Annotated in this window: 52 protein-coding genes and 1 riboswitch (1 of these 53 running past the window's edge); of the genes, 29 read left to right on the forward strand and 23 right to left on the reverse strand. The window is 68.4% G+C overall.

Translation table 11 applies throughout. From position 1 onward, the window contains the following. On the reverse strand, positions 1-1,368 hold a 1,368-nt coding region (locus NVU01S_RS34215; protein ID WP_082859556.1), incomplete at its 3' end, for a malate synthase G. A gap of 244 nt (positions 1,369-1,612) precedes the next feature. Between NVU01S_RS34215 and NVU01S_RS34220 the strand changes: the two genes are divergently transcribed. Genes NVU01S_RS34220 through NVU01S_RS34235 form a run of 4 tightly spaced genes read left to right on the forward strand, consistent with a single transcriptional unit; the run spans position 1,613 to position 5,368 of the window. Then, complete coding sequence (locus NVU01S_RS34220) at positions 1,613-2,353, forward strand: SDR family NAD(P)-dependent oxidoreductase (RefSeq protein ID WP_043674696.1); 741 nt, start codon at positions 1,613-1,615, stop codon at positions 2,351-2,353. Beyond that, a complete protein-coding gene (locus tag NVU01S_RS34225; protein WP_043674699.1) occupies positions 2,350-3,399 on the forward strand; it encodes an alcohol dehydrogenase catalytic domain-containing protein in 1,050 nt (349 codons plus the stop codon). Before NVU01S_RS34220 ends, NVU01S_RS34225 begins: the two co-directional genes overlap by 4 nt. After that, positions 3,396-4,076: a TetR/AcrR family transcriptional regulator gene (locus tag NVU01S_RS34230; RefSeq protein ID WP_052280863.1), complete on the forward strand. Its 681-nt coding sequence runs from the start codon at positions 3,396-3,398 to the stop codon at positions 4,074-4,076. Before NVU01S_RS34225 ends, NVU01S_RS34230 begins: the two co-directional genes overlap by 4 nt. Positions 4,077-4,078: 2 nt before the next feature. Continuing rightward, positions 4,079-5,368, forward strand: coding sequence for an acyl-CoA dehydrogenase family protein (locus NVU01S_RS34235; RefSeq protein WP_043674701.1), 1,290 nt, complete (start codon positions 4,079-4,081; stop codon positions 5,366-5,368). A 78-nt stretch (positions 5,369-5,446) separates the two neighbouring features. Here the strand turns inward: NVU01S_RS34235 and NVU01S_RS34240 are convergent, their stop codons facing one another. After that, positions 5,447-6,136, reverse strand: a complete 690-nt coding sequence (locus NVU01S_RS34240) for a winged helix-turn-helix transcriptional regulator (protein WP_043674704.1) — start codon at positions 6,134-6,136, stop codon at positions 5,447-5,449. Between the two features lie 90 nt (positions 6,137-6,226). On the opposite strand from NVU01S_RS34240, the gene NVU01S_RS34245 reads away from it, so the two are divergent. Both NVU01S_RS34245 and NVU01S_RS34250 read left to right on the forward strand, forming a co-directional pair. Further along, positions 6,227-7,357, forward strand: coding sequence for an acyl-CoA dehydrogenase family protein (locus NVU01S_RS34245; RefSeq protein ID WP_043674706.1), 1,131 nt, complete (start codon positions 6,227-6,229; stop codon positions 7,355-7,357). Positions 7,358-7,557: 200 nt separating this feature from the next. Then, positions 7,558-8,100, forward strand: coding sequence for a DM13 domain-containing protein (locus tag NVU01S_RS34250; RefSeq protein ID WP_043674872.1), 543 nt, complete (start codon positions 7,558-7,560; stop codon positions 8,098-8,100). A gap of 87 nt (positions 8,101-8,187) precedes the next feature. Here the strand turns inward: NVU01S_RS34250 and NVU01S_RS34255 are convergent, their stop codons facing one another. After that, positions 8,188-8,943, reverse strand: coding sequence for a DeoR/GlpR family DNA-binding transcription regulator (locus NVU01S_RS34255; RefSeq protein ID WP_209444827.1), 756 nt, complete (start codon positions 8,941-8,943; stop codon positions 8,188-8,190). A 77-nt stretch (positions 8,944-9,020) separates the two neighbouring features. On the opposite strand from NVU01S_RS34255, the gene NVU01S_RS34260 reads away from it, so the two are divergent. The 4 genes from NVU01S_RS34260 to NVU01S_RS34275 all read left to right on the forward strand — a co-directional run bounded on the left by NVU01S_RS34260 (position 9,021) and on the right by NVU01S_RS34275 (position 13,095). Continuing rightward, a complete protein-coding gene (locus NVU01S_RS34260) occupies positions 9,021-10,208 on the forward strand; it encodes an MFS transporter (RefSeq protein WP_156161705.1) in 1,188 nt (395 codons plus the stop codon). A 259-nt stretch (positions 10,209-10,467) separates the two neighbouring features. Next, complete coding sequence (locus tag NVU01S_RS34265; protein WP_043674875.1) at positions 10,468-11,013, forward strand: HNH endonuclease; 546 nt, start codon at positions 10,468-10,470, stop codon at positions 11,011-11,013. A gap of 24 nt (positions 11,014-11,037) precedes the next feature. After that, entirely contained in the window at positions 11,038-11,313 is a 276-nt protein-coding gene (locus NVU01S_RS34270) for a WhiB family transcriptional regulator (RefSeq protein ID WP_014984402.1), read from the forward strand. Between the two features lie 183 nt (positions 11,314-11,496). Then, complete coding sequence (locus tag NVU01S_RS34275) at positions 11,497-13,095, forward strand: substrate-binding domain-containing protein (protein WP_244467349.1); 1,599 nt, start codon at positions 11,497-11,499, stop codon at positions 13,093-13,095. Between the two features lie 126 nt (positions 13,096-13,221). On the opposite strand, the gene gcvP is transcribed toward NVU01S_RS34275, so the two are convergent. The 7 genes from gcvP to NVU01S_RS34310 all read right to left on the reverse strand — a co-directional run bounded on the left by gcvP (position 13,222) and on the right by NVU01S_RS34310 (position 20,658). After that, entirely contained in the window at positions 13,222-16,044 is a 2,823-nt protein-coding gene (gene gcvP / locus NVU01S_RS34280; RefSeq protein WP_043674719.1) for an aminomethyl-transferring glycine dehydrogenase, read from the reverse strand. Positions 16,045-16,195: 151 nt separating this feature from the next. Then, positions 16,196-16,288: riboswitch (glycine riboswitch) on the reverse strand. Positions 16,289-16,540: 252 nt separating this feature from the next. Next, complete coding sequence (locus NVU01S_RS34285) at positions 16,541-17,134, reverse strand: MerR family transcriptional regulator (protein WP_029901342.1); 594 nt, start codon at positions 17,132-17,134, stop codon at positions 16,541-16,543. A gap of 224 nt (positions 17,135-17,358) precedes the next feature. After that, entirely contained in the window at positions 17,359-17,832 is a 474-nt protein-coding gene (locus NVU01S_RS34290; protein ID WP_014984398.1) for a bifunctional nuclease family protein, read from the reverse strand. Between the two features lie 199 nt (positions 17,833-18,031). Further along, positions 18,032-18,832 carry a transcriptional regulator FtsR gene (gene ftsR, locus NVU01S_RS34295; protein ID WP_014984397.1) on the reverse strand — a complete coding sequence of 267 codons (801 nt, stop codon included), beginning with the start codon at positions 18,830-18,832 and terminating at the stop codon, positions 18,032-18,034. Between the two features lie 100 nt (positions 18,833-18,932). Next, positions 18,933-19,412 carry a glycogen accumulation regulator GarA gene (garA, locus tag NVU01S_RS34300; protein WP_014984396.1) on the reverse strand — a complete coding sequence of 160 codons (480 nt, stop codon included), beginning with the start codon at positions 19,410-19,412 and terminating at the stop codon, positions 18,933-18,935. A 168-nt stretch (positions 19,413-19,580) separates the two neighbouring features. Beyond that, positions 19,581-19,979, reverse strand: coding sequence for a glycine cleavage system protein GcvH (gcvH, locus tag NVU01S_RS34305; protein ID WP_014984395.1), 399 nt, complete (start codon positions 19,977-19,979; stop codon positions 19,581-19,583). An 82-nt stretch (positions 19,980-20,061) separates the two neighbouring features. Further along, the gene (locus tag NVU01S_RS34310) at positions 20,062-20,658 is read right to left on the reverse strand and encodes a CDP-alcohol phosphatidyltransferase family protein (protein ID WP_029901340.1); all 597 of its coding nucleotides are present in this window, start codon (positions 20,656-20,658) and stop codon (positions 20,062-20,064) included. Positions 20,659-20,887: 229 nt separating this feature from the next. Between NVU01S_RS34310 and NVU01S_RS34315 the strand changes: the two genes are divergently transcribed. The 3 genes from NVU01S_RS34315 to NVU01S_RS34325 all read left to right on the forward strand — a co-directional run bounded on the left by NVU01S_RS34315 (position 20,888) and on the right by NVU01S_RS34325 (position 25,104). Continuing rightward, on the forward strand, positions 20,888-22,591 hold the full coding sequence (locus tag NVU01S_RS34315; protein WP_043674722.1) for a GMC oxidoreductase: 1,704 nt from the start codon (positions 20,888-20,890) through the stop codon (positions 22,589-22,591). A 120-nt stretch (positions 22,592-22,711) separates the two neighbouring features. After that, a complete protein-coding gene (locus tag NVU01S_RS34320) occupies positions 22,712-24,109 on the forward strand; it encodes a DUF2252 domain-containing protein (RefSeq protein ID WP_043674725.1) in 1,398 nt (465 codons plus the stop codon). 101 nt (positions 24,110-24,210) lie between these two features. Continuing rightward, entirely contained in the window at positions 24,211-25,104 is an 894-nt protein-coding gene (locus NVU01S_RS34325; protein ID WP_014984391.1) for a nuclease-related domain-containing protein, read from the forward strand. A gap of 25 nt (positions 25,105-25,129) precedes the next feature. Here NVU01S_RS34325 and NVU01S_RS34330 read toward each other — a convergent pair whose 3' ends face one another. Further along, on the reverse strand, positions 25,130-27,496 hold the full coding sequence (locus NVU01S_RS34330; RefSeq protein WP_043674728.1) for an ATP-binding protein: 2,367 nt from the start codon (positions 27,494-27,496) through the stop codon (positions 25,130-25,132). A 321-nt stretch (positions 27,497-27,817) separates the two neighbouring features. Between NVU01S_RS34330 and NVU01S_RS34335 the strand changes: the two genes are divergently transcribed. From NVU01S_RS34335 to NVU01S_RS34345, 3 genes are all read left to right on the forward strand, one after another. Continuing rightward, on the forward strand, positions 27,818-28,453 hold the full coding sequence (locus tag NVU01S_RS34335) for a phosphatase PAP2 family protein (protein WP_244467350.1): 636 nt from the start codon (positions 27,818-27,820) through the stop codon (positions 28,451-28,453). Between the two features lie 79 nt (positions 28,454-28,532). Continuing rightward, positions 28,533-29,297: an SDR family oxidoreductase gene (locus NVU01S_RS34340; protein WP_043674731.1), complete on the forward strand. Its 765-nt coding sequence runs from the start codon at positions 28,533-28,535 to the stop codon at positions 29,295-29,297. A 71-nt stretch (positions 29,298-29,368) separates the two neighbouring features. After that, a complete protein-coding gene (locus NVU01S_RS34345; protein WP_043674880.1) occupies positions 29,369-30,214 on the forward strand; it encodes an LLM class F420-dependent oxidoreductase in 846 nt (281 codons plus the stop codon). Between the two features lie 111 nt (positions 30,215-30,325). Here the strand turns inward: NVU01S_RS34345 and NVU01S_RS34350 are convergent, their stop codons facing one another. Genes NVU01S_RS34350 through NVU01S_RS34360 form a run of 3 tightly spaced genes read right to left on the reverse strand, consistent with a single transcriptional unit; the run spans position 30,326 to position 33,545 of the window. Then, on the reverse strand, positions 30,326-31,960 hold the full coding sequence (locus NVU01S_RS34350) for an ABC transporter permease (protein ID WP_043674732.1): 1,635 nt from the start codon (positions 31,958-31,960) through the stop codon (positions 30,326-30,328). Then, the gene (locus tag NVU01S_RS34355) at positions 31,957-32,892 is read right to left on the reverse strand and encodes an ABC transporter ATP-binding protein (RefSeq protein WP_043674735.1); all 936 of its coding nucleotides are present in this window, start codon (positions 32,890-32,892) and stop codon (positions 31,957-31,959) included. The genes NVU01S_RS34350 and NVU01S_RS34355 overlap by 4 nt, the downstream gene beginning before the upstream one ends. After that, a complete protein-coding gene (locus tag NVU01S_RS34360; protein ID WP_043674739.1) occupies positions 32,892-33,545 on the reverse strand; it encodes a TetR/AcrR family transcriptional regulator in 654 nt (217 codons plus the stop codon). The genes NVU01S_RS34355 and NVU01S_RS34360 overlap by 1 nt, the downstream gene beginning before the upstream one ends. Positions 33,546-33,650: 105 nt before the next feature. Between NVU01S_RS34360 and NVU01S_RS34365 the strand changes: the two genes are divergently transcribed. Continuing rightward, complete coding sequence (locus NVU01S_RS34365) at positions 33,651-35,588, forward strand: acyl-CoA dehydrogenase family protein (protein WP_043674742.1); 1,938 nt, start codon at positions 33,651-33,653, stop codon at positions 35,586-35,588. 109 nt (positions 35,589-35,697) lie between these two features. Next, positions 35,698-36,168, forward strand: a complete 471-nt coding sequence (locus tag NVU01S_RS34370) for an iron chaperone (protein ID WP_043674746.1) — start codon at positions 35,698-35,700, stop codon at positions 36,166-36,168. 12 nt (positions 36,169-36,180) lie between these two features. Here NVU01S_RS34370 and NVU01S_RS34375 read toward each other — a convergent pair whose 3' ends face one another. The 3 genes from NVU01S_RS34375 to NVU01S_RS34385 all read right to left on the reverse strand — a co-directional run bounded on the left by NVU01S_RS34375 (position 36,181) and on the right by NVU01S_RS34385 (position 39,443). Further along, on the reverse strand, positions 36,181-36,873 hold the full coding sequence (locus tag NVU01S_RS34375) for a lysophospholipid acyltransferase family protein (protein ID WP_244467351.1): 693 nt from the start codon (positions 36,871-36,873) through the stop codon (positions 36,181-36,183). A gap of 160 nt (positions 36,874-37,033) precedes the next feature. Beyond that, positions 37,034-38,506 carry an MDR family MFS transporter gene (locus NVU01S_RS34380; protein ID WP_043674749.1) on the reverse strand — a complete coding sequence of 491 codons (1,473 nt, stop codon included), beginning with the start codon at positions 38,504-38,506 and terminating at the stop codon, positions 37,034-37,036. 286 nt (positions 38,507-38,792) lie between these two features. Continuing rightward, positions 38,793-39,443, reverse strand: coding sequence for a TetR/AcrR family transcriptional regulator (locus NVU01S_RS34385; RefSeq protein WP_043674751.1), 651 nt, complete (start codon positions 39,441-39,443; stop codon positions 38,793-38,795). Between the two features lie 111 nt (positions 39,444-39,554). Between NVU01S_RS34385 and NVU01S_RS34390 the strand changes: the two genes are divergently transcribed. After that, positions 39,555-41,198, forward strand: a complete 1,644-nt coding sequence (locus NVU01S_RS34390) for an FAD-dependent oxidoreductase (protein ID WP_043674754.1) — start codon at positions 39,555-39,557, stop codon at positions 41,196-41,198. A 134-nt stretch (positions 41,199-41,332) separates the two neighbouring features. Here NVU01S_RS34390 and NVU01S_RS34395 read toward each other — a convergent pair whose 3' ends face one another. Further along, complete coding sequence (locus tag NVU01S_RS34395; protein ID WP_043674757.1) at positions 41,333-42,232, reverse strand: LysR family transcriptional regulator; 900 nt, start codon at positions 42,230-42,232, stop codon at positions 41,333-41,335. 126 nt (positions 42,233-42,358) lie between these two features. Here NVU01S_RS34395 and NVU01S_RS34400 point away from each other — a divergent pair, with 126 nt between their 5' ends. The 3 genes from NVU01S_RS34400 to NVU01S_RS34410 all read left to right on the forward strand — a co-directional run bounded on the left by NVU01S_RS34400 (position 42,359) and on the right by NVU01S_RS34410 (position 46,008). Next, the gene (locus tag NVU01S_RS34400) at positions 42,359-43,609 is read left to right on the forward strand and encodes an MFS transporter (RefSeq protein WP_043674760.1); all 1,251 of its coding nucleotides are present in this window, start codon (positions 42,359-42,361) and stop codon (positions 43,607-43,609) included. A 111-nt stretch (positions 43,610-43,720) separates the two neighbouring features. Next, a complete protein-coding gene (locus NVU01S_RS34405; protein WP_209444828.1) occupies positions 43,721-45,253 on the forward strand; it encodes a threonine/serine exporter family protein in 1,533 nt (510 codons plus the stop codon). A gap of 98 nt (positions 45,254-45,351) precedes the next feature. Then, entirely contained in the window at positions 45,352-46,008 is a 657-nt protein-coding gene (locus NVU01S_RS34410) for a biliverdin-producing heme oxygenase (RefSeq protein WP_043674763.1), read from the forward strand. A 4-nt stretch (positions 46,009-46,012) separates the two neighbouring features. Here the strand turns inward: NVU01S_RS34410 and NVU01S_RS34415 are convergent, their stop codons facing one another. After that, a complete protein-coding gene (locus NVU01S_RS34415; protein WP_043674890.1) occupies positions 46,013-47,524 on the reverse strand; it encodes a sugar transferase in 1,512 nt (503 codons plus the stop codon). A gap of 92 nt (positions 47,525-47,616) precedes the next feature. Next, positions 47,617-47,916 (reverse strand): hypothetical protein, encoded by a 300-nt coding sequence (locus NVU01S_RS43720; RefSeq protein WP_156161706.1) that lies wholly within the window; start codon positions 47,914-47,916, stop codon positions 47,617-47,619. A gap of 96 nt (positions 47,917-48,012) precedes the next feature. On the opposite strand from NVU01S_RS43720, the gene NVU01S_RS34420 reads away from it, so the two are divergent. The 6 genes from NVU01S_RS34420 to NVU01S_RS34445 all read left to right on the forward strand — a co-directional run bounded on the left by NVU01S_RS34420 (position 48,013) and on the right by NVU01S_RS34445 (position 53,741). Beyond that, positions 48,013-49,299, forward strand: a complete 1,287-nt coding sequence (locus tag NVU01S_RS34420; RefSeq protein ID WP_052280874.1) for a class I SAM-dependent methyltransferase — start codon at positions 48,013-48,015, stop codon at positions 49,297-49,299. After that, complete coding sequence (locus tag NVU01S_RS34425; RefSeq protein ID WP_014984371.1) at positions 49,296-50,072, forward strand: sugar phosphate nucleotidyltransferase; 777 nt, start codon at positions 49,296-49,298, stop codon at positions 50,070-50,072. Before NVU01S_RS34420 ends, NVU01S_RS34425 begins: the two co-directional genes overlap by 4 nt. Beyond that, a complete protein-coding gene (locus NVU01S_RS34430) occupies positions 50,069-50,719 on the forward strand; it encodes a PIG-L deacetylase family protein (protein WP_043674896.1) in 651 nt (216 codons plus the stop codon). Before NVU01S_RS34425 ends, NVU01S_RS34430 begins: the two co-directional genes overlap by 4 nt. Positions 50,720-50,721: 2 nt before the next feature. After that, positions 50,722-51,768 (forward strand): NAD-dependent epimerase/dehydratase family protein, encoded by a 1,047-nt coding sequence (locus NVU01S_RS34435; RefSeq protein WP_043674766.1) that lies wholly within the window; start codon positions 50,722-50,724, stop codon positions 51,766-51,768. Beyond that, on the forward strand, positions 51,752-52,909 hold the full coding sequence (locus tag NVU01S_RS34440; protein WP_244467352.1) for a methyltransferase C-terminal domain-containing protein: 1,158 nt from the start codon (positions 51,752-51,754) through the stop codon (positions 52,907-52,909). Before NVU01S_RS34435 ends, NVU01S_RS34440 begins: the two co-directional genes overlap by 17 nt. A 193-nt stretch (positions 52,910-53,102) precedes the next feature. Next, positions 53,103-53,741: an MspA family porin gene (locus tag NVU01S_RS34445; protein ID WP_141692119.1), complete on the forward strand. Its 639-nt coding sequence runs from the start codon at positions 53,103-53,105 to the stop codon at positions 53,739-53,741. 47 nt (positions 53,742-53,788) lie between these two features. Here NVU01S_RS34445 and NVU01S_RS34450 read toward each other — a convergent pair whose 3' ends face one another. The 3 genes from NVU01S_RS34450 to NVU01S_RS34460 form a co-directional block, all read right to left on the reverse strand. Next, positions 53,789-54,628: a glycosyltransferase family 2 protein gene (locus tag NVU01S_RS34450; protein ID WP_043674773.1), complete on the reverse strand. Its 840-nt coding sequence runs from the start codon at positions 54,626-54,628 to the stop codon at positions 53,789-53,791. 3 nt (positions 54,629-54,631) lie between these two features. Continuing rightward, a complete protein-coding gene (locus NVU01S_RS34455; RefSeq protein WP_052280864.1) occupies positions 54,632-56,011 on the reverse strand; it encodes a polysaccharide pyruvyl transferase family protein in 1,380 nt (459 codons plus the stop codon). 126 nt (positions 56,012-56,137) lie between these two features. Then, entirely contained in the window at positions 56,138-56,833 is a 696-nt protein-coding gene (locus NVU01S_RS34460; protein ID WP_043674775.1) for a TetR/AcrR family transcriptional regulator, read from the reverse strand. 101 nt (positions 56,834-56,934) lie between these two features. On the opposite strand from NVU01S_RS34460, the gene NVU01S_RS34465 reads away from it, so the two are divergent. Continuing rightward, positions 56,935-57,671 carry the 5' end (the start) of a hydroxysqualene dehydroxylase gene (locus NVU01S_RS34465; protein WP_244467353.1) on the forward strand. The gene runs 1,069 nt beyond the window's last position, so 737 of the gene's 1,806 nt are visible here — the first part of the coding sequence; it begins with the start codon at positions 56,935-56,937; its stop codon lies beyond the right edge, outside the window.

Consider the following 57,671-nt stretch of genomic DNA (forward strand, 5'->3'; position numbering starts at 1 on the left):
GGTGTTGATGAACACCACACGTTCGGCGGCAGCCTGGATACAGGCCTTGAGGTTCACCGTGGTGCGGCGCTCCTCGTCCATGATGCCGACCTTGAGGGTGTTGCGCGGCACGCCGAGCACGTCCTCGATCCGGCCGAACAGCTCGTTGGTGAACGCGACCTCGTCGGGGCCGTGCATCTTCGGCTTCACGATGTAGACCGAGCCGGTGCGGCTGTTCTTCAGTTCGGTGTCGCCGCGCAGCGAATGCGTCGCGATGAGCGAGGTGATCAGGCCGTCGAGGATGCCCTCGGGCACCTCGTTGCCCTCGGCGTCGAGGATGGCGTCGCTGGTCATCAGGTGACCGACGTTGCGCACGAACAGCAGCGAACGGCCGTGCAGCACCAGCTCACCGCCGTCGAGCGCGGTGTAGACCCGGTCCGGGTTCATGGTGCGGGTGAAGGTCTGGTCGCCCTTGCTCACCTGCTCGCTGAGATCGCCCTTCATCAGGCCGAGCCAGTTGTGGTAGCAGAGCACCTTGTCCTCGGCGTCGACCGCGGCGACCGAGTCCTCGAAGTCCATGATCGTGGTGACCGCGGACTCCAGCACCAGGTCCTTTACACCCGCGGTATCGGTGCTGCCGATCGGCGAATCCGCATCGATCTGGATCTCGATGTGCAGACCGTTGTGCTTCAGCAGCACCGAGGTCGGCGCGTCCGGCTCGCCGAGGTAACCGACCAGCTGCGACGGATCGGCGAGCCCGATCTCGGTGCCGTCCTCGAGGCCGACCTCGAGCTCACCGTCGACGATCTTGTACGAGGTGGAGCCGATGTGCGAGCCGGTGATCAGGGTCGCGGCGTCGTCGAGGAAGTTGCGCGCCCACTCGATGACCTTGTCGCCGCGAACCTTGTTGTAGCTCTTGCCCTTTTCCGCGCCGTTCGCCTCGGAGATGGCGTCGGTGCCGTAGAGCGCGTCGTAGAGCGAACCCCAGCGGGCGTTGGCGGCGTTGATCGCGAAGCGCGCGTTCATCACCGGCACCACGAGCTGCGGGCCCGCGGTGGTGGCGATCTCGTCGTCCACGTTCTGCGTGCTGATCTGGAAATCGGCGGGCTCGGGGCGCAGGTAGCCGATTTCGCTCAGGAAGTTCTTGTAGGCGGCCTTGTCGTAGTTCGCGCCGGGGTGCTCGGCGTGCCAGGCGTCGACCTTGCCCTGGATCTCGTCGCGTTCGGCGAGCAACGCGCGGTTGCGCGGCGCGAGGTCGTTGATGACCTGCTCGGCACCGGCCCAGAACGCGGCGGAATCTACGCCGGTTCCGGGCAGCGCCTCGTTCTCGATGAACTCGTGGAGAACGCTGGCCACCTGGAGCCCGCCGACCTGAATCCGCTCTGTCATCTACTGCCTCACTTCTGAGAAAGCCGGGTGGGAAAGACGCATCGATGTTACCCGTGGGTAGTGATACCACCCTGTTCCGGGTCGAACGTGGCGTCTCGCCGATATGTTCCGGCGCGCCGATGAAGCGGGGTAAATCACTCGGCGCGGCACAGCGTGTCGGCGGTCGGCCGAACATGCCCTTGATTGTATCGGCCGCGCGATTTAATGTACTGATCGGAACATTTTCTGATCGACGGGAGAGCGTGTGTCGCTCGAGGACAAGGTCGTCGTGGTCACCGGGGGCAGCCGGGGACTCGGCCGGGAGATGGTGCTCGCGTTCGCGGCGGCGGGCGCCGACGTGGTGATCGCCAGCCGCAAACTCGACGGATGCGTCGCGCTGGCCGACGAGGTGCGCGCCACCCACGGCAGGCGCGCGCTGCCGGTGGCGTGCAACGTCAGCGACTGGTCGCAGTGCGACGCACTGGTCGAGACGGTCTACGAGGCGTTCGGCCGGGTCGACGTGCTGGTCAACAACGCCGGGCTCTCGCCGCTCTACCCGAGCCTCGATCAGGTGTCGGAGGCGCTGTTCGACAAGGTCATCGGCGTGAATCTCAAAGGGCCGTTTCGTCTTTCGGCCCTGATCGGCACCCGGATGGCGGCCGACGGCGGCGGCTCGATCATCAATATCTCCTCGATCGAGGCGGCCCGGCCCGCCCCGCACGCGCTCCCCTACGCGGCGGCCAAGGCCGGATTGAACACGCTCACGGTCGGTCTCGCGCAGACCTTCGGACCGACCGTGCGGGTCAACACGATTCAGCCCGGCGCGTTCGCGACCGATATCTCGAAGGCCTGGACGCCCGAGGTCCGCGCGGCGATCGGCACCGTCAACGCGCAGCGCCGCGTCGGCGAGCCCAGCGAAATCGTCGGCGCCGCACTGTTCTTCGCGGGCGCGGAGTCCGGATTCTGCACCGGGGCGACGCTCGCCGTGGACGGCGGCTGGCGATGAAGGCACTGACCTATCAAGGCCCGCGGGAGATCTCGTACGCCGATGTGCCCGATCCGGTGCTCACCGGACCGGACGGCGTGATCATCCGGGTCACCGCCGCCGGCATCTGTGGCAGCGACCTGCACATCTACGCCGGGCACGGGTTCACCGACGGGACCGGTTACAGCGTCGGGCACGAAGCGGTCGGCGAGATCGTCGAAATCGGCTCGGACGTGCGCGGGTTCGCGGTCGGTGACCGCGTGCTGGTCCCCGCCTCCGCGGGGTGTGACCGGTGCGCGAACTGCCGGATCGGCATCGTCGCCGCCTGCTCGCGCACGCCCGCGGCGATCGACGCCTGTTACGGGCTCGGCGGCGCGCTGCCCGGCGGCCAGGCCGAATATCTGGCCGTCGCGCATGCCGAAGGCAATGTGGTGCGCCTGCCCGCGGGGGTCAGCGACGACGCCGCCGTGGTCCTCACCGACAACGCGCCGACCGCCTGGTACGGCGCGCGGCGCGCCCGGATCGCACCCGGGGAGACCATGGTGGTGATCGGGCTGGGCCCGGTCGGACTGATGGCGGTGCAGTCCGCGTTCGCGATGGGCGCGTCCCGCGTGCTCGGCGTCGATCTCATTGCCGAACGCCGCAAACAAGCCGCCGAACTCGGCGCCGAACCGGTCGACGCCGACGATCCGAAGCTGGCGATCCGCGAACTGCTCGGCGGCGGCGCGGATGTCGCGATCGAGGCGGTCGGCGCCGATGCCACCATCAAACTCGCGATCAGCGCGGTCGGGCACCGCGGGCGGGTCAGCGTGATCGGCGTCAGCCAGAACCGGGCTTACCCTTTCCATATGCCGCTGGCACAGATCAAGGAGCTGGAGTTCCATATCGGCCTGTGCTCGATCCAATACGAGCTGCCCACCCTGCTGCGGCTCACCGCAGCGGGCCGGCTGCGCCCCGAAGCGGTCATCACCCATCGGCTCCCGATGTCCGACGGCGCGAACGCCTACCGGCTGTTCGCCGAACGCGCGGACGGCGTGAGCAAGGTCGTGCTGGACCCCGCGCGATGAGTACCGCGTCGCGCAGCAGGGCGAGGTCGGGTGACGCCGACGTCGCCCCGGCGCGGCGCCGCGGCCGCCCGCCCGCCTCCGCGGCCAACGCCGGCGACACCCGCGAACGCATTCTGCGGGCAGCACGGGAGTTGTTCGCGGAGAAGGGCTTTCATGGAACCGGCGTCGCGGAGATCGGCGACCGCGCCGATGTCCAGCGCGGCGCGCTGTACTACCACATCGGCTCCAAGGAAGAACTGCTCTGGCAGATCCTGCACGACTACATCCAGCTGATGCTGGTCGACGCGGAACAGATCGTCGCGGGCGACGACGATCCGATCAGCCAGTTGCGCCGGCTGATCCACAGCCACGTCCGGCTGATCATCGAGCACCGTAGCGAGGTCGCGATCCAGCTGCGCGACGTCACCGCCCTCACCGGCGAGCGCGGCGCTCAACTGCAAGAGCTGCGCGATCGGGTCCAGCAGTGCTGGCAGCGGGTGATCGACACCGGGCACGCCGCGGGTCTGCTGCGCACCGACGACCACGTGGTCACCAACAGCGTGCTGGGCATGCTCAACATGGTGACCTTCTGGTATCGCCCACACGGCGAACACTCCCCCGCCGAGATCGCCGAGATTCTCGCCACCACGTTCCTCGACGGCGTGGTGACCACCACCGAACCACACACGAAAGGCTGACCATGGCTTGGGATTTCGAGACCGACCCGGACTTCCAGAAGAAACTGGACTGGGCGGCGGAATTCGTCCGCACCGAGGTCGAGCCGCTCGACTCGCTGTACCCGAATCCGTACGACCGCGGCAACACAGAAGCCATGGCGCTGATGCGGCCGTTGAAGGAGCAGGTCAAGGAACAGGGGCTGTGGGCCTGCCACCTGGGCCCCGAGCTCGGCGGCCAGGGCTACGGGCAGATGAAGCTCGCGCTGCTCAACGAGGTGCTCGGCACGTCGTTCTGGGCGCCCTCGGTATTCGGTTGCCAGGCACCGGATTCCGGCAATGCCGAAATCCTCGCGCACTACGGCACCGAGGAGCAGAAGGCGAAGTATCTGGCGCCCTTGCTCGCCGGTGACATCGGCTCCTGTTACGTGATGACCGAGCCGACCGGCGGCTCGGACCCCACCACGTTCAAGACTCGGGCGGTACGCGACGGCGACCACTGGGTGATCAACGGCGAGAAGTGGTTCAACTCGAACGCGCAGTTCGCCAGCTTCCACATCGTCATGGTGGTCACCAATCCGGATGTCAGCCCGTACCAGGGCATGTCGATGTTCATCGTGCCCGCCGACACTCCCGGCCTCGAGATCGTCAAGAACTTCCACGTGCACGGGTTCAGCGAGCACGAGGGCCATCTGCGGTTCACCGACGTCCGGGTGCCTGCCGACCATCTGCTGGGCGCGGAGGGCCAGGGCTTCATCGTCGCGCAGACCCGGCTCGGCGGTGGGCGCGTGCATCACGCGATGCGCACGGTCGCGTTGGTGCGCAAGGCATTCGACATGATGGCAGAGCGCGCCGTGTCCCGGCCGATGCGCAAGGGCCCGCTGGCCGGCCTGCAGATGACCCAGGAGCGCATCGCGGACAGCTGGATCGAGATGGAGCAGTTCCGGCTGCTCGTGCTGCGCACCGCGTGGCGCATCGACAAGGAACAGGATTACCTGAAGGTGCGCAAGGACATCGCCGCCATCAAGGTCGCCATGCCCAAGGTCATGCACGACATCGCCCAGCGCGCACTGCATCTGCACGGCGCCATCGGCGTCAGCACCGACCTCCCCTTCGTCGACATGATGAATTACGCCGAGGTGATGGCGATCGCGGACGGGCCCACCGAGGTGCACAAGATCACCCTCGCCAAGGAGGTCCTCAAGACCTACGAACCCGCAGATCCCGTCTACCCCAGCGGTTACCGCCCCACGCTCCGCGAAAAGGCCCGCGAGCACGTCGCCGAACGCCTCGAACACATCGTCGGCAACCTCTGACCCGCGCGGGGCGGTAGCGCGTCCGGAGCCTACGCACCTACCTGCCGAATTCGCGGGTAGGTGCGCTGTCCGGACCGATCACGAAGCGCGCGTGGTGAAGTCGACCGGTGCCGGAGTGACGTACGGGGCCATCGGGCTCAGCAGCAGTACCGAGGACATGCGGCGGGTCAGCGCGGTCGGGCCGAGGAACGTCAGCCGGCCGGTCCGGATCGCCTGCGCCAGTGAGAGTTTGCCGAGCCACACCTGATACAGCGAACCGATGTCGGAGCTGATCACCACGTCGACCGGATAGCCCGGGTCGGCGTCGCAGACCGACGGGACACCCGATTCGACGACGATCCAGAAACGGTGCGGACGATCGGTGAACCGGACGGCGAAAACCTGGCGTTTGCCGGGCAGCGCGGAGGTGTCCAGGCGGGTATGCATCCACCACACCAGCACCGCGGGATCGAGTTCCGCCGGACGCGGGTCGCCGAAACTCCAGCGCGCACCCCACGCGCCGAGGCCGAACAGGATCCGCTCCAGATCCCGGCCCGCGGCGGTCATCAGGTACTCCGAGCCCACCTTGTCGAGCAGTCCGGCGCGCTCGAACTGGCGCAACCGCTTGGCCAGCAGGCTGCGCGAGAGGCCGGGCAGGCCGCGCGCCAGATCGTTGAACCGGGTCGTGCCCAGCAGCAGGTCGCGCACGATCAGCAGCGACCAGCGCTCGCCGAGCACGTCGAGCGCGCGAGAGATCGGACAGTACTGGCCGTAGCCCGGTGTCGTCATGGTCACCTCGTGTTCGGGGTCCAGATACTGGACCGGCAGGGTCCACTTTCTGGACTATTCGGTTATCGCGGCCGTTCCTACCTTCGAAACATGACGACAACCTCTTCCGACATCCGCACCGACTGGATCGCCCGCGCCCGCGAGGTCGGTGCCGCCCTACGCCCCGACGTGGCGGCCAACGACCGCGCGGGCGAACTGTCCACCACCGCCTTCGACCTGCTGCGCAGCACCGGGCTGTCCGCCGCGCTGGTCCCCGCCGAGTTCGGTGGCGGCGGTGCGACCCATCGCGAGATGGGCGACATCCTGCGCGAACTCGGCCGCCACGACCCGTCCACCGCGGTCGCGTTCGCCATGCACACCCACCTCGTCGCCGCCCAGGTGTGGCGCCATCACCACGGCATCGACGCGGCACCACTGTTCGGCAAGGTGGTCGACGGCGCGATCCTGATCAGCACCGGCGCCTCCGACTGGGTCGCCTCCAGCGGCCGGGCCGAGCGGGTGGAAGGCGGCTACCGGGTGCACGCGCGCAAATCACCGGCCAGCGGTGTCGAGGCGGGCACCGTGCTCGTCACCAGCATCCGGTGGGCCGACGCACCCGAGGGCCCGCACGTGCTGCACTGCGCCGTCCCGATCAACGCGCCCGGGGTGCGGATCGAAAAGACCTGGGACACACTCGGTCTGCGCGCGAGCGGCTCGCACACCGTGCTCCTCGACGATGTCTTCGTCCCCGACGCCGCGGTCTCCCTGGTGCGCCGCGCCGACGCCTGGCCGCCGCTGCTGAACGTGGTGATGGGCGCGGCGATGCCGCTGGTGATGGCCGCCTACCTCGGGATCGCCGACGGCGCAGTCGAACTCGCCGCCGCCCTGGTCGCCGAGCGGGACGACGCACCCACCTTCCAACTGGCCGGTGAGATGGTCAATGCGCACACCACCGCCGCCGACCTGATCGACGCCATGTTCGCCGGTTCCGACAATCTGCGGTTCGACAACTCCGACGCCTACGCCAGCCGCACCCTCAGCCGCAAGACCGCGGCCGCCGACGCACTCATCCACACCGTCCGACTCGCCATCGAAACCGTTGGCGGACTGGGCTATTCACGAACCTGCGAACTGGAGATGCGCTACCGCGACATCCACGGCTGCCTCTTCCATCCGCTGCCGCGAGCCAAACAGACCCGATTCACCGGCCGCGCCCTCCTCGGCCACTCGCCGATCGGCTGACGGCGGACCCGGCAGTGCCCGGCGGCCCAGCAGTGGCCGAAAGCCCAGCCCGGCGGCACGGCTCGGGTGCCTCGGGACCAGCCGGTCGGGGCGGGAATCCGTCAGAGTTTGTTCACGTGTTTTCGGTCGTCGACGCGCCGGTCGGGGGTGGAATGCGGTGTTCAATGGTCGTATTGCTGGAACGGCTCGAGGGAGTATCCATGGTGTCGGCTCGCAGGATTGCGCGCTCCCCCATCACGTGGGCGTTGACGGTGGTACTGGTCATCGGGCTCGGGGTGGGGTTGGCCCTGTTCCAACCGTGGCGGCTGTTCACGAACACCACCGTCGATGAGGCCGCACCGTCGATAGCGGTGCCCGCCGGGGCCGCGCCGCCGAGCGCCCCAGCCGAGCCGCGCACCCTCGCCCGCGGCACGTTCATCTCCCATGAGCACACCACTTCCGGCACGGTCGCCGTGCTCCAACTCCCCGACGGCAGCCGGGTCCTGCGCCTGGCGGACCTCGACACCTCCAACGGCCCCGACCTGCACGTGTGGCTCACCGACGCGCCGGTCATCGAAGGCAGCTCCGGCTGGTTCGTCTTCGACGACGGCAAGCACCTCGACCTCGGCAGTCTGAAAGGCAACCGGGGCAGCCAGAACTACGCCATCCCCGCCGACACCGACCTGGCGGCCCTCACCAGCGTCACCATCTGGTGCGACCGCTTCAACGTCTCCTTCGGCGCCGCCGAACTGGGCACGGCCTGAAAATCCGCACCCGTTTTCGGGATCTGCCCACTGTGGGCGCACAGAGAGAGTGCGGATCCGGAGAAAGGGTGCGGATGTGATGACGGCTCAGACGGTGAGAACCGTTGGGCCGGTGGCGCGTAGCGCGTCCACGGCGTCGGGGGTGGCGTCGTGGTCGGTCACGACGGCGTGCAGGGCGGCGGCGGGCGCGGCGACGGCCAGGGCCGTGCGGGAGAACTTGGCCGATTCCGTGACCGCGATGACCCGCCGGGCGGAGGCGATGGCGGCCTGTTTGACCGCGGCGTCGTCGAGGTCGTGGGCGGTGAGACCGTCGGCGGCGGTCAGCCCGCAGCAGCCGATGACGGCGGTGTCGAACCTGATCGCGGCCAACGACGCGAGGGTCAACGGACCGGTCAGCGCCAATTCCCCCGGGCGCGGCCTGCCGCCCGGCACCAACAGGGTCACCGCGGGTGCCGCCGACAGCGCGTTCACCGCGTGCAGCGACAGCGGCATCACCGTGAGCCGCCGTGCCGCCAGTAGGTGCGCGACCTCGACACAGGTGGTCCCACTGTCGAGGACCACGGACTCGCCGTCGGCGATCAAATCGGCCACGGCCGCGGCGAGCCGGCGTTTGGTCTCGAGTCCTTCCCGCACCCGTAACGCGTACGGCGGTTCCTCACCGCGCAGCAGCAAGGTCCTGGCACCGCCGCGGTAGCGCTCGAGCACGCCCTGGCCGGCGAGGGTCTCCAGGTCCCGGCGAATGGTCATCTCCGAGGCGCCCGTGAGTTCGGCCAGCTCGGCGACGCCGAGACTGCCCGCCGCACGCACGGCATCGGCGATCTGCGTAAGACGATCTGTGCTCACCACACCGCTATTCAACCATCCATTATGTTCATAAATCAATATTTCGCACAGCTATCATGTTCGTTATGTTCGAACACATGCAAAGTACGTTGCGCGCCGCACGCCTGGCCACCTTCGCCTTCTTCGCGCTGAACGGATTCCTGCTGGGCATGTGGGTCGTGCACATCCCGGCGATCGAACAGCGGACCGGCATCAGCCACGCGACCCTCGGCTGGCTGCTCCTGCTCCTGGGTGCAGGCGCATTCGCGGGCATGCAGATCGTCGGTCCGCTCGCCGATCGCCTCGGCGCCCGGGTCGTCGTCCCGGCGAGCGCGGCGCTCTGCGCGCTCGCCCTGGTGCCGCCCGGGCTGGCCACCAACGGCTGGCTGCTCGGCGCGGCCCTGTTCGGACTCGGGCTCGGCAACGGCTGTCTCGACGTCGCGATGAATTCGCACGCCGTCCAGGTCGAACACGGCTATCAGCGCGCGGTGATGTCGGCGTTCCACGCCACCTTCTCGCTGGGCGGGGTGCTCGCCGCGCTGATCGGCGCCCGCACGCTGAGCTGGGACTGGTCACCCGCCACCACGCTCGGCGTCGCGGCCCTGCTCGGCCTGGCGGTCGCACTGTCCGCCGCACCGGCCCTGCTTCGGGCTGAAACCTCCAGCACAGCAAACACTTCCGCGACAGACGGCAAATACCAAGCGACACGGCGGATCTGGCTGCTCGCCGGCCTCGCGTTCCTGCTCATGCTCTGCGAAGGCGTCGCCAACGATTGGAGCACACTGCATCTGCGCGATGTGCTGTCCGCTTCCCCCGCCACCGCCGCGCTCGCCTACGGCGCCTTCGCCACCGCGATGACCGTCGGCCGCCTGCTCGCCGATCGGCTCAGCACCCGGTTCGGCCCGGTGGCGATCCTGCGCTACGGCGCCGCGACGGCGGCGCTCGGCCTGTCCACTGCCGCGCTCTCCCCGTGGATTCCCCTCGCGCTCGTGGGCTGGGCCGTCTTCGGCGCGGGCATGTCCGGGTGCGTCCCGCAGCTGTTCAGCGCCGCCGGTCACGCGGACCGAAACGCGGTGGGTGCCAACGTCGCCCGCGTGGCAGGCATCGGATATCTCGGCATGCTGGCCGGGCCCGCGATCATCGGGCCGCTCACCCACTTCGCCGCGCTCGACGTCGTCTTCTTCCTGCCCGTCGCGTTCTGCGTGCTCGCCGCGGCCGCGTCCGGCATGCTGCGTAGCCGTTCGACCAGCATCGACGCGACCGACGTCGGGCAGCGCGCCGCCTGAACCGAGCCGCGAAAAAATGACCCGACAACGGTAGGTCCGTTATGTCACCATGGGATTCAACGATGATCACCGAGTAGCGGTGACGCCCGAGCACGTGGAAAGGAGGAGGTGGCGAATGCGCCCGACCATGCCGAACACCCATGCGGCCCAGCGCTTGTCGACCGTGAAACCAGGTCGCGAAAACAGCCGCCTCCATGACGGTCGCTGACCTTCCCCTTCCGCCGCATCGCTCGACTCTTCCCGAAACATGGTGATTCCCATGCCCTTCCGCCATGCCGCCTACCCCGCGGCCGTCACCGCCGACAACTGGATACACACCGGCGTGCTGGTGCTCAACGCCTCCTACGAGGCACTCGACGAGATCAGCGCCGACCGGGCCGTGGTGCTGCTCATGGCCGGAACCGCGGAGTCGATCGCCGACCGGGTCCCGCATTTCACCATCCGGTCCCAACACGTCGAGGTGCTCCTGCCGGAAACCATCCGGCTGCTGCGCTACGTCTACCTCGAGCACAGCGCGCGGGTACACGACGAGAGCCGCGCCACCTGGGCCGGCGTGCTGCGCCGGGACAACCACCGGTGCGGCTACTGCGCCGCCTGGGCCCGCACCGTCGACCACATCCGCCCGCGCAGCCGGGGCGGCCCGAACACCTGGAGCAACCTCGTCGCCTGCTGCGGGCCGTGCAACACGAGCAAGGCCGACCGCACGCCCGAGGAGGCCGGCATGCGATTGCTCTGGGTGCCGAAGGCGCCCAACCACCGGGCCAGACAGCAGCGACAGATCTGGAAGCAGCTCGCGCGGACCTGACATCCGAGAAAGGAGACCACCACGATGACCGTCCACACCGACACCGCCGCCGTCGTGCAGCTGACCCTGGCGGAGCTGCTCCCGCTCTCGGACTCCGGCGAGTGGCATCGGGCCGCCTGCCGCGGTGACCCGCACCACGAGGCCTGGTTCCCCTACCCGTCGCAGGACTTCGACTACGCGCGCGAGGTCTGCGCGGACTGCCCCATCCGCACCGCGTGCGGCGAATTCGCTGCGCGCACCGGCCAGTCCGGCGTCTGGGGTGGCCACGAGTTCGACCGGGGACGGATGATCCGCCCCTGACCACCGGCGTCGTGCCCGTCCGGGCACGACGCCGGGCGTTTCGACACGGCACGCCGACGAGCAGGAGACTCGCCGAGCCCGCAAACCGCAGGTGAACATACACTGTGCACCGTGGGCACTCATCGCAGCGGAACCAGGTCCCGTGGCGTCAGTAAAGGTCCGGTTCTCGCGATAGTGGCCATCGTGCTACTAATCGCGGGCGTCTTCGGCTGGTTTCAGTTGAGAGACCGCGCCGCGGACGAGGACAGCGCCGCGGCCGCCGAATGCGTCTCCGGCGCCGCGACGCTGTACGTGACCGCCGATCCGGATATCGCACCGCAGGTCAGAGCGGCCGCGGACCGCTACAACGCGACGAAGCCGAAGGTGCGCGACCATTGCGCGCAGGTGTCGGTCACCACCCAGCCGTCCGCCTCCATCGTCGCCGCCTTCACCAGCGGTAAGCCGTGGGATCAGAATCTCGGCCCGCAACCGGTGCTGTGGATCCCGGACTCGACCCGCTCCATCGAAGCGATGCGCGTCCCCGGTTTGATCGAGGGCACGCCCGCACCGATCGCGGTGAGCCCGATCGTGCTCGCGGTGCCCGACGAATTGCGCGGCGCCCTCGAAGAAGCCAAATCCTCGTGGTCGGATCTGCCACGCCTGCAACAGGGTTCGCTCGGCGATATCGGCCTGTCCGGGTGGGGCGGCCTGCGCATGGCGCTACCGCCGGGCGATGCCACCCTCGCCGCCGCCGTCGCGGTCGGCTCCGCGGTCTCGGGCGCGGACCCCCTCACCGACCCCGCCGCACAGTCGGGCCAGGTCGTCTCGGCCATCTCCGGCCTCGCCGCCGAAGCGCCCGAGGTACCCGACACGGCCGCCGCCTTCGGCGCGCTCGCGGGCGCGCCGAAGGACGCCACCGTGCACGCCGTCGCGACCACCGAACAGCAGGTCAAAAGCCAACCGGGACTTACTGTTTATCGTCCGTCCGGCGCCGCACCGATCGCCGACCACCCCGCGGCGCTGATGTCCGGGCCGTGGGTCGACAAGACGCAGAACCTGATCGGCGGCCTGTTCGCCGACTTCCTGCGCACCCCGGAAACCGCCCAGACGTTCGCCGCGGCCGGGTTCACCGCCGGGCCGCCCGCCACCGCGCCGGCACCCGCACGCACAGTCCTGGAGAAGGTCGCGGGCACTCTCGCGAACCCGGTGCTCGGCGTGCAATCGACTGTGCTGGTGGATGTCTCGGCGTCGATGTCGACCGCCGACGGCTCGACCACCCGACTGGCCAACGTGATCGCCGCCCTCAACTCCACGATGACCGTGATGCCGCCCGACTTCGGCCTGGGCATCTGGACCTTCGGCAAGAACCTCGACGACACCAAGCCCTACAAGGTGCAGGCCGCCACCGCGCCGCTCACCGATGCCCAGCGCACGAAGGTCAGCAGCGCACTCGGCGCCCTGCGCGCCACCGACGTCCGCGCCGATCAGGCCTACCCCTCCTTGATCGCCGCCTATAAGAACGCGGTGGCCAATTACACTGCGGGACGAACCAATTCGGTGCTGCTCATCACCGACGGACCCGACGACGATTCCTCGGTCACCGGCGCGAAACTCGCGAGCGACATGGCCGCGGCGATCGACAAAGCCCATCCGGTCCGCGTGGATATCATCGTGATCGGCGGCCCGGGCACGCAGACGCTGAAGAGCATCTCCGAACAGAGCGGTGGCACCTACACCCGCCTGGCCACCTCCGACGATCTCACCTTCGCCTCGGCGGTCGTGCAGTCGCTGACGACCCCGTAAAGCACCGAAAGCCGCACCCCTTCGGTTCTCGTGCACCCCCTCTGGAAAGCCAGAACGGGTGCGCGGCAACAGAAGGGGTGCGGCGAGCCGGAACTGGTACGCCCAAGCCCGCCCAGCCGGGCGACCTCAGTCGGCGTACGCCTCCAGCGGCGGGCACGAGCACACCAGGTTGCGGTCACCGTACGCGCCGTCGATGCGGCGCACCGGCGGCCACACCTTCGCGCGAGCGTGGCCGAGACCCCGTGGGTACACCGCGGTTTCGCGGCTGTACGGGTGCTCCCACTCGCCCACCAGGCTGGCCGCGGTGTGCGGCGCGCCGCGCAGCGGATTGTCGGTGACCGGCCAGACGCCCGCGGCGACCTGGTCGATCTCCTTGCGGATGGCGATCATCGCCTCGATGAAATCGTCCAGCTCGGCGAGGTTCTCGCTCTCGGTGGGCTCCACCATCAGCGTGCCCGCCACCGGGAAGCTCATCGTCGGCGCGTGAAAACCGTAGTCCGCCAAACGCTTCGCCACATCGTCGACGGTGACGCCGGTCTGCTTGGTGATCTCGCGCAGGTCCAGGATGCACTCGTGCGCGACCATGCCGTGCTCACCGGTGTAGAGCACCGGGAAGTACTCGTCGAGACGGCGGGCGATGTAGTTCGCCGAAGCGATCGCGGTCAGCGTCGCGCCGCGCAAGCCGTCGGCGCCCATCATCCGGATGTACGCCCAGGTGATCGGCAGGATCGACGCCGAACCGAACTTCGCCGCCGACACCGCGTGCGAGTCGAGCTCGAGCGGGTCGCCCGGCAGGTACGGCGCGAGATGCGACCGCACCGCGACCGGACCGACGCCGGGACCACCGCCACCGTGCGGGATGCAGAAGGTCTTGTGCAGGTTCAGGTGGCTGACGTCGCCGCCGAACCGGCCCGGACGGGCAAGGCCGACAAGCGCGTTCAGGTTCGCGCCGTCCACGTACACCTGACCGCCCGCGTCGTGCACCAGCGCGCACAGCTCGGCGACCTCGTGCTCGTACACGCCGTGCGTGGACGGGTAGGTGATCATGATGCAGGCCAGCCGGTCGGCGTGGTCGGCGATCTTGGCGCGCAGGTCGTCCAGGTCGACGTCACCGTTGTCGCGGCACTTCACCACCTCGACGCGCAGCCCCGCCATCGCCGCCGACGCCGCGTTGGTGCCGTGTGCGCTGGACGGGATGAGGCAGGTATCCCGGTGCGTGTCACCGCGATCCAGGTGGTAGCGCCGGATCGCCAGCAGCCCGGCGTACTCGCCCTGGCTGCCCGCGTTCGGCTGCAGGCTCACCGAGTCGTAACCGGTGATGTCGGAGAGCCACTGCTCCAGGTCGTGGATCACCTGCAACAGGCCGGGGGCGTCCTCCACCGGCGCGTAGGGGTGCACGCGGGCGAACCCGGGCCAGGTGATCGCTTCCATCTCCGCGGTCGCGTTCAGCTTCATGGTGCAGGAGCCGAGCGGAATCATGCTGCGGTCCAAGGCGATATCCTTGTCCGACAGCGACCGCAGGTAACGCAGCATCGCGGTTTCGGTGTGGTACTTGGTGAACGCGGGGTGCTCCAGGAACGGCGAGGTCCTGGTCTCGATCGTGGCGGCCGGAGCCGGCTCGCGCTGCTCGGAAGACAGTGCGGTGCCGAACGATTCGAGCACCGCGGCGACGTGCGCCGCCGTGGTCGCCTCGTCGCAGGCGATGCCGACGTGATCGGCGTCCACCAGCCGCAGGTTGATCCCCCGCGACTTCGCCTTGGCGACAACGGCTTCCGCGCCGCCGGGCACGTGCGCCAGCACGGTGTCGAAGAAGGTGTCGTGCACGACCGCGCCGTCCAGCCCGGCCGCGATCGCGGCGGCGTGTCCGTGCACCCGGCGCGCGATGGCGCGCAGGCCCTCGGCACCGTGGTAGCTCGCGTACATCGCGGCCACGATCGCCAGCAGCACCTGTGCGGTACAGATGTTCGAGGTGGCCTTCTCGCGGCGGATGTGCTGCTCGCGGGTCTGCAACGCCAACCGGTAGGCGAGGTCACCGTCCGCGTCCACCGACACGCCGACCAACCGGCCCGGCAGCTGCCTGGCATACGCCGTGCGCACCGCCAGATAACCCGCGTGCGGGCCACCGAAGCCGAGCGGCACGCCGAAACGCTGGGTGGTGCCGAAGCAGACGTCGGCACCCTGGTCACCGGGCGAGGCGAGCAACGTCATCGCCAGCAGGTCGGCGCCGACCGCGACCAGCGCGCCCCGCTCGTGCGCGGCGGCGATCAGCGACGTCCAGTCCACTACGCGACCGGACGCGCCGGGCGCCTGCACGAGCACCCCGAAGAATTCACCCTCGGGCAGTTCCCCGCCGGACAGGTCGGCCGGCACCAATTCGATGCCCAGCGGCTGGGCCCGGGTGGTCAGCACGGTCTTGGTCTGCGGGAACAGATCGGTGTCGATGACCAGGCGGACCGACTTGGATCGGCTCGCGCGGTGCAGCAGCGTCATCGCCTCGGCCGCGGCGGTGGCCTCGTCGAGCATCGAGGCATTCGCGACGTCCATGCCGGTCAGCTCCGACACCATGGTCTGGAAGTTGAGCAGCGCCTCGAGCCGGCCCTGGCTGATCTCCGGCTGGTACGGCGTGTAAGCGGTGTACCAGGCCGGATTCTCCAGCAGGTTGCGCACCAGCACCGGCGGCGTCAGCGTGTCGTAGTAGCCGAGACCGATCATCGAGGTGGCGACGGTGTTCGAGTGCGCGAGGGCGGCGAGTTCGGCCAGCACCTCGTGTTCGGTTGCCGCGGCGGGCAATCCGGCCAGCCCGGAACCGTCCAGGATGCTGGCGGGCAACGCCTTGGTGGCGAGCTCGTCGAGCGAGCCGACGCCGACGACGTCCAGGATCCGGGCGAGTTCTTCCCGGTCGGGTCCGATATGGCGGTCGGCGAATGAGCGAGTCACGGCAGCTCCCATGGGTCGGGCGGGTCGACGTCGGTCGACGGGTACCAGCCCTCTCCCTCTGTCGTGGCGCCTGAGAGATTCGGTTGCCGCGACCTGAGCCGAGCCCCTTTCCCCGTGGGCGGGCGACTCCGCTCGTAGCAGGCCACCGCTTTCCAGAGACGTCGAAGCCCGTACGGTCCTTTTGCCTGAGAGATTGACGGAGAGGTGCTGCTCCTTCGGCGCCCGGGGTTACCCGGAACTCTCCCGCACGGCGGCGACGCGCCACCAGTTTATGCCGACGCCACGCCGATGTGCGCCACCGGCTCCCTTCCTTGCCGTGTCGTGCTGGTCACGTGCGGTTCGCGCCCGACTCGCTTTGGCAACAACTCATAGTTAGATGCGCATATCCGAGTATCTTGATGTTTTCGACTTCCCGGGCCTGTAACCTTCCAAAATTCAAGTGCCACACAGCCCAACACCCCGCTACCCTCGATGACGGGGAGGCGGGGTGTTGTGTCGGCTTTATCTTTTAACCGGTCTTGCGGTTCATTCGCGCCTTGCGACGGTAGGACAGCTCGTCCTCTGGCCGCTCCGTCACCGCAGACGCGCGTTCTGCCGGGAAATTGGCGATGGCACCGGTGAGTTCGTGCATGGCGCCACTGATGGCGATACCGAAGACGCCCTGCCCACCCTGCAGTAAATCAACGACCTCCTCGGGCGAGGTGCACTCGTACACCGAGGTCCCATCGGAGAAGAGCGTGATGCCCGCGAGGTCCTGCACTCCCCTGCTGCGCAGATGGTCGACCGCGATCCTGATGTTCTGTAGCGAGATGCCCGCGTCGAGCAGCCGCTTCACGATCTTCAGGACCAAGATGTCCTTGAAGGAATACAGCCGCTGGCTCCCCGAGCCGGCCGCGCTGCGGATGGAGGGCACGACCAATCCGGTCCGCGCCCAGTAGTCGAGCTGCCGGTAGGTGATCCCGGCCACCTGGCATGCACTGGGAACCCGGTAGCCGACTAGATCGTCAGGAACCGAGTCGTCCGGGAACAGGCCTGGCTGTACCACATCCTGCGATTGCTCTGCCACTGACCACTCCCTTGCTTCGCCGACGGCTAGCCTCATCGATGACCCGGCTCCGTTTCGACCACTGCGGTACTGCCGAACACTGCTGTACTGCCGAACTGGCCAAAACGGACGTGGCCCAACTATCGAGATTACTCCCCTAGATTGTCCAGGGAGCACCATCGTCGAGCCAAACGCGACGCGCGGTCAAAGTCTCAAGCTCTAGTTCAGAGCTGATCCCCCGGTCATCCCGGGAAAACGCCGGGCTGCCGGAAAGATCCTGTTCAGCTGTCGGTGGCCTTGAAATCGTCGGGTGACACCGACTCGAGGAACTCCTTGAACTTCTCCACCTCGTCCTCGCGCTCGTCCGGCATGACCAGCCCGGCCTCCTCGAGCACCGGCTCCTCGGCATAGATCGGGCAACCCACCCGCAAGGCGATCGCTACCGAATCCGACGGCCGCGCCGACACGTGCAGATCGTTGTCGAACACCAGATCGGCGTAGAAGGTGCCCTCCTGCAGATCCACGATGCGCACCTCTTTCAGCGTGTGCCCGAGCTCGGTGATCAGGATCTTGATCAAGTCGTGGGTCAGCGGCCGGATCGGCGTCACCCCCTCCTGCTCCAGCACGATCGCGGTCGCTTCCGCCTGCCCGATCCAGATCGGTAGATACCGGTCCCCCGACACCTCACGAAGCAACAGCACGGGCTGATTCTGTGGCTGTTCGACACGAATGCCGATAACCCGCATTTCACTCATGGCTGCGCCTCGCTTCGCTTACTCATCGCCACGCCTCCCATTTCGCCAGGCCGCCCGGCACGACCACCGCAGAGCTCGCCGTACCACGAGTCTAGGCGAACGCGGACGGGTGCAGCGATGCGTGTGCACAGCCGAAATCGGCGTGTTGGCCGACTGAAACCTGACACCCTCAGCCCGGCCTGGTGATTCGCCGGGATGTTCAGCCGCCCAGCGACGTCCGTACCGACGACTTCACCAGACAGGCATGCAACGTCAACGACAGCGCCGCCAATTCCCGCACGGTTTCCTCGGCGCGCGCGCGAGCGCCCGCGTCGCGGCTCTTCGCGATCGGCGCGGCGATCTGCGCGACCAGCGCGGCCTCGCGGTCGGCGGCGAGTTTGAACGCACGCAGATGCCGTGCCTCCAAACCGAATTCGGCCATCGCCTTGGCGGTCTTGGCCAGGGTCACCGCATCACCGTCGAAGAAGCCGGCGGCGCCGGGGGTGATGAGGTTGGCCCGGATCAGGTCGTTCAGGAACGCGTCGTCGATCTCGGCCTTCGCGAGCAGATCCGCGCGGGTGAGCCGGATTTCGTGATCGAAACGCAGATCGTCGGGGGAAATCTCGCTGGGCACCACGCCGAGCCTCCTCGGCGCCGCGGCACCGTTGCTGTTCCCGCCGGACGCGGCAGGGTGCCCGGAGGCCGACCCGGTAGTGGTCGGCTCCGCGGCACCCGTGCGGCCGGAGTGCGCTCGAGCACGGGCTTCCCGTACCCCCAGCGACGCCGCACCGCTGTCGATCGCTTCGAGTTGTTCCTTGATCACCTTCAGCGGCAGGTATTGATCGCGTTGCGCGGTCAAGACGAACCGCAGCCGTTCACAGTCGGCGACGGAGAATCTGCGATAGCCCGAGGGCGTTCGCTCCGGCCGAATGAGGCCTTCCGCTTCCAGGAAGCGGATTTTGGAGATGGTGACGTCCGGAAAGTCCGGGCGCAACAGGTCGAGCACGGAGCCGATCGACATGCCTCCGCGTGCCCATTGCGCCGCGCCCGTCACAGTGCCCTATCCCTCGACACAGCACACACTCTCATGACCCCGAGCCCTTCGACCCGACGCCGCGTGCTCATAGGCTCCCTGCACCCGTTTCGCTCACCGACGCCTTCGGTCCGGTGAGGAACACCAGACGGAACTTGCCGATCTGCACCTCGTCGCCGTTCTGGAGTTCCGAGGAGTCCACCGGCTCCCGATTCACATAGGTGCCGTTCAGGCTGCCCACATCGACCACCTGGAACGAATCGTCGTCCTGACGGAACTCGGCGTGCCGACGGCTGACGGTGACGTCGTCGAGAAAGATGTCACTGTCGGGGTGGCGACCGGCCGACGTGGTCGGCTGATCCAGCAGGAACCGCGAGCCCGCATTCGGACCGCGCTTGACGACCAGGAGGGCCGCACCAACGGGCAGACCCTCGACCCCTTGGACCGGCTGTTCACCGGTCGGCTCTCCGGAGCGCGACGCGTCGACCTCGTTCAGGAAATCCGCGCGGAAGACCGACGTCGTCTCGGCCGCGGTCTCCCCGTAACCCGGGTCTTTGTTCTCGCTCACCGTTTCTCTCCTCCTCGAACCTGATTATCCATGCAAGCAGGTGATACCTGTGGCACCACGACCTGCCGTCGAGTCCCTAGATTCCCGGCAACGACTGCCGGCGGATCTGTTGGCATTGACCGTACCCTGCCAGGGCGTGCCCGTGCAGGTAGAACCGGGAAGGCTGATTCAGCCCCCGATAACTCCTTGATAACCTGCCGCATCCAGCAGTTCACCCAGCGTCGCGTCGAGGCCGGCAGCGTCGGCGACCTCCAACTCGAACAGCCAGCCGTCACCGTACGGATCGGTGTTCAGCGTCTCCGGCTGCTGCACCAATTCCTCGTTCACCGCAACAACTTTCGCGCTCAGCGGCGCGTAGATGTCGGAGACGCTCTTGGTTGACTCGACCTCGGCGATGCTGTCTTCCACCGCGACGTCCTTGTCGGTTTCGGGCAGCTGCACGAACACGACGTCACCGAGCTGCGACTGGGCGTAGTCGGTGATTCCCACCCGAACGCGGGTAGGGCTGAGTCGCCGCACCCACTCGTGCTGATCGGTGTAGCGCAGGTCCTCGGGGGTCTGGGTCACAGCCCGTCCGTCCTTTCCATCGTGATCGTGTGTGCGCAACTCTATGCGAGGGTCGGCCGAGAGTCCGACCCGGCGCTGCACCTTACGTGGACCGGTGTGGCACAGCCGGTATCGCGCGTGCGACCGCGATCGCTTTGCCGGTGTAGAGCAGGCCGGTCCATACATACACTGCCGTGCCCCAGACCAGTAGTGCCCCACCGAAGGCCCGTCCGAAACCATCGAGTGCCCAATCCATCTCCCCGGCCAGCAACCAGGGCAGCGCGGACATCAAGGCGAAGGTGGCCGCCTTGCCCAAATAGATGACATCCGGCGGCGGTAGGTCACGCCGCTTGTAGATGGACAACGTCAGCGCGAGCACCGCCTCGCGGCCGATCAGCAGCACCGCGACCCACACCGGGAGCAGACCGCGGATCACGAAGGCGGCCAGCGTGGTCACGAGGTAGAGCCGGTCGACGAACGGGTCGAGCAGCGCGCCGAGCCGGGACGACTGATCGAGCAGGCGGGCCAGTTTGCCGTCCAGGAAGTCGGTGACGCCGCTGGCGATCAGCAGCGCGAACGCCCAGCCGTCGGCCCGCTGCACCAGCATCAGCCACAGCAACAACGGCACACCGAGCAGGCGCAGCACGCTCAGGACATTCGGGACGGTGAGGATGCGGTCGGCGAAGATACCGCCGAGCACGCCGTCGCTGGCGGCGCGTTCCTCCGGTTCCGTGGTGCCCGATTCGGTTGTCACGCCCCGTGCTTACCGCACCGACCCCGCCCGACGCCATCCAGGCGCGCCGCATTCGGCGATATCCGCGTGCGACGATGGTGTGCACCACAGCCCGTCGATGAAAGAATGAGTATGAAATTATCTCATCCATCGGCGCGGCGCGGACCTGCCGAACGGTTGGTGACGAGAGGAAGTCATGCCCACATTCGACTACGACGTGGTGGTGATCGGATCCGGTTTCGGCGGCAGCGTGAGCGCCCTCCGGCTGACCGAGAAGGGGTATCGGGTCGGCGTACTCGAGGCGGGCCGGCGGTGGCACGCCGAGGACATCCCGAAGTCCAATTGGAATGTCCGCAAATCCATCTGGGCGCCCCGGCTCGGCCTGACCGGGCCGCAGCGGATCAGCGTGCTCGGCAAGTGCGCGGTGTTCTCCGGCGCCGGCGTCGGCGGTGGCTCGCTCATCTACGGCAACACCCTCTACGAGCCGCTGCCCGACTTCTACACCGACAAGCAGTGGGCGCACATCACCGACTGGCGGTCCGAACTCGCGCCCTACTACGACCAGGCGCAGCGGATGCTCGGCGTGGCGCCGAATCCGCGGCTGACCCCGGCCGACGACGTGATCCGGGAGATCGCGAGCGACCTCGGCGTCGGGCACACCTTCCACCCGACGAACGTCGGGGTGTTCTTCAACGAGGACGATCCGGGCACCGAGGTCGACGATCCCTACTTCGGCGGCGTCGGGCCGCGCCGGCGCGGCTGCGTGCACTGCGCGCAGTGCTTCACCGGCTGCCCGCACAACGCCAAGAACACCACCACCACGAACTACCTGTACCTGGCCGAACAAGCCGGCGCCGAGGTGCACGAACTCACCACGGCCACCGTGGTGCGCCCGCTCCCCGACGGCGGCTACGCGGTCGAGACGCAGCGGTCGGATCGGTGGATGCGCAAGCAGCGCAAGACCTTCACCGCCGAGCAGGTGGTGTTCGCGGGCGCCGCGCTCGGCACCCAGAAGCTGCTGCACAAGATGCGCGACGACGCGGTGCTCCCCCGGCTCTCGCCCCGGCTCGGCGAGCTCACCCGCAGCAATTCCGAGGCGATCCTCAACGTGGTCAGCCGCGCACGCCGGGACTTCGCCGAGGGCATCGCGATCACCTCCTCCATCCACCCGGCCGAGGACACCCACATCGAGGTGTGCCACTACGGCAAGGGACAGAACGCGCTGTTCCCGATGTCGGTGCCGATCGTGGACGGCGGCGCGTTCCGATTCCTGCGCTTCCTGCTCGCGATCGTGCTGCATCCCTTGGTCTTCCTGCGCAGCCTCAACGCCAGGCATGCCTCGGAGAAGTCGGTGATCCTGCTGGTCATGCAGTCGCTGGACAATTCGCTGACCTCGTTCCGCAAGCGCGGGTTGCTGAAGACGAAACAGGGCACCGGCGAGCCGAACCCGACCTGGATCCCGATGGCGCACGACATCGGCCGCCGCTTCGGCGAGAAGGTCAAGGGCGATACGCACGGCCTGGTGATGGATGTGTTCAACATCCCGGCGACCGCGCACTACATCGGCGGCTGCGTCATCGGCGACACGGCCGACACCGGCGTCATCGACCCGTATCAGCGGGTGTTCGGCCATCCCGGGCTGCACATCGCGGACGGGTCCGCGGTGACGGCGAATCTGGGCGTCAATCCCTCGCTCACCATCACCGCGCAGGCCGAGCGGGCAATGGCGTTCTGGCCCAACAAGAACGAGCAGGATCCGCGCCCCGAACTCGGCGCGGCCTATCGGCGGATCGCCCCGGTGGCGCCGAAGCACGCCGTCGTGCCCGCCGCCGCGCCCGGCGCGTTGCGCCTGCCGATCGTCCCGGCGGATACGGCGCAGCCGCCGGTCTCGGCCACCTGAGCGACCGGTCGAACCAGCACGGTGGGAATCGGGCCGGGGTCGCCCCGCGCGATCTCGGCCCGAGTGACGTCGACCATCGGGGGTGCCCAGGATGGCAGTTACCCGCTAGCGTCAGTCCTTGTGTCGGAGAACGGTATCGATTTGCGCTCGTACACCCCCGCGGCGGAGGTACGTGCGCGCGGACGGGCGATTCGCCAGCAAGTCCCGGTGATCGCGCGCGATCGCGAGGCCACCAGCGTGCGGCGGCCGGAGGTGCTCGACTTCATCGAGGCGAGCAATGCGGGGCGCCTGCCGCATCTGGTGCCGCTGCGGATCGGACGGATGATCACCTCACCGTTCACCTTCTACCGCGGCGCGGCGGGGCTGATGGCCGCCGATCTGGCCGGCGGACCGGACAGCGGGCTGGCCGCACAGATCTGCGGGGACGCGCACGCCGCCAACTTCGGCCTGTACGGCACGGCCCGCGGCGAAATCATCATGGACATCAACGATTTCGACGAAACCGTGGTCGGCCCCTGGGAATGGGATCTGGAGCGGCTCGCGGCCAGCCTGGTGCTCGCGGGCCGGGAAAGCGGTGCGGACGAACAGGATTGCCGCCGGGCGGCCTGCGACGCCGCGCGCGCGTACCGCCTCGCCGCCGGTCAGCTCGCCGACCTGCCATTCATGACCTCGTGGACCGCGCTGCCCGACGAGTCGATCCTGAGCGCCGCGAAAGCGGAGGACCTGATCGACGATTTCAAGAAGGCCGCCAAGAAGGCCCGCAAGAACACCAGCGCCAAAGTGGTCGCGAAGTGGACCGAGCATCTGGAAGATCACGAGACCGGCATCCGCAAGCACCGATTCGTCAGCGACCCACCGATTCTCACCGAGGTGGACGAGCGGGTGGCGGCGGCGTTCACCGGCGGACTGGAGCGTTACGCGGGCACCCTGCGGGAGTCCCGGCGCCATCTGCTCGCCCGATTCGCGGTGTCCGACATCGCGTTCCGGATCGTCGGCACCGGCAGCGTCGGGCTGCACAGCTACGTGGCGTTGCTGCACGGTAACGAGGGCGAGTCGGTGGTCCTGCAGATCAAGCAGGCCAACCCGTCGGCGCTCGCGCCGTACCTGCCCGCCACCCCGGCGCGCCACGAAGGCGAGCGAATCGTGCAGGGCGCCAGGCACGTTCAATCCGAGACCGATATCCTGCTGGGCTGGACCAGCGTGGACCCGACCGGGGACGGCGTCGAATTACCGTTCATCGTGCGGCAATTCCGCAATCTGAAGGGCAGCATCGACCCGGCCGAACTGTCCGCCGACGATCTCGACGACTACGGCAGGCTGGCCGGGGCGCTGCTGGCCCGGGCGCACTCCCGCTCGCTCGATCCCCGTCTGCTGGCAGGCTATCTCGGCGACGACGAGCGGTTCGAGGAGGCGGTCGCGGCCTTCGCGGTCCGCTACGCCGATCGCACCGAAGCCGATCACGCGGTGCTGGTCGAGGCAGTGCGCAGCGGCAAGATCGCGGCCGACCCGGCGGAGTGAGCGCGCACCAACACGCCGACTGTTGCCATGAGGGCGACGAACCCGGTGCCGGACCTCGTATCCTGTGAGCTGTCGAGTGTCGACGTGAAGGGCGGTCGTCAATGCTGGTGCGAGTGCAGAACGCCGCGGGCACCAATGCCGAGCGCGCGCTGATCGATTGGCTGCGCACCTGGAAGGACCCGGGCAGCCCCAAGGGCGTCGCCACGATCAACTGCAGTCTGTTCCACAAGGATCGGCTGCATCAGTTCGACGCGGTGATCTGGACGCCGACCAGCTGCGTGGTGATCGAGGCGGAGGCGTTGGTGGCGCGGCAGGACGGCGTGCTGGAGATCCCGCTGAACGGCGCGTGGACGATCAACGGCGAGCCGGCCGCGATGGAGGGCCGAGACCGGCGCACTCCGCTGGAGAAGTCGCGCGAACACACCTTCGCGCTGCAGAACTGGCTGGCCGATCGTGGGCTCGGCCAGCGCGCGGTGCACGGGCTCGCGCTCGTCGTCCCGCTGCGCGGCGCGCAGTTGAAGATCCAGCAGGCCTGGAGCGACCCGAGCTTCGACGTGATCCTCGGCGAGGACCCCGCGCGGCTGCGGCACTACTTCGATGTGCTGGCCGAGCAGGAGAAGCACCTGTGGACGGCGAACGATGTCGCGGTCGCGTTCCGCGGTCTCGGCATCCTCCCCTACCTGCCCGCCCCACAGGAGCTGCTCAACGAGGGCTTCCTCGGCCCGATCGACATCACGCTGTGGCACGGCGGCCCGAATCAGGCGCAGGCGGAGGCGTACGCGGAAGAACTGGCCCAGGCCGAGCGGGAGGCGAGCAAGCCGATCTACGCGGTCGAGGCGCCCTGGTACAGCCCGTGGAAGCTGTATCCGCGGGAAACCCGGGACATGGACTTCGGCCGGGCCTTCATGCGGATCACCCTCGCGGTGGGCATGCTGATCGCGTTCGCGTGGCTGCTGTGGTTCGTCATCAGCGCGGTGCTGACCTACGGTCCGTAATCGTCGGCCGGCGTGTGCGGCCGCGTCATGGCTTGCGCGCCAAGGCGATTCGGGGTGACTCCGGTGCCGGATCGCCGAGTTGCGCTTCGCGTTCCACCACCAGCGCGACGTGCAACCGGGACGGGCAGTCGAGTTTGAGCATCACCTGACGGACGTGGTTCACCACGGTCCATTCGGAGATCCGCAGCTGGGTCGCGATCATCCGGTTGGTCATCCCGGTCGCCACCAGTGTCGCGATCTCACGCTGCCGGTTCGTCAGGGCGGCCAGCGGGGAATCTTCCGGGTCGGGCAGCGTGGGCGCGCTCCGCGCGTAGGCGACCGCTTCGGTCAGGGTCAACTCCGCCGCCAGCCGCTGGATCTCCCGGAACTTGCTCTCGCCCACCGCGTTCCGGTGCTCCGCCAGCCGCGGCGCGGGATCGCCGGCCCCGAGCAGCGGGATGCCGTGCGTGGCCCGCAGGTGGCGGGCCGCGAGGAGCAGGGTCAAGGCCGGTTCGGCGTATTCGACACCGACCGCGTCGTAGGCGCGGGCACAGCCTTCGAGCGCGACGATCGTCTGCAGCACATGGGTGGACAGGTCGTTGTTCGCCAGATTCTCCCGGTACAGCGACTGGGCGCGATCCGCGGTCAGCGGCCCGATCTGGCTGCGCGCCAAGGTGTTCAACCCGATGAGGCGCGCGGTGCTGTCCAGCTGCCGGATCCGATCCCGGAGCTCGGACCAGGCCGCGGCATCGCGGCGCGGCGGGTCGGGCAGCGCCGCCAGGCGCAGGGACAGTTCGATCCGCATCGGCCACGGGCCGCCGAGTTCGTCGCGATAGCGCGCCGCCATCCGCAACAGGTCCCGAGCGGTGTCGTGCTCCCCCACCGCGGCCAGCGCCACCGCCAGCGGCACAGCTGTGCGGGCCGCATCCAGGGGACGGTCGAAACGCCGATATGCGGCAACGGAACTGGTGAGCAGATCGACGGCCCGGCGCAGCCGACCGGAGCGCCCCGCCCAGACGCCGAGCACCTCGAGGCACAGCGGCGCCGTCACGCCGGGCGTGAGCGTCGTCCGGTCGCTCATCTCCAGCGCCTTGCCCAGCACCGATTCCAGCTCGGCCTGATAGCCGTGCTGGATCCACGCCGATTCCAGTACCGCCGCGAGCCGGACCGCCTGTTCGGGTTGGCCGGTGTCGATCAGATAGTGCAGTGCGGCAAGGAAGTCCACGATCAGGCGGCCCGCGGTGGCCAGTGCGGCGCCGCGCTGCCCGTGCTGCTCGAACTGCGGGCCGATGGTTTCGGCGAGCCGACCGAGGCGATGTACCTGGTCCGCACGAATCTCCGCGGCCCGCATCGGGTCTGCACGCAACGCGTGCCGGCAGTAGGCGCGCACCGGCGCGAAGAGCCGGTAGCCGTTGCCGCGCGGGCCACTCACCGTGTGGTCGAGCAGGCTGCGCTGCACCAGATCGGCCAGCACGGCCGCGGCCTGCTCCTCGCCGATACCCACTGCGAGACAGGCGGTGTCGGTATCGATCACCGACTCGTACAGCGAAAGCCGCAGCAGCAGCTCGAGCGCCTCGGGCGCGAGGTCGCGCAGACCCCACTCCACCGCTCCGGGCAGGGACCGATGCCGGGCGGGCACGTCCACATACCCGGGTGAGAGCAGCTCGCCGCCGGCTTTGATCTGCTGCAGGGTGCGCACCGGGCCGATCCGGGCGATGGTGCCCGCCGCCAGCTCGAGCGCCAGCGGCACCCCGTCCAGCTCGCCCACGATCTCGTCCACGATCAGCCGATCGGCCATGGTGGCCGACCCGCGGTAGTGACTGTCGATGCTGTCGAGCAGCAGTTCCGCGGCATACGAGGAGCCCGGGTAGTAGTCGCCGCTGCCGGTGTCGGTGGGCAGCGGGCGCACGCACAGCACGCACTCGCGGTAGAGCTTGAACGGAATCCGGCTGGTAGCGACGACGATCAGGTTCGGGCAGCGTGCGAGCAGGCGCACGAGGTCGGTGGAGATCCGCTCGACCACTCGATCGCAGTTGTCCAGCAACAGGACCAGCGGGTGCTCGCCGACCCGGTCCACGAGCACGTCGAGTGCGGCGTCGAGCTCGGGTGTCGCGGCCGCCGAACCCGGTAGTACCCGGCTCGCTGAGGCCAACACCGCCTGCCAGACGCCACCCGGGTCGTCGCCGTCCACGAGGTCGACCGCCGTCCAACGACGTCCGTCGAGTGTGCTGTCCGACAACGCTTCCCGAGCCAGCGCGGTCTTGCCGACGCCGGCCGTTCCGGTGAGGGTCAGCAGCCGAACGCGCGGATCACTGAGCAGACGCCCCATTTCGGCCAGCTCGGCCGTCCGTCCGATCAGCGTCGGAAGCCGATAGGTGCCGGCCAGCGACGGCTGGACGTCATCGCCCACCATGGGTACCTCTCAGTCACTGCCCCGGCTCCGACGACCATCACAAATACGCCAGAGCCCCATTGCATCCAGGCCGACCGAGCCGAGATCCTCGATCTACGAACCCTTTTGTTCGCCGATCGAACACGACGATACCAAGCCGGCGCAACCCTGCGGGCGGTTCAGCGCATCTTGCCCGATATCGTCGAGTTCGCCTGCCGCCGTTCGGGTTTCGGGCACAGCACCATTCCGGGCAGGTTGGGTCGAGTGACCATTGACATCCGGGACGGGTAGGGACATCGAGCCGTCCACCGATGCGATCCTGTCACTGACTATCGTCGATCGGTGCCCGGATCGCGACAAGACGTCATTCCACGGGGCGTCCCCACCCTCGGCGGCATCGCGGTGGGCGCCGCCGTGACCGGCGCGCTGCCCGCGACCTTCCCGCCCGACGGCGGCCCCACCGCGCTGGACCGCACCCTGGCCGCCCCGATCCATTCCGCGCTCGACGCGCGGCCCGGTCTCGCGGAACTCTTGGTCGTCCCGAGCAACGGCTACATCTTGCTGCCGCTGCTGGCGATCGCCGCCGGCTGGTTCGCCTACCGACGGCGGTGGCGGAGCACCGCCCTCATGCTCGCGGTTCCCGGCCTGGCGGTCGCGCTCAACGCGTGGGTGTGGAAACCGCTGTGGCACCGCCAGCTCCACGACTATCTGGCCTATCCCAGCGGCCACACCGTGCATCTGGTCGCGATCGCGACCACGCTCTTCGTGCTGGTCGATTCCCCACGCGCGCGGCTGCGCACGGTCGCCGTAGCGATACCGGCACTGCTCGCCGCGGCGGTCGGCATGATCGGGCTGGACTATCACCTGCCCACCGACATCATCGGCGGCGCGGCGGCCGCGGTGGCGATGGTGCTGACGTGCTGCTGGGCGGCGCGGCTGTTACCGGGCGAACCCGCGCCCCAACGCAATTCGCCCTGATTTCATTCGAAGGGATTGCACACCGGACAAATCCGGCTAACCTCTACTACTAACCGTAGTAGCCATTCGAGGGGATCGCATGAGCAAGCTGCAGGGCAAAGCCGCCCTGGTCACCGGATCGAGTCGCGGCATCGGGCGCGGGATCGCCTGCCGCCTCGCCCGGGATGGCGCGTTGGTGGCGGTGCACTACTCGACCGATGAGGTGGCAGGCAAGGAAACCGTGCGGCAGATCGAGAGCGCGGGCGGCTGCGCATTCCTGGTCCAGGCCGATCTCGCCACGACGGAGGCGATACCGGAACTGTTCGCCGCGCTCGAGGTGGAATTGCGGGTGCGTACCGGCGCGCCCACGCTCGACATCCTGGTCAACAACGCGGCGCATACCGGATTCGAGGTCGCGACGCCCGAAGACGTCACACCCGAGCTGTTCGATCGCACCATCGCGGTGAACGCCCGAGCGCCGTTCTACCTGACCCTGCGCGCGCTGCGGCTGATGCCCGAGGGCGGGCGGATCGTCAACATCTCCTCCGGCCTGACTCGCACCTCCTTCCCGTCGCAGATCTGCGACGCGATGAGCAAAGGCGCGCTCGAGCAGATCACCGTGCAGCTGGCCCGCTACGTCGCGCCGCGCGGCATCACGATCAACACGGTCGCGCCCGGCGTGACCGATACCGGCGGGCCGGTCTTCGCCGACCCCGCGGCCGTCGCGGAGCTCGCCGAATGGTCCGCGTTCAACCGGGTCGGCGAGGTCGGCGATATCGCCGACGTGGTCGCCTTCCTCGCCTCCGACGACGCCCGATGGGTCACCGGCTCCTATATCGACGCCACCGGCGGCACCCTGCTCTGACCCGTTCCCATGGTGCGCGCCGGCAAAGGATGGTAGAACTTGTTCTAGTTTCGGCGATGGGAGCGCGTACGGTGCGGTACGGAATTGTGTTGTTCACCAGCGATCGGGGCATCACGCCCGCGGAGGCGGCGGTGGCCGCCGAAGGTGTCGGTTTCGATACCTTCTACGTGCCGGAACACACGCACATTCCCGTGGTGCGGGCCGCGGCGCACCCACGGACGGGCGACGCGAGCCTGCCCGACGATCGCTACCTGCGCACGCTCGACCCCTGGGTCGCGCTGGGCACCGTCGCCGCGGTCACCAGCCGGATCGGGCTCTCGACGGCGGTCGCGCTGCCCGCCGAACATCATCCGATCACACTGGCGAAAACCATCGCCTCGCTCGACCATCTGTCCGGCGGACGGGTCAGCCTCGGCGTCGGATTCGGCTGGAACACCGACGAACTCGCCCATCACGGCGTCCCCGCGAACAAGCGCCGGACCGTGCTGCGCGAACACCTGGACGCGATGCGCGCCATCTGGACCGAGGAAGAAGCCAGCTTCGCCGGTGAATTCGTGCAGTTCGGCGCGAGCTGGTCCTGGCCCAAGCCGGTGCAGAAACGCATCCCGGTGCTGCTCGGCGCGGCGGGCACGGAGAAGACCTTCGGCTGGCTGGCCGACCATGCCGACGGGTGGATCACCACTCCCACCGAAGCCGGGCTGGACTCCAAAATCGCACTGTTGCAGCGGGTCTGGCGCGAACACGAACGCGCGGGCAACCCCGAGATCGTCGCCCTCGCGGGCCGCCACAACGCGGAACAGTTGGCGCAGTGGGCCGACTTCGGCGTCACCGAAGTCGTTTTCGGCATGCCGGATCGTGCGCCCGAGGAAGTGCAGGCCTACCTCGCGCGCCTAGCCGGCAAGCTCGGAATCGGCTGAGCCTCCGCGTTCCCGCACGCCTTCCGCGTTCCCGCACCCGCTGTGCCAGTCCACAGCGGGTGCGGGAACGCGAAAGGGGTGCGCGAATCGTTACGACTCGGGCACGCCGGTTCAGCGCAGGTCGCGGCGGCGGAAGGCGAGCAGGCCCGCTGCGAGCAGCGCGGCGGCGATGCCCAGCAGCCACAGCACGGGCGCGATCTCGAACGGCGCGCCCGGCAGTTTCGGCGGATGGACGAACGGCACCAGATCCACCACCCACTGCGGCAGCCCGTCGAGCGAGCCGACGAAGAAGATGACGACCAGAACGCTGAGCACACCCCAGGCCACCGGAGTGAAGCGCGGCGCGAAGCCGTACAGCGCCACCGCGATACCGGTGCACACCCAGACCGCGGGCACCTGGACGAGCGCCGCACCCAGCGTATCGGCCACCTTGCCGAGCAGATCACCGTCCGTCGCGCCGTACACCACCCCGATCGCGAGACCGGCGACCGACATCAGCAGCACCGGACCGAGCAGCGCGAAAGCGAGGTGGCTCAACGCGTATCGCTCGCGGCCGACCGCACCGGCGAGGGTCGACTCGATCCGCTGACTGGACTCCTCGTCGTGCAGCCGCAGCGTGGCCGAGAGCGAGTAGGCCGCGGCGCCGGCCGCGAGCAACGTGAGCGCCAGCGTGACGAACGAATCCTGCAGCATGGTCGAACCACCCATCCGGGTGATCGCGTCGTGCACGGTGTCGTTGTCGCCGAGCATGTCCCCGACGCTCTTGATCGCGCCGCCCATCAGCAACCCGTACAGCAGGAATCCGATGGCCCAGAACACCATCGACCCACGCTGCAACCGCCAGGCCAGGCCGAGCGGGCCGGCCAGCGACGGTGCGGCGCTCGGCGGCCCGGGACGCTCCGCGACCAGCCCCGAGCCGGTATCGCGGCGGCTCAGCAGCAGATACGCGGCCGCCACGGTGAGCACCGCCATCAGCAGCAGTGGAATGAGCACCCACCAGCGTTCCTGTGCGAACGCGCGCATCTGGATGCACCATCCCAGCGGCGAAAACCAGGACAGCACACCGTTTCCCGCATCACCGATGGCGCGCAGCGCGTACGCCGCGGCCAGCGCGCCGAGCGCGATCCCCCGGGCGATCCGCGAGCTGGTACTCACCTGCGCGGCCGCGGCGGCCACGCCGGCCCAGGCGAGCCCGGAACCGGCCAGCGTCGCCGCGTAGGCCACCGAGCCCGCGATCGGCAGATCGTTGCTGTACAGCATTGCGGCAGCGATGATTCCGACCAGCACACAGCCCGCGGTGGTCAGCACCAGTGCGGCGGACAGACCGGCGTAGCGCCCAATGCTGGTCGCACCCACCAGTTCGGCCCGTCCGGTTTCCTCTTCCACCCGGGTGTGCCGGATGACGGTGAGGATGGTGGCGATCGCGATCATCGCGAAGAACGGCCCGGCCTTCCACAGGTACATCGAGCCGGGCTCCGTGCTGAACACCGGCCCGTACATGGCGATCAGCGCGGGGCTGTCGGTGATCGTCTTCGCGTAGTTCGCCAGGTCGGCGGCCGAGGAGTAGACGCCTTTGGTCGCCGAGACATAGAACGCGGGCAGCATGCCGAACGCGATCACCCACAGCGGCAAGACGATTCGGTCACGGCGCAGGTACAACCGCAGCAATTGGCCGGTGCCGGCGAAGTCGGCCGAGCCACGCGCGGCGGGGGCGGCGTAGTGCCTGCCCGCGGCAACGGTCGTCATGCCCGCACCTTCTCCCCGCTCTGCGCCGGGGCGGCGGCCGAGTCGTCGGCGCCGACGTGATAGTGCCGCAGGAACAATTCCTCGAGCGTCGGCGGAGCGCTGGTCAGGCTGCGCACGCCGGTATCGCCCAGCACCCGGATCAGTTCACCGAGATGTTCACCGTCGACCTGGCAGCGCAAAGTCTTTCCGTCCCACTGGATGTCACCGACGCCGGCCAGCCGACCGAGATCACCGGGGTCACCGACCAATTCGGCCGTGATCGAGGTCCGCGACAGGTGCCGCATCTGCGAGAGCGTGCCGCTCTCCACGGTCCGTCCCGCGCGGATGATGGTCACCCGGTCGCAGAGCACTTCGACCTCGGAGAGGATGTGGCTGGACAGCAGCACCGTGGTGCCGCGGTCCTTGGCTTCCTGCACGCATTCGCGAAAAACCTGTTCCATCAAAGGATCCAGGCCGGAGGTCGGCTCGTCCAGCAGCAACAGGCGCACATCCGAGGCGAGCGCGGAGATCAGCGCGACCTTCTGCCGGTTGCCTTTGGAGTAGGTGCGCGCCTTCTTGCGGGGGTCCAGGTCGAAACGCTCGATCAGCTCCGCGCGGCGTTCGGTGTTGATACCACCGCGCATGCGGGCGAGCAGGTCGATGGTCTCGCCGCCGGACAGCGACGGCCAGAGCGTGACATCGCCTGGCACATAAGCGAGTTCGTGGTGCAAGGCGACCGCATCGGCCCACGGGTCCCGGCCGAGCAGTTCGGCTCGTCCGGCGGTGGCACGCAGAATGCCGAGCAGCACCCGGATGGTGGTCGACTTGCCCGCACCGTTCGGGCCGAGGAAGCCGTGGATCTCCCCTTCTCTGACGGTGAGATCCAGACCGTCGAGCGCGGCCACATGGCCGAACGTCTTACGGAGATCAGCGATTTGAATGACCTCGGACATCAATGCTCCTTGGTGAAGGTGTCCAAAAGCGTGGGGTCGGTGAGAATGCCCTGGGTGTAGAACTCCAGGGCCGGAGGAGTGAGCTCTTCGGTCAGCTCACGAATGGCCTTACGGAAATCGAGCTTTTCGCCGGGCTCGTGATGCATCTGCATCCAGAGCAGCGTCGCGCCGACATTGAGCGTCATCAGATACCTGGCCCGCGCCGCGGGATCACGGCTCGGCTTGATCGCGCCCGCCTCGACGCCCTGCTGGATATAGCCCTCGGCGTCCTCGACCATGTGCTCGAAAAGCGATCTCGCCATGGGGCCCCCGGCTTGCAGGCTGCGAACCATGTAGGCGACCAGCGGCGCGTACTCCTCGATCTCGGCGAGGGCGGCCAGCATGCCCTTGGCAACACTGCCCGCGGTGATCGTCTGGACCTTTTTGTCGCGGATCAACTGCTGCACCCGCGCGTCACACGCGGCGCGCAGGCCGTCCTTCGAGCCGAAGTGGTGGTTCACCAGTCCCGGTGACACGCCAGCCGCCTTCGCGATGGCCCGCACCCCGACCTGGAAGCCCTGGTCGCCGAAGACCTCGATCGCGGCGTCACGTATTCGGGCCGCGGTGGTCAGATCCGTGGCGGGTCCTTGCGGTAGGGACTGTTCGTTAAACACATGTTCAATATACTAAACACGCGTTCAACCCACCACAAGAGTCTGCCCGGAATGTCGTGTCAACAGTCACGGTTTGCCTGGCCCGCATCGGGCTACTGTCGAGTTATGACTACCGGCACCGGCACCGCAACGACCGCAGATCACCTACGCGCAGCGCTCGACGGACCGTGGGGCGAGATCCGGGAGCAGGCGCGCGTCCAGCTCGCGGACGACAAGTTCGCCGGAGATTCCTACCTCGACTACAAGGCCGCGCGGGCCCGGGTGCTCGAGCAGATGCGGGCCATCGCGACGATGGGTTACGCCGAGCGCGGCTTCCGCCGGGAGAACGGGGGCACCAGCGAGCCGGGTGCCGCGGTCACCGGACTCGAGATGCTCGCCTACGCGGATCTGTCGCTGTGGGTGAAAGCCGGTGTGCAGTGGGGCTTGTTCGGTGGCGCGGTCGAGAACCTCGGCACCGAGCGGCACCGCGAGTACATCAAGCGGCTGCTCTCGCTGGACCTGCTCGGCTGCTTCGCGATGACCGAATCCGGGCACGGTAGCGACGTCGCCAACCTCGAGACCACCGCGACCTACGACCCCGAGACCCAAGAGTTCGTGGTGCACTCGCCCACCCCGTCGGCGCGCAAGGACTACATCGGCGGCGCGGCCGAACACGCGCGGATGGCAGCGGTTTTCGCGCAGCTCATCACGCAGGGCAAGAACCAGGGCGTGCACTGCCTGCTGGTGCCGATCCGGGACGAGGCGGGCGCGGACCTGCCCGGCGTGACCACCCTCGACGACGGCCTCAAGGGCGGGCTGCCCGGTGTCGACAACGGCCGCATCGTGTTCGACCACGTGCGGGTGCCGCGCGAGAACCTGCTCAACCGGTACGCCGACGTCGCACCGGACGGCACCTACAGCTCGGAGATCGAGAATCCGAGTCGGCGCTTCTTCACCACGCTCGGCACGCTGGTACGCGGGCGGGTCAGTGTGGGCGGCGCCGCCGCGGCCGGCGCGCGGGTCGGGCTGAGCATCGCCGTGCGCTACGCGGAAAAGCGCAGGCAGTTCTCCGATCCGGACAGCGGACAGGAAACCGTGCTGCTGGATTACCGCAGCCATCAGCGCCGGTTGCTGCCGCTGGTCGCCAAGTCCTACGCGCTCGCCTTCGCGCAGAACGACCTTGTCCGCCGCATGCACCTGGTGCAGACCGGGCAGGACCTCAACCCCAGTTCGCAGCGCGCGCTGGAGAAACGCGCCGCGGGTCTGAAGGTCGCGCAGACCAGGCACGCCACCCGGGCCATCCAGGAATGCCGCGAAGCCTGCGGTGGCGCAGGCTATTTGACCGAGAACCGGCTCGTCACGCTGAAGGCCGACACCGATGTGTTCACCACGTTCGAAGGCGACAACGTGGTGCTCACCCAGCTGGTCGCCAAGGAACTGCTCACCGCGTACTCCGACGAGATCCGCGACCTCGACGCGCTCGGCTGGGTCAAATTCGCCGCCACCATGGCCCGCGACGAGGTGCGCAAGCGCTCGGGCGTGCGTCAGCTGATCCAGACCCTGCGCGACGGCTCCGACGACACAGTCGACGACGGCGACCTGTCGCGGCGCGCGGTACAGCTGCAGCTCTTCGCCGATCGCGAGGACTACCTGGTGCGCACCGCCGGTCACCGCCTGCGCGCCCGCGCCGAGGACACCAGCCCGTTCGAGGCCTTCAACAATGCGCAGGACCACATCCTCACGGCGGGCACCGCGCACATCGATCGGCTCGTCCTGGAGGCCTTCATCGAAGGCATCGAGGACATCCATGATCCCGACGCGCGCGCCCTCGCCGAAACGGTGTGCGACCTCTTCGTCTACTCGACGCTGGAGGAGAACTCCGCCTGGTACATCATGCATCGCTTCATGTCCGTCGAGCGGGCCAAGGGCGTGCGCCGCGGGGTCAACGAACTCGTCGACCGGCTGCGGCCCGACGCGCTGACCCTCATCGAAGGTCTGGGCGTGCCGGAGTCGATGCTGCGCGCCGCGATGCTCGACGACGCGAGCGTCTACGAACGCGGGTGAACCGGCTGCTCATCGGATGCGCTGCCACTGATCAGTTTTCGAGAAGCCTTGCCCGGTGCCTGCTTCATAGCATTGGAAGCAACGCAGCACCGATCAGGAGGAGCATCCGATGAGCACCACCACCGCCCAGGTCACCGGCACCGCCACCAAGTCCTACGCGGGTTTCACCGCCGAGGAACGCGACGCGATGAAGCAGCGCGCCAGGGAATTGAAGTCGGCTGCCCGGCGCACCTCGCGCGGGGCCAAGGCGGACGGCGAAGCCGAAGTGCTGGCCAAGATCGCGGAGATGTCGGACGCGGACCGGGCGACGGCCGAGCGAGTGCACGCGCTCGTCAAGGCCAACGCGCCCGCGCTCACGCCGCGGCTCTGGTACGGCATGCCCGCCTACGCCGCGGACGGCAAGATCGTCTGCCACTTCCAGCCCGCGGCGAAGTTCAAGACCCGCTACTCGACCTTCGCGTTCAGCGATCCGGCGCACCTCGACGAGGGCACCATGTGGGCGAGTTCGTTCGCGATCACCGAGCTGACCGCCGAGGACGAGGCGATTCTCGGCGCGCTCGTGCGCAAGGCCGTCAGCTGAGCGCGCGGTCGATCAGTCCGCGCGGAGTTCTTCGATCCGCTGCCGCAGTTGGTCGAGCAACTTGTCGGGATCGTCGAAATCCGCCGGATCGATCGGCGCGCCGAAATGGATGGTCACCTGCTGGCGCCGGTCGAAGGCCGGGCCGTCGCCGCGCGTGCGCCGCATCGGCAGCACCCTATCGGTGCCGGTGGTGCCGACCGGGATGATCGGAACCCCGGTCGCCAGCGCGAGTTTCGCCACACCCGGCTTGTAGGGCTCGTGCTCGCCGGGTGCGACCAGCCGCCCTTCCGGATAGATGAGCAGCACGCCACCGTGCCGGAGAATCTGCTCGGCCTGCGACAGCGCGGCCTGCCCGGATGCGCTGTCGCGCCGCAGCACCGGAATATGACCCAGCCGGCGCACCAGCCAGCCCACCACCGGCCACGACCACAGCTCCGCCATGGCGATCGCGATCGCCCGACGGCGCAGCGCGCCCCACAGGAACACCGCGTCCAGCATCGAAATGTGATTGCTCGCCACGATCACCGGACCGGACTTCGGTATCGACTCGCGGCCGAGCACCGTGACGCGCACGAACCGCGACCAGGCCAAGCCGCGCAACACCCGGCGCACCAGTTTCGTGGTCACCCACGCGCGTTTGCCCAGCCCCCGCGGCCGGCGCTCGCCCTCGTCCATCTCCACCCCCGCGATCTTCGTCGAACTCATCCAGCCTACCGACGCCCACCGACAGGTCGGTCCCTGGCGAATCGGTGGCCGCTGCTGAATCGGTGGCCGCTGCGCGCCGGTGACCGGTACATACCGTGCCCAGCAACGACGAAGCCCCCGGCCTCGGCCGGGGGCTTCACCTCGAGCTATCGAATCCTGCTCAGCCCTTGATCAATTCGGGGGCCGAGGGATCGGTCTCGTCGACCGGCGACTCCACCACATGGTCGGCGGCGCGACTCGGCAGCAGCACCGCCATGACGATCACGACCACCGACACCGCAGCGGAGACGAGGAACGCCAGCCGCATCCCGTCGAGGTGCGCTGTGGCGATTTCGACACCGTCCTCGACCAGCTGGCTACTGCGCGCCGACATGATCGTCACCACGAGTGCGGTGCCGAAGGCCGCGGCCACCTGCTGCAGGGTGCCCAGCATCGAGCTGCCGTGCGAGTACAGGTTGTGCGGCAGCGCGCCGAGGCCGAGGGTGAAGACCGGCGTGAAGGTCGCGGCCAGCGCCACCATCAACAGCACGTGCAGGGCGATCAGCTGCCAGTACGGCATCGACATCGAGATCTGGGTGAAACCGGCCAGCGCGACGGTGATCGCGATCGAACCCGGGATCACCAGCCAGCGTCCGCCGAACCGGTCGAACAGCCGGCCGACCGTCGGCCCGAGCAGACCCATCGCCAGACCGCCCGGCATCACCAGCAGGCCGGTCGCCAGCGGGCTCAGACCACGCAGGTTCTGCAGGTACAGCGGCAGCAGGATCATCGAGCCGAGCATCGCCATGAACGCGACCGACATCAGCACCAGCGCCTTGGTGTAGGTGCCGGCCAGCAGCACCCGCAGGTCGAGCAGCGGGGTGCCGTTGCGCTGCAGCCGCAGCTGTCGGAAGACGAAGGTGGCGATGAGCGCCGCGCCGACGGCCACGATCAGTGCGGGCTCGGCGAGGTTGTCGGCTTCGAACTTGCTGAGCCCGTACACCAGGCCGCCGAAACCGAGGGCGGCGAACACGACGCTGGCCCAGTCGATGGCGCCGGCCTCCGGTTCCCCGACGTTCTCCAGCTGGCGCAGACCGAGCCAGGTGACGACACCGGTGATCGGCAGCACCAGCACGAAAAGCCAACGCCACGAACCGACCTGGAGCACGAGTCCGGAGATCACCGGACCCATCGCGGGCGCCACCGAGATGGCGAGGGTGACGTTGCCCATCACCCGGCCGCGGTCCTGCTCGGGCACGACGGTCATCAGCGTGGTCATCAGCAGCGGCATCATCACCGCGGTGCCGCCGGCCTGGATGATCCGGCCGATCAGCAGCACGGCGAACGAGGGCGCCACGGCCGAGAGCGCCGTGCCCGCGAGGAACACGCTCATCGCGACGGCATAGGCCTGCCGGGTGGTGACCCGCTGCAGGAACCAGCCGGTGGTCGGGATGACGGCCGCCATCGTGAGCATGAACGCGGTGGACACCCACTGCGCGGCACGCTCGGTGACCTGCAGATCGGCCATCAGACGCGGGATCGCGTTGATCATGATGGTCTCGTTGAGGATCACCACGAAGGTCGCGAGCACCAACACCCGGATGACCAGCGGCGTCCGTCCTTTCGAGACGGAAACGGATGGGGCGGCGGGCATCGATACCTCCGGTGCAGCATGGACAGTGACAAAGACAAGTGGCGGAGGTTGTTCGAGCTCCGGTGCCACAGTGGTTATGACGGGACCGGTAGCTCGAACTGATCGGCCGCGCACAAGTATTCCGGTCGGCACCGACACAAATCACTCGAATTTCCGGCAGGGCACGCCATCGCAGGGGCCAAAACCGCAGCTCAGAGTGGTCACCGATCGGCGGTCAAGATCGAATCGTGACCCTGGTCACCCTGCCTCGCCCGCCTGGGCGCACTATTTGCTCCGCGGTGCGAGCTCAGTCGGCGCCCGGCCCCAGCGCCCGGACGAACAGGGCGATCTGGTCGGCGTAGTGGGCGATGAATTCGGGGCTGCGCGGATCGGTCCCGCAGACGCCCTCGAGCACGTGCGGCAGCGTCGTCGGCGCCATCGCCGCCGACATGAGCATGACGAGCAGACAGGCCGGGTCCAGCGCGGCGGGCAGGCGGCCCGCGGCCTGTAGCTCGCGGATCTCGGCGACGCTCTGCTCGAGCGTTCGCGCCCGCGCCGCGTGGTCGGCATCGCTGTCGGGGCCGGTGTATTCGAGCCCGCCCCAGGCGAGCAACCGGACCCCGTCCGGGTTGTCCCGCGCTTCCAGGGTGTAGCGGCGCAGCTGTTCCGGCAGCGGCGTGCCGGGCGGGACCAATGCGCCGCGGCGCTCCTGCCAGCGCTGCGACATCGCCTGGTAGAGGCCCTCTTTGCCGTCGAAATAGTACGAGATCAACTGCTGATTGACGCCTGCGCGGGTGGCGATCGCGGCCGTGCGCGCGCCCTGGAAACCGTGCGCCGCGAACTCGGCCTCGGCCGCGTCCAGGATCAACTGCCGCGTGCGCTCGGGATCGCGCTTGCGTTCCTGTGGCTGCGGGGACCTGCGGGGCTTGGCGGACGGCACGGGCTCGATCGTACCCATGCATAGCAGTGTCACTCATCAGCACGAGTTTATCAATCAAACGATTGACACAGTTTCTCAATCGATTGATGATGAGTCGGTCATCCCCCGCTCCCCAGAAAGAAGCTCGCCGTGCACGCACAGCCCGATCTCGAGCAGACCCCCGTTCTCATCGTCGGTGGGGGCATCACCGGCCTTTCCACTGCGCTGTTCCTGGCCCGGTCCGGAATCCGGCCACTGCTCGTCGAGCGCCACCCGTCGACGGCGTTGCAGCCGCAGGCGCGCGCCTTCAACCCGCGCACCATGGAGATATTTCGTGCGCTGGGCCTCGAGCCGGAGATCCGAGCGCGCGCCTCGATCCTGACCGAGCTGCCCGAGATGATCGGCGCGCAGACACTGGCGGGCACGGAGCGTTTCCGTGTCGACGTACTGTCCCGGGTCCGGCCGCCCGCGACGCTCAGTCCCACCGACTGGGCGATGATCGACCAGGACGAGCTGGAGTGCGTGGTGCGCGCCGCGGCCGAAAAGCACGGTGCCGCCATCCGATTCGGCACCGAGGTGCGGTCCGTCGAGCCCAGCGGCGCGGGCGTGTCCGTTCGGGTCCGCGACCTCGCGAACGATACCGAGCACGATATCCATGCCGAATACGTCGTAGCCGCCGACGGTAATCGCGCGGGCATCCGGACCGGGCTCGGCATCGGCACCACCGGACCCGGTGAGCTGATCCACGTCGCGAACATCCTGTTCGACGCCGACCTGAGCGCGACCCTGCGCGAGCGCCGATTCCTGCTGGCGTACTTCGATCAGCCGACGCAGGGCACCGCACTGGTGCCGAGCCGGGAGTTCGGCCGATGGTCGCTCGGTGTCCCCTTCGGGCCCGAATCAGGCATGAGCGCAGCGGATTTCACCGAGGAACACTGCCTCGAGCTGACGCGGCGCGCCATCGGTGACCCGAACCTCGAATTGACCCTGGTGGCACCCGTCGCCGGATCGGCACAGAAGATCACGACCACCCGGATCGGCGGCTGGGTCGCCGACGAATACCGCTGTGGTCGCGTGTTTTTCGTCGGCGACGCCGCCCATGTCGTGCCGCCCACCGGCTCGTTCGGCGCGAACACCGGCATCGCCGACGCCCACAATCTGGCGTGGAAGCTTGCCGCGGTGCTCAAAGGGCAAGCAGGACCGGCACTTCTGGATACCTACGCGGCGGAACGACGCCCGGTCGCGCTCGTCACGCTCGACCAGGCGATGCAGCGGCTGCACGGCAGGCACGAAGGGACCGGCGACGACGCGGCCACCATCGACGACCTGACCATGATCCTCGGCTACCGATACCGTTCCGCGGCAATCCTTTCCGAGCCCGCGAGTCCGGATGGCCCGGTCGCCGACCCGCGCTACCCCACCGGCTGCCCCGGACTGCGCGCACCACACGTCCGGCTGGGAAAAGCAGGCTCGGTGCTGTCCACCCTCGATCTGTTCGACGGTGATTTCACCCTGCTGGCCGCTCCGGAAGGCGGAGCATGGCTGTCGGCGACCGAAGCGGTCGCCGAGACTATGGCTCTCGCGCTCCGGGCGCACCACATCGGCACCGACTTCGACGATCTCGACAACCAGTTCCCGGCGGCTTACGGCCTCTCGGAGACGGGTGCCGCGCTGGTCCGGCCGGACGGATTCGTCGCATGGCGCGCGCCGGAACTTCCCGGACACCCGGATCACGCTCTGCGGCAAGCCCTTACGCTACTGCTCGCCGCCGAGTCCAGCGCCGGCCGAATCTAGGCGGCCGCCTCCAGCCCGACGATCCGCCCCCATCGCTCGCTTCCCGTAGTGCGTCACCGCGAACGGGGTGACCACCTCGAGAGCGGCATCCGGCTGGAACGTCACCGCCTTACCCCAGTTGCGCCCGACAACCTCTAGCGACCGAGATCGGCGTCCAGGGCCTCGATCATCATCGTTGCCAGAACGTTTGCGGCGGTGGGGGGTTCACGGTCGCGGGGGGTCGCGAGGTGCATGCGCCAGGTCAGGTCGGGCTCGGTCAGCGGGAGGGAGCGGATCTGCGGGTCGGTGCCTTCGTAGGCTGCGGGGACGATGGCGATGCCGAGTCCTTGGCGCACATAGTCGACTACAACGCGACCGTCGCCCAGTTCGATGGCGACGTTGCGGGTGCGGTCGGCCGCCGCGAACGCCCGGTCGACCACGGCCCGGCTGCCGAAACCCTGGGGCAGGTCGACGAAGTTCTCGCCGTCGAGTTCGGTCAGCGCGACGCTGCGCCGACCGGCGAGCGGGTGGGCCGCGGGGACGAGCAGGCGCATCGGGAAGGACTTCAGTTCGACCAGCCGCAGCTTTCGCCCGAACGGACCCGGATCGGAAAGGATCGCGAGATCCAACTCCCCCGCGACCACGGCGGCGGCGAGGTCGTGCGAGCCGCCGGCGCGATGACTCAACCGCAGCCGCACCTCGGGATGTTTCGCATGCATTCGGCCGAGCACCGCGGGCAGGTCGAACCACGGCACCGAGGACATCAACCCCAGCCGGACCTCTCCGCCGACGACGCCGCGGACCCCGTCCACCGCGTCCACCGCCTCCCGAACGCCGCCGATGATCGCCCGCGCCCGCGGCAGCAGTACCGCGCCGGCTTCGGTCAGCGCCACCTCGCGGGACGTGCGTCGCAGGATCTCGGTGCGCAGTTCTCGTTCCAGCGTTTTGATGGCCGCGGACACCGCGGATTGGACGACGTGCAGCCGGGCCGCCGCCCTGGTGAAACTGCGCTCCTCGGCGACCGCGACGAAGTATTCGAGATACCTGAGCTCCATCCCTCAACTATCACATTTGGTGATAGCTAAGAGAAGAATCAATCGTTGGACGTGAACGTTCATGCACTCGACCATGGATTCCGGTGGCCGGACCCGGCCTCGACACCACGGAAGAGAGTGCACGCGATGACGACCACGTCCATCGATACCCGCGGGGAGTCCCGCACCGAACAGCCCGACTCGCCGCGGCACGACACCGGCTTCTGGTTGGTCACCGTGGCGTTCTGCGCGGCCGTCGCGCTCGCGATGGTGCCGACGCCGCTGTATCCGCTCTACGCGCAACAGCTCGGGCTCTCGCCGATGACGATCACCGTCGTCTTCGCCGTCTACGGCACCGGCGTGATCGTCAGCCTGTGCACCGTCGGGCACGTGTCGGACTGGATCGGCAGACGGCAGGTGCTGACCCTGGCGATGTCCGCGGAGGTGCTGGCCGCGCTCATTTTCATCCTGCCGCCGCAGCTGCCGCTGCTGATCGCCGGACGATTGATCACCGGCCTCGGGGTCGGCGCGATCACCGCGACCGCGACCGCCTACCTGCACGAATTGCACGTGCTGGCCCGGCCCCGCGACAGCGCGAAACGCTTCGAAATCGCCTCCCCCGCAGCCAATATCGGCGGACTCGGGATCGGCGCGCTGGTGGCGGGCGCACTCGCCCAGTGGGCGCCGTGGCCGCTGCGCACCACGTATGTGGTGTTCGTGGTGCTCCTGGTGCTGCTCATCGCGGCGCTGATCCGGTTCGTCCCCGAGACCGTGTCCGTGCCGCGCTCGCTGCGGCCGACGTACCGTCCGCAGCGCGTGTCCGTCGTCGGGTCCCGGCTGGGCTGGACCGTCGCGGTGCTCAGCATCTTCGGGGCGTTCGCCGCGTTCAGTCTGTTCGCTTCGCTGACCCCGGCCTTTCTGGCCGGGACGCTCGGCCAGCCGTCGCGCCTGCTGGCGGGCGGTGTGGTGTTCCTGGTGTTCGGCAGCGCGCCCGTCGCCCAGCACGCGGCCATGGCGTTGACGGTGTCGACCCGTCTGCTGTCCGGCCTGCTCGGTGCCCTCACCGGGCTGGCGCTGCTGGTGGCGGCCATGCTGCTGGGCAACCTGCCGTTGTTCCTGGTGGCGGGCGTGGTGACCGGTGCGGGCGCGGGGGTCCTGATCCAGTCCGCCGTCGCCCGCACCGTGCGCACGGCCGCCCCGGCGAACCGGGGTGCCGCGGTGGCCGGACTGTTCCTGATCGGCAACGCCGGTCTGGTCTTTCCCGCGATCGGCATGGGCGTCGCCACGCAATTCGTCGACACCCGCGTCGCGATGGCCGGTTTCGCGGGCGTGCTCGTCGCACTGCTCTGCGGTGTCGTGGTCGGCGCCCGCAGGATGCGCGGGATCGAGGGCCACTGAGCCGAGTGTCGGCGGCGCGAAGGTCGGGATTCGCGCCGCCGACACGCGGTGAGCGAGGTCATGTGCCAGCCCGGATGCGAAGGTCGCCGGAAGGTGACTACGTTCGCGTGCATGGAATCAGACACGCTCCCGGGAGGCGACAGCACGGAGACGCGGGTCGATCACCTCGGTCGGCGGCGTCTGTTCCGGCGTGGGCGGCGGGTGCCGGTGGTGAGCCAGGCGGTCGGCCGGTTGGTCGCCGATCGGCAGGCCATCGCCGACACCATCGTCGCGGCACCCGCGCCCTTGCAGCCGATCGATCTGACCGACGACGCGCGCGTCGCCGAGGTGCTCGACCTCGCCGTGCGCGTCGGCGAGGTGGTGATGGCCTCCGGCACCGGCGTCATCGATACCACCACCCAGGTCCAATTCATCGCCGCCACCTATGGTCTGGCGCGCTGCCATGTCGATGTCACCTACGACGCGATCAGGATCTCCGCCGACCGCGGGCCCCGGCTGCCGCCGGCGAGCACGATGCGGATCGTGCACTACCGCTCGCTCGACTTCACCCGGCTCGCGGCGGTGGACCGGCTCACCCGGCGCATCCGTAACGAGGTGGTCGACCCCGAGGAGGCGCGCGCCGCGCTGGACGCGATCACCTCGGCGCCGCACCCGTACCACCGCTGGATGGCCACCTTCGGCTGGTCGCTGCTCGCGGCCGCCATCGCCGCGCTGCTCGGCGGCGGGATCGTTGTCGCCGCAGTCAGTTTCGGCACCACGCTGGCAATCGACCGGGTGAACCGGGTGCTGAATCGCTACGGTCTGCCGTTCTTCTTCCAGCACATGGTGGGTGGCGCGATCGCGGCGACGCCGGCCATCGTGCTGGCCACGCTCGCCGAGCCGCTCGGCATCGAGGTCGATCCGTCACTGATCATCGCTGCCGGAATCACGGTGCTGCTCAGTGGATTACAACTGGTCGGTGCGGTGCAGGACGGGATAACGGGCGCGCCGATCACCTCGACGGCGCGCATGCTCGAGGTGCTGATGATGACCGGTGGCATCATCGCCGGCATCGCGCTGGCGTTGCGGATCGGCGACACCATCGGCGCGACGGTGCCGCAGATCCAGCTGACACCGGGGCCCGATCTCACCGATCTGCCGATCAAGATCATCGCCGGTGCCGTCGCGGCCCTCGCGTTCGCGCTCGCCTGCTATGCCGAGAAGCGTGCGCTCGCCGCCGCGGCGGGCAGTGGTGCGGCGGGCACGATCTGCTTCCTGCTCGTGCAGCAGGCCGGGTTCGGCCCGGTGCTCGCCTCCGGTGCCGCCGCAACGGTGATCGGCATGGCCGGTGGTCTGATGGCCCGCCGGGCGCTCACTCCCCCGCTGGTCGTCGCCGTCGCGGGGATCACGCCGCTGCTGCCCGGGCTCAAGCTGTATCGCGGGCTCAATGCCGTGCTCAACGATCAACTCGCGACCGGCGCCAACCAGTTGCTCGCGGCCTTCGGCGTCGGCTGCGCCCTGGCCGCGGGCGTCACGCTCGGCGAATGGTTCGACCGCACCGTGCGGCGGCCGCGCATCCTGCGACGCTTCGGCGCGCTGCGCCGCCCGACCGTGCGACGCATCCGACCCGGCGGACGGTGGCGCAGGCCCGCACCCACTCAGTGAGGCAAGCACCTGCACTTCGGCAAAAATACCGGTAAGGTCGTACCAAGTTAGGGTAGCCATACCTGGCCACCCCGGTGCCGAAGTGAGGTGGTCCGGTCATGTCGGAAGCGACACCGTTCTCGACGCAGATCCGTAGCGCCACGGCGCGCCAGCACGCCGACGCGGAGAACTCCCGATTCCTCAGCGACATGCTCGGCGGCGTGCTCGGCGTCGACTCGTATCACCGCTACACCGGCCAACTCTGGTTCGTCTACCGCGCGCTCGAGGCGCGGTGGGACGCGCTCGCCGACGATCCGATCGCCGGCCCGTTCATCCGCCCCGAGCTCGCCCGCACCGCCGAACTCGAACGCGATCTGGCACACCTCATCGGCCCGCACTGGCGCGACGCACTGACACCGCTCCCCGCGACCGCCGCCTACGCCGCACGGATCGATGACTGTGCCCGGGACTGGCCCGCGGGCTATATCGCGCATCACTACACGCGCTACCTCGGCGACCTCTCCGGCGGACAGGTCATCCGCGGCACCGCCGAGAAGCTGTGGAACCTGCCCCATCGCGGCGACGGCGTCCGCTTCTACGTGTTCGACGGCGTCGGCAACCCGGCGGCGTTCAAACGCGAATATCGCGGTCTGCTCGATCAGTTGCCGCTCGACGACCTGGAACGCCGACGGGTGCTCGACGAGGGGCAGCGGGCGTTCGCCATGAACGCCGCGCTCTTCCAGGAGCTCGCCGCGGAGTTCCCCGCCGCACAGTAGCCGCTCAGTACGCGCCCGCGCCGCGGGTGACCGCACCGATCGTGCGCGCGATGAGCAGCAGGTCGAGCACCATCGACCAGTTCTCCACGTAGGAAAGATCCAGTCGCACAGAGTCTTCGAGCGAGAGATCGGATCGTCCGCTGACCTGCCAGAGCCCGGTCACGCCGGGTTTGACGAGCAGCCTGCGCCGCATCTCGCCGTCGTAACTGTCCACCTCGCGCTGCACCTGCGGACGCGGCCCGACCACGCTCATCTCGCCGCGCAGCACGTTGAAGAACTGCGGTAGCTCGTCCAGGCTGAACTTGCGCAGCACTTTGCCGATGGGGGTGATCCGCGGATCGTCCTTCATCTTGAAGAACACAGGGTTGCCGCCGTTGCGTGCGATGAGCGCGTCCACGGCGGTATCGGCTTCGACATACATGCTGCGGAACTTGATCATCTGGAAAGGCTTGCCGCCCCGCCCGATCCGCTCCGAGAGGTAGAACACCGGGCCCGGGCTGGTCAGCTTCACCGCGAGCGCTATCCCCAGCATCGTCGGCGCGATCGCGAGCAACACCGCGGCCGCGAACAGCACATCGAACACCGCCTTGCCGGTCGATTTCGCGCGATCGTATTGCGGTTTCGCGATGTGCAGCATCGGCACGCCCGCCACGAACCGGTTGGTCAGCCGGGTGCCGGCGATATCGACCACCCCGGGCGCGACGATCAGCTCCACCCCCAATGGGTCGAGTTCCCATGCCATCCGGCGTAATTCGATGGGACCCAGATGATCGGTCGCGGTGACCGCGACGGTGTCGGCCCCGCTGCGGCGGACCGCGTCGAGCACCGTGCGGTCGTCGCCGACGACCGAGAACAGATGGTCCGACGGACCGCGCAAATACTCGGTGATGCCGTTGAGTCCGTCCGGAATACACACGCCGACCACCCGGTACCCCGATGCCGGGTCGGCGGCGAAGGCATTGGCCATCGCCTGGGCCGCCTCCGCACATCCGACCACGAGCACCGAGGTGCGGTATTCCCCGCGCCCGCGCAACTGGCGCGCGTGGATCCGCCACAGCAACCGGCTGAGCATGAGCCCGAACAAACCGAGCGGTAGTGCTATCGCCAAATACCCTCGGGCGAACTCGATCTGGAACACCAGCGACAAGATCGCCAGCACCCCGAACAACCGCAGCGTGGCGGCGACCAATCGGCGGTATTCCTCGCTGCCGCTGCCGACCACCTGCGGCGACCGGGTGTTCCCGACGGTCAGGAAGCCGGCCCAGGTGAGCGCGAGCGCGCCGGAGACCACGGTGTAGCCGATCTCGTACGGCAGATGCCAGGCCAGCGGCGGTGCCGCGGGCCCCCCGAAACGGATGATCTGCGCCAACGCCATCGCCGCCACGATCACCCCGAAATCCGTTGCGCTCAAGCGCCTTACATACTCAGTCTGCCAGCGTTCCCGATCAGAACGCGGCCCACCGTGCGGCGATCGACGGATCTCCAGATCGTCGTCGTCGGCGAGCTCGAAGCTCATGAACACGCACCTCCCCGTGGGAGAAAGAAGAAGCCCCCCGATCCGCGCTGACCGGTCCCCGCTGCACGATCCCGACCGCCACGGGTGTCCCCTCATTCGGCCGTCAGATGCAGATTGTTACAGAACACAATCCGTTTCACATGTCGAATCAACAGGGCGGCAAAGTGTTCCACGGAGTAGCCAACAAAGGGGCGGTCGGTATTTCGCCCAGGTTTGTTTACGTCCGCCGGTAACCATGGGCGCAGGTCACGAACCCTCGCTACCCACAGGCGAATTCGTCCCATCCCGGTGAATCCACCAAACCCCCGGATTGCCACCCGGAAGCTGCCACCGAAAACCGGTTGAAAAGTACCGGAAATTACCTCGCGCCCAGTCGATTTCACCAACGCCACGCGGGACTTTCGTTGTAACGTCTCACTGGATCGGGTCGACGTCAGGGGTGCGCCGACAATGTGCCGGTTATTCGACTCTTGGCAAAGGTGGGCTTCGTGCTATGTCGTCTGTGTGACTCCGAGCGATTGACGAGCGTGCTCGATCTCGGAGCGACACCACCGTGTGAAAAGTTCCTCGCCGCAGCCGAACTCGATCTTCCGGAATCAACCTACCCGCTACACCTCCGGTTGTGTGCGGACTGCATGTTATTGCAGATTCCCGCGTTGATCACGCCCGAGGACACCTTCACCGAGTACGCCTACTTCTCCTCGTTCTCCGACAGCTGGGTGCGCCACGCCCGGACCTTCGTCGGCGAGGCGATCGACCGGCTCGAACTGGGCGCCGATTCGTTCGTGGTCGAGGTCGCCAGCAACGACGGCTACCTGCTGCGGCATCTGGTCGCGGCCGGCGTGCCCTGCCTGGGCATCGAACCGTCGGTGAACGTCGGCGACGCCGCGCGCGCGGCCGGCGTGCCCACCGAAACCGCGTTCCTGGACGAAGCATCCGCGGCCCGGGTGCGCGCCGAACATCGGCCCGCCGATCTGGTGGTCGCCAACAACGTCTACGCCCATGTGCCCGATCTGCGCGGCTTCACCAGCGCGCTGCGGACCTTGCTGGCCGACGACGGATGGCTGTCCATCGAGGTGCACCACGCGCTGAACCTGTTGCGGCTCGGCCAATTCGACACCATCTACCACGAGCATTTCCAGTACTACACGCTGCATTCGGCGCAGCGCGCGCTCGCGACCGCGGGTCTGGCCGTGGTCGACGTGGAACTGCTGGCCTCCCACGGTGGTTCGCTACGGGTGTGGGCCCGGCCGGTCACCGTGGCCGCCGCGCCCAGCCGCCGCGTGGGCGAGGTCCTGCGCCTGGAACGGCATGCGGACCTGGATCGGGTCGAGGGCTACCGCCAACTCCGGCCGCGCACCGAGGCGGTCCGGCACGACCTGCTGCGGTTTCTGCTCGACCAGCGTGCCGCGGGCAAGCGCGTGGTCGGCTACGGTGCGCCGGGCAAGGGCAACACCCTGCTCAACTACTGCGGTATCCGCCCCGACCTGCTCGAGTACACCGTGGACCGAAACCCGTACAAACACGGGCGATTCACGCCGGGGACCCGGATCCCGATCCACCCGCCGGAGCGGATCGAGCTGGATCACCCCGATGTCGTGCTCGTACTGCCGTGGAACCTCGAGGCCGAGATCACCGAGCAGCTGCGCCATATCGCTTCGTGGGGCGGTGAATTGGTGTACCCGCTACCCGCGCTGCACCGCGCCGACCTCACCGGTCACAACGACGTGCACAACACAGTGGATTCCGAAATGACAGGGAGGGGAGCACGATGAAGGTTGTGCTGTTCTGCGGTGGCTACGGCATGCGGATGCGCGACGGCACCGACGACATGATTCCCAAACCGATGCAACTGGTCGGTCCGCGACCGTTGCTCTGGCACGTGATGCGCTATTACGCGCATTACGGTCACACCGAGTTCATCCTGTGCCTCGGCTACGGCGCCCAGCACATCAAGAATTTCTTCCTCACCTACCAGGAATCGGTGTCCAACGATTTCGTCATCCGGGACGGCCGGGTCGAAATGCTGAGCTCCGATATCAGCGACTGGCAGATCACCTTCGTCGACACCGGGCTGGAGTCGGCGATCGGCGAGCGGTTGCGCCGGGTGCGCGAGTATCTCGGCGACGACGAGCGCTTCCTGGCCAACTACGCCGACGTCCTCACCGACGCACCCCTGGACGAGATGGTCGCGAAGTTCACCGCCTCCGGCGCGGCCGCGTCGATGATGGTGGTGCCGCCGCAGTCCTCGTTCCACTGCGTCGACATGAAGCCCACCGGAGAGGTCAAAGAGATCATGCCGGTGTCGCGAATGCCGTTGTGGGAGAACGGCGGCTACTTCGTGCTCAGCCAGGAGATCTTCGATCTGCTGCCGCCCGGCGGCGATCTGGTCGCCGACGCCTGCGCGACGCTGGCCGGACAGGGCCGGCTGTTCGGCTATCAGCATCTCGGCTTCTGGAAGCCCGCCGACACCTTCAAGGAGCGCGCTGAGCTCGATCAGGGCTATCGGTCCGGGTCCCGGCCGTGGATGGTGTGGGAGCGAGTGTGATCCGACTCAGTGTCGGTGTGGTGCGGGAGATCGCCGTACTCGGCGCGCACTGCGACGACATCGCCATCGGGCTGGGCGCGACGCTGCTGACGCTGGCGCGTGCCCATCCCGGGTTGCGGGTGCGTGCCCTGGTGCTCTCCGGCGGCGGCACCGAACGGGCCGCGGAGGAGCGGCGCGCGTTGGCGGCGTTCTGTCCGGGCGCGCAGCTGCGACTCACCGTGCTGGACGTGCCGGACGGTCGCGCGCCCGCGCACTGGGACCGAATAAAGACCGAACTCAACAGTTTTCGGGCCGAGTGCACCCCTGATCTGGTCTTCGCGCCGCACCGCGGCGACGCGCACCAGGATCATCGGCTACTGGCCGAACTGGTGCCGACCGAGTTCCGCGACCAGTTGGTGCTCGGCTACGAGATCCTCAAGTGGGAGAGCGACACTCCCGCCCCCGTCGTCTTCCATCGGCTCAGCGCCGAGCTGGCCGAGGAGAAGGCGATGCTGCTGCTGAAACACTATCCGTCCCAAGCACATCGGGACTGGTTCGACCAACAGGCGTTCACCGGCCTCACCCGGCTGCGCGGCGTGCAGTGCCGGGCCGGACATGCCGAAGCGTTCCTGCTCGACAAGGCCGTCATAGATTTCGGAGGTTCGTAGCCATGCGGGTGTTGCTCACCGGACACCAGGGATATCTCGGCACGGTCATGGTGCCGGTGCTGCGCGCCAACGGGCACGAGGTGATCGGGCTCGACGCGGGCTTCTTCGCCGACTGCGTACTCGGCGAGCTGCCCGGCGATCCGCCCGGCCTCGCGGTGGACCTGCGTGACGTGACCGTCGAGCAGCTGCGCGGGTTCGACGCGGTGATCCATCTCGCCGCGCTGTCCAACGATCCGCTCGGCGCGCTCGCGCCCGAGATCACCTACGCCGTCAACCATCACGCCTCGGTCCGGCTGGCCCGGCTCGCCAAAGAGGCAGGGGTACACCGGTTTCTCTACGCCTCCACCTGCTCGGTATACGGTGCGGCGGGCGCGGATCTGGTCACCGAGGACGCGCCACTGCGCCCGATCACGCCGTACGCCCAGAGCAAGGTACGGGTCGAGGACGATGTGGCGGCACTGGCCGATTCCGGCTTCGCGCCGGTATTCCTGCGCAATGCCACGGCATTCGGCTTCTCCCCGCGGTTACGCGCCGACATCGTGCTGAACAACCTCGTCGGCTACGCCACCCTCACCGGTGAGGTGAAGGTGCTCTCCGACGGGACGCCGTGGCGGCCGCTGGTGCATGCCCGCGATATCGCGTGGGCCTTCGCCAACTGCCTCACCGCACCGCGGGACGCGATCCACTGCCGCGCTTTCAATATCGGCACCGAGGCGAACAACCTCACCGTCGCCGATATCGCCAAGGCAGTCGTCGAGGCGGTGCCCGGCTCGCGGTTGAACATCACCGGCGAGAGCGGCGCCGACCCACGCTCCTACCGCGTGGACTTCTCGGCGGCGCGCTCCGCGCTCGGTTTCCGCGCGCTCTGGACCGTGCAGGCGGGCGCGGACGAGCTGTTCCAGGAGTACACCGCCCGCGGGCTCACCTACGACGATTTCTTCCAGAAGTTCACCCGGCTGCCGCACCTGGAGCGGCTGCACCGGACCGGGGTGCTCGACGCGACGATGCGCCGGATACCCACCGGAACCACCCATGTCCCCGCAAGCTAGCCAGGACACCCCGGCACAGCGTTGCGCACCCGTGGGCGCCGCGCGCGAGCATTCGTGCCGCGCCTGCCGCGGCAGCGCGCTCAGCACCGTGCTCGACCTCGGTACGGTGCCCGCGGCCGACTTCTTCCCGCCCGCGCACGCACCGGTCGGCCTGGCCGAGTCGGCGCATCCGCTGCGGATGCAGCTGTGCGCCCACTGTGGCCTGGCACAGCTCGCCGAGGACGACACCCGGACCGAGGAGCCGCGCGGTATGGAGCCGGCGGCCTTGCGCGCACAGGCGGCCGATGCCGTCGGCAAGGTCGCGGCGGCCGGGCTGCTGCGCGGAAAGACGGTACGCGAGTTCGGCAGTCCGCACGGCGGCACCTGGCTGCCGTTGCTCACCGAACGTGGCTTCTCCCCCACCGAGACGGCCGCCGATGTGGTGCTCGACTGTTTCGGCGTCATGCACGAGCCGGACCAGCGTGCGGCCTTCGCCGCGCGTGCCGCGGCGACCGCGCCGGACGGTGTACTGCTCGTCCAATTCCACGCGCTGGCCACCATCGTGGCCGGCTCCCAGTGGAACGCGTTGCGGCACGGCCACTTCGCCTACTATTCGCTGGCCGCGTTGCGACGGCTGCTGCGCGCCGTGGGGATGAGTCCGGTCACGGCGTGGCGGTTCGACCTCTACGGCGGGACGGTGCTGGTCGCCGCCCGGCACGGCAACCATCAGCCGGACCGCGTCGTACGGGAAATACTCACGCACGAACGAGAATTCACCGCGCCCACGGCGATCCGCGGGCTGCAAGACGCCGCCGACACGCACGCCGGCGCGCTGCGCCGCTGGCTCGAACGCCATGCCGCACAGGGTGATCGGGTCTACGCCTACGGCGCGGCGTCCCGGGCGGTCGCCGTGTTCAGCCTGGCCGGCGTGCATCGCGGGTTGATCGCCGGCGTCGCCGACGCCGCCGCGGCCAAACAGGGCAGGCGGATGCCGGGCACCGACGTGCCGATCATCTCGCCCGACGAACTCGTCGCCGCCCGGCCGGATCTCGTGTTGCTGACGTTGCCCGATCTACTACCCGAGGTCCGGGCCCGATATCCGGAACTCGACGGCTGCTGGATCGTCGACGACCCGGCCGAGCCCACCGCGGAAGGCGGCTGACATGCCTCGGATCCGCTGTCCGCCAACGGCTTTGTCACCTGTTTCCGCCACGCGCTTGATCTGACATGATTCGAATACCGAGCACCTGACCGCCCTGCTGACGGACGAGTTTCGTTGCTCCCGCGTGCCGGGGAGCGGGCCGCCGAGCGAACAACCACGCCCGGCCGGGTGCGTGCAGAAGGGGATGAACCAGATGAGGGACTTCACGCAGCAGCGCGGCCGAGACCTGCGCATGCTCGCGATCACCACCGCCGTCGCTACCGGCCTGATCTTCGGCGCGGGCGCCGCGGGCGCGGTCGTCGACAGCACCAACCAGATCGTCGATCAGAAGGATCGGTCGATCGAGGCGATCCAGTCCGATACCCGGATCGATTTCGTGCCGCCGTTGGACGGAAATCCGTTGACGCGCGAGTGGTTCCACAACGGTGAGGCGTCGTTCAAGGTCGCGGGCCCGCACGCGGAGGACTGGAACGGGCACATCACCATCGGCTACCAGGTCGGCTATCCCGCGACGCTGAGCGGGCGACTGAAATTCGGCTACTCGACACCCGGACTCGGCGTCGACCTCGGCGGCGGTGACGGCGGCATCCTCAAGCTCGACGGGCTGATCCCCCGCGCGGGCGTGGAGATCGAGGTCGGTTTCGGTCCCGGCATCAAGACCGTGGAGTGCGCCGGTGGCGATATCTCCGGTACCTCCGGCTTCATCCGGATGTCCGGGTTCCACGGCACCGTGACGGGCGTGATCGGGCCGACCACCATCCGCCCGTTCGTGCGCGTGGTCAGCGCCAGTGGCGACACCGTGATCACCTATGGGCGGATCTGGACCCTCTGAGGTCCGGCCGGTGTGGCGCCCCGGCGCGAGCGCCACACCGCCGGTGGTCAGACCAGCAGGTCGGGGCGATTGCGGACCGTGGCCACCGTACGAACCCGCAAGCGGTACAACGCCGCTCGGGCCAGCCGGGTGTCACCCGCGAGCACGTCGCCGCGGCTCACCAGGTTCGGGTAGTCGCCCGCGATACGGTGGTGGAACCGGAACATGTCGGTCAGCTTGCTCACCGTCGAGGTGCGGCTGCACAGGTTGAACGACGAATTGCGCCAGGCGGCAAGTATTTCGGTCATCCCGAAGAAGACACCGAACGACGACACCCGCGCGAACAGGTCCACGTCCATCGGGAACACCAGATCCCCGCGCAGGCCGCCGACCAAATCGAAATGCTTGCGGTAGAACATCGCCGCGGCGGTCGGCCCGAAATCGGCGGGCCCGCGCCGCACGATGGCCCGCGCCAGCGCCCGCGCCGTCTGCCTGCCGAGCAGTCCCGGCAAGCCGAGTTCGGTCTCGAGCAGCGCGCCGTCCTCGTCGATCACCTCGAACCGGCTCGACGAGATCGCGATGTCCGGGTCCGCGGACATCACCGCGAGCTGCGCGCTCAGCGCACCGGGGCGCAGCACGTCGTCGGCGCAGACCACCTTGACCAGATCGCCCCGGGACGCGCGGATCACCTTGTTCCAGTTGTCCCCGATCGGCAGCACGGCATCGTTGCGTAGCACCTGGATCCGCGGGTCCTCGAACGAGCGCGCGATCGCGCCGGTGTCGTCGGTGCTGGCGTTGTCCAGCACCACCAGCTCGAACTCCGCGTCCTGGTCGAGCACCGAACGCAGCGTCGTGGCGAGCGTGCGCGCGGAGTTGTACGCCGGAACACAGACCGACAGGCTGGCCATGAGTCATCCCCCTAGCTGATGGCCCGGACGTACCGGGCCGCTGTCCACCAGCCGGAATACCCGCTCGAGCCCGGCTCTGCTGGCGTCGATCTGTTCTATCGCTTTGCGCTGCAAGGGCTCCCGCACCAGGGGCGCGTCGTGCCAGGACTGCTGCACGGCCTCGGTCAATTGCGTCTCCAGCGCGGGATCGTTCAGGTGCACGATCCGTAGCCCGGTGCCGAACATCTGCGCCAGGCCGTGGAACTTGTCGTCGTAGTACTCCGAGGCGGTGATGCCCACCGCCGGAATGCCTTGCGACAGCGCGAAGACGGCGAGGTGGTAGGCGCTCGTGACGAGCACCCGGCAACCCGCGACCTGACGCGCCACATCCTGGGGCGTGCCGCCCCGGCCGACGGCGGGTCGCGCGAGCTGTGCCCCCGCCATCAGTGGCAGCGTGGAAAGCCGGTCCTCGGAGGCGTATTCGGAGATGATCAGCGGAACCACCCCGGCCCGATGGTGGGCCGCACAGGTGCGCACCACCCGGCCGAGCGTCTCCTGTGCGGCCACACCGACCGGTGAGTAGTCCGCGACCCGCAGGCACAGGCCGATATCCGCGCCGATCCGGGCCTGGCGCAACCGGTAGGCGAACTCGACCGCGTCGTCACCGGTGACGAGCACCCGCTCGGGCGCGACACCCATGCGCGACAACAACTCCGGGCCCCGCCGCCGCTCGCGCAAGGCCACGAAGTCCACGCCGGGTAACACCTCGCCTGCCCGGCGTAGCAGCTCCGGGTCGCGTAACGGACCGAGGCCCTGACCGACGAGCGCGGTCGGAATGCCGCGGGCGCGGGCGTATTCCAGCAGATTCAGCGTGCGGTGCGCCTGATAGCGGTCCACGTCGGTCATGTAGCCGCCGCCGAGCGCGAGCACCAGCGACGCCTGTTCGACCGCGGCGGGTATTTCGACGGGGAATGCGCTGTCGGCGGGCACTGTCACATGTTCGGTGATGCCGGGGCCCGCGGTCCGGCGCTTGGCCGCCGAGCGCAGCGCGCGCAACCGGTCCTTGGGTCCGTCGGTGGCGGCCCGCCAGTGCAGGGCCGCCGGACCGCCCAGTTTCGTTGCGGCCCTGCGGGATAACCGCGCCGCCCACCCGTCACCGCGCCACGACCAGTCCGGGCCGCAGAGCGGCTCCGCTGTCGGCAGCAGCGCCCGCAGGATGCCGGGTTGGTGGGTGAGCACCCCGATCCGGGCGCGCGGCCATCGGGCCCGCAGCCGTTCGACCGTCACCGCCATCATCGCGATATCGCCGCGATTGCGCAGCCAGTATTCGCCGTTCTCGACCAGCACCCGAATATTGCCCTCGGCAAGTTCGGCGCGCTCGGCCGCGGAACCTTCGGTCCCCACTGTGCATATCCTCCCGCCAGCCCCCTGCCGGGTCGGCCCGTGCCGAGCACGAACTCGTTGTGAAATCTACCCCACGCTATGCATCGCGGCTACCGTACCGGGAGTTACCGGAAAACCGCGCGCTACTCAATCGCTTGTGCGAGAACGCCCTTCGGGCCGACCGGACTGTTTGGTTATCCGCCCCGCGTAGAGCGCCGCCAGCGACGCCGCGGCGAATGCCGTGCAATAGTCGACGAGTTCGTCCATCGGCACGTCCAGCCGCCCGCCCTCCTTCTCGACCAGCACGCGTTCGAGCATGCCGACCACCGAGAGCGCGTAGATGTCCACCAGCTCGGCCGGCGGCTCGGTCTCCGGCCGCGCCGCGGTGGCGGTTCGGGCCACCAGCCGCGCGAAGCGCCAGAGCGCCTCGCGCATCCGCTGTTCGGCCCCGGCCCCGGCGGGCTCGACGAACACGATCCGCATCTTGCGCGCGTCCTCGGCCAGCGCGGTGAGGTACGTGCCGATGCCGGCGCGCAGTTTGCGGGTGCCGGTGGCGGGCACCGCGTCCACAGCCACGGCCACCGCCCCGAACAGTTCGTCGATCACCTGATCGAACACCGCCGCGAACAACTCCGCGGTGCCGCCGAACGATTCGTAGAAATATCGGTCGGTGAGTCCGGCGGTGCGGCACAGGTCTTTCACGCCGGTCGCCGGGTAGCCCCGGGTTCCGAACAGCTCCAGGCCTGCTGCCAGCAGTTTGTCGCGACGGGCCGCGACCCGGTCGGCCGCGCCGACCCCGCCGTACGGTCGCACCGGGCGGCGCTGTTTCGGCGTGCCGGTCATCGCTCGCTCCGCCTCGTCATCTACGCATTGTCTCCCATCGCGCGCGGCCATCTGCTAAAGATGACTATCACAATAGTCAGTTTTGCGAACGGGGTCGGGCAGTGACACCTCACCAACGGAACAGCGCGGTCAGCAGGCGTTCGGTCTTACGTGGCGCGGCGGGTCTGGCCGGTGCGGCCGGTTTGGCGGCGAGCGCGGGCACCGCGGCAGCGCGGGCGCCACGCCGGCGAAACGGGCCCGCGCGCAACACGGTCGCGGTGCTCGGCGCCGGCATCGGCGGACTCACCGCGGCCCACGAATTGGCCGAGCGGGGTTTCGAGGTGACCGTCTTCGACCGCAAAGAACTCGGCGGGAAATCCCGCACCATCCCGCTGCCCGGCACCGGGATCGGCGGCCGGGCCCCACTGCCGGGTGAGCACGGAGCGCGCGGGTTCACCTCGTTCTATCACAACGTGCACGACACGATGCGCCGCATTCCGCTGCCCGGCACCCGGAACTCCGTCTACGACAACCTGATTCCGTTCTCGGTCAACGATCCCCGCTACCCCAGAGCGGGCAATCTCCCCGACGGCTTCCCGCTGATGTTCGGCTTCTACTTCGACCCGCGCCAAGCGCTCACCCCGGAAGGGTTGCAGCGCATCTTGATCGAAGTGTTCATGAAGAACAACCTCATTCCGCTGCCCGAGGCGATCCACATGGCCGGGCGGGTCATCACCTATCTCACCTCCAGCGAGGAGCGTCGCTTCGCGCAGTGGGAACACCTCAGCTGGTGGGACTATGTCGGTGCGGCACAGCGATCCGCGCAGTTCCAGGCCCTCGCCGCAACGGGTTTGACCCG

Source organism: Nocardia vulneris, assembly GCF_001613425.1.
GTDB classification, from domain to species: Bacteria; Actinomycetota; Actinomycetes; order Mycobacteriales; family Mycobacteriaceae; genus Nocardia; species Nocardia vulneris.

Bases quoted from the DNA above. Each gene is read 5' to 3' on its own strand.
- NVU01S_RS34225 (WP_043674699.1), top strand. From the start codon at position 2,350: ATGAAGGCACTGACCTATCAAGGCCCGCGGGAGATCTCGTACGCCGAT.
- NVU01S_RS34230 (WP_052280863.1), top strand. From the start codon at position 3,396: ATGAGTACCGCGTCGCGCAGCAGGGCGAGGTCGGGTGACGCCGACGTC.
- NVU01S_RS34235 (WP_043674701.1), top strand. From the start codon at position 4,079: ATGGCTTGGGATTTCGAGACCGACCCGGACTTCCAGAAGAAACTGGAC.
- NVU01S_RS34240 (WP_043674704.1), bottom strand. From the start codon at position 6,136: ATGACGACACCGGGCTACGGCCAGTACTGTCCGATCTCTCGCGCGCTC.
- NVU01S_RS34245 (WP_043674706.1), top strand. From the start codon at position 6,227: ATGACGACAACCTCTTCCGACATCCGCACCGACTGGATCGCCCGCGCC.
- NVU01S_RS34250 (WP_043674872.1), top strand. From the start codon at position 7,558: ATGGTGTCGGCTCGCAGGATTGCGCGCTCCCCCATCACGTGGGCGTTG.
- NVU01S_RS34260 (WP_156161705.1), top strand. From the start codon at position 9,021: ATGCAAAGTACGTTGCGCGCCGCACGCCTGGCCACCTTCGCCTTCTTC.
- NVU01S_RS34265 (WP_043674875.1), top strand. From the start codon at position 10,468: ATGCCCTTCCGCCATGCCGCCTACCCCGCGGCCGTCACCGCCGACAAC.
- NVU01S_RS34270 (WP_014984402.1), top strand. From the start codon at position 11,038: ATGACCGTCCACACCGACACCGCCGCCGTCGTGCAGCTGACCCTGGCG.
- gcvP (WP_043674719.1), bottom strand. From the start codon at position 16,044: ATGGGAGCTGCCGTGACTCGCTCATTCGCCGACCGCCATATCGGACCC.
- NVU01S_RS34285 (WP_029901342.1), bottom strand. From the start codon at position 17,134: ATGAGGCTAGCCGTCGGCGAAGCAAGGGAGTGGTCAGTGGCAGAGCAA.
- NVU01S_RS34290 (WP_014984398.1), bottom strand. From the start codon at position 17,832: ATGAGTGAAATGCGGGTTATCGGCATTCGTGTCGAACAGCCACAGAAT.
- ftsR (WP_014984397.1), bottom strand. From the start codon at position 18,832: ATGTCGATCGGCTCCGTGCTCGACCTGTTGCGCCCGGACTTTCCGGAC.
- NVU01S_RS34315 (WP_043674722.1), top strand. From the start codon at position 20,888: ATGCCCACATTCGACTACGACGTGGTGGTGATCGGATCCGGTTTCGGC.
- NVU01S_RS34325 (WP_014984391.1), top strand. From the start codon at position 24,211: ATGCTGGTGCGAGTGCAGAACGCCGCGGGCACCAATGCCGAGCGCGCG.
- NVU01S_RS34330 (WP_043674728.1), bottom strand. From the start codon at position 27,496: ATGGTGGGCGATGACGTCCAGCCGTCGCTGGCCGGCACCTATCGGCTT.
- NVU01S_RS34340 (WP_043674731.1), top strand. From the start codon at position 28,533: ATGAGCAAGCTGCAGGGCAAAGCCGCCCTGGTCACCGGATCGAGTCGC.
- NVU01S_RS34350 (WP_043674732.1), bottom strand. From the start codon at position 31,960: ATGACGACCGTTGCCGCGGGCAGGCACTACGCCGCCCCCGCCGCGCGT.
- NVU01S_RS34355 (WP_043674735.1), bottom strand. From the start codon at position 32,892: ATGTCCGAGGTCATTCAAATCGCTGATCTCCGTAAGACGTTCGGCCAT.
- NVU01S_RS34365 (WP_043674742.1), top strand. From the start codon at position 33,651: ATGACTACCGGCACCGGCACCGCAACGACCGCAGATCACCTACGCGCA.
- NVU01S_RS34370 (WP_043674746.1), top strand. From the start codon at position 35,698: ATGAGCACCACCACCGCCCAGGTCACCGGCACCGCCACCAAGTCCTAC.
- NVU01S_RS34375 (WP_244467351.1), bottom strand. From the start codon at position 36,873: ATGAGTTCGACGAAGATCGCGGGGGTGGAGATGGACGAGGGCGAGCGC.
- NVU01S_RS34380 (WP_043674749.1), bottom strand. From the start codon at position 38,506: ATGCCCGCCGCCCCATCCGTTTCCGTCTCGAAAGGACGGACGCCGCTG.
- NVU01S_RS34385 (WP_043674751.1), bottom strand. From the start codon at position 39,443: ATGGGTACGATCGAGCCCGTGCCGTCCGCCAAGCCCCGCAGGTCCCCG.
- NVU01S_RS34395 (WP_043674757.1), bottom strand. From the start codon at position 42,232: ATGGAGCTCAGGTATCTCGAATACTTCGTCGCGGTCGCCGAGGAGCGC.
- NVU01S_RS34400 (WP_043674760.1), top strand. From the start codon at position 42,359: ATGACGACCACGTCCATCGATACCCGCGGGGAGTCCCGCACCGAACAG.
- NVU01S_RS34405 (WP_209444828.1), top strand. From the start codon at position 43,721: ATGGAATCAGACACGCTCCCGGGAGGCGACAGCACGGAGACGCGGGTC.
- NVU01S_RS34410 (WP_043674763.1), top strand. From the start codon at position 45,352: ATGTCGGAAGCGACACCGTTCTCGACGCAGATCCGTAGCGCCACGGCG.
- NVU01S_RS34415 (WP_043674890.1), bottom strand. From the start codon at position 47,524: ATGAGCTTCGAGCTCGCCGACGACGACGATCTGGAGATCCGTCGATCG.
- NVU01S_RS34425 (WP_014984371.1), top strand. From the start codon at position 49,296: ATGAAGGTTGTGCTGTTCTGCGGTGGCTACGGCATGCGGATGCGCGAC.
- NVU01S_RS34435 (WP_043674766.1), top strand. From the start codon at position 50,722: ATGCGGGTGTTGCTCACCGGACACCAGGGATATCTCGGCACGGTCATG.
- NVU01S_RS34440 (WP_244467352.1), top strand. From the start codon at position 51,752: ATGTCCCCGCAAGCTAGCCAGGACACCCCGGCACAGCGTTGCGCACCC.
- NVU01S_RS34445 (WP_141692119.1), top strand. From the start codon at position 53,103: ATGAGGGACTTCACGCAGCAGCGCGGCCGAGACCTGCGCATGCTCGCG.
- NVU01S_RS34450 (WP_043674773.1), bottom strand. From the start codon at position 54,628: ATGGCCAGCCTGTCGGTCTGTGTTCCGGCGTACAACTCCGCGCGCACG.
- NVU01S_RS34460 (WP_043674775.1), bottom strand. From the start codon at position 56,833: ATGACCGGCACGCCGAAACAGCGCCGCCCGGTGCGACCGTACGGCGGG.